At 34.7% G+C, this 54,712-nt stretch carries 48 protein-coding genes and 1 pseudogene; 19 read left to right on the top strand and 30 right to left on the bottom strand.

The features are described from left to right. Window positions 1–445 precede the first annotated feature (445 nt). Both CJF42_RS12010 and CJF42_RS12005 read left to right on the top strand, forming a co-directional pair. Entirely contained in the window at window positions 446–1,276 is an 831-nt protein-coding gene (locus tag CJF42_RS12010) for a DUF2971 domain-containing protein (RefSeq protein ID WP_095366918.1), read from the top strand. 130 nt (window positions 1,277–1,406) lie between these two features. Next, complete coding sequence (locus tag CJF42_RS12005; protein WP_095366917.1) at window positions 1,407–2,096, top strand: HNH endonuclease; 690 nt, start codon at window positions 1,407–1,409, stop codon at window positions 2,094–2,096. A 263-nt stretch (window positions 2,097–2,359) separates the two neighbouring features. Here CJF42_RS12005 and CJF42_RS12000 read toward each other — a convergent pair whose 3' ends face one another. The 5 genes from CJF42_RS12000 to CJF42_RS11980 all read right to left on the bottom strand — a co-directional run bounded on the left by CJF42_RS12000 (window position 2,360) and on the right by CJF42_RS11980 (window position 7,594). Continuing rightward, the gene (locus CJF42_RS12000) at window positions 2,360–3,967 is read right to left on the bottom strand and encodes a DEAD/DEAH box helicase (RefSeq protein WP_095366916.1); all 1,608 of its coding nucleotides are present in this window, start codon (window positions 3,965–3,967) and stop codon (window positions 2,360–2,362) included. Beyond that, the gene (locus tag CJF42_RS11995; RefSeq protein ID WP_095366915.1) at window positions 3,951–4,724 is read right to left on the bottom strand and encodes a Hachiman antiphage defense system protein HamA; all 774 of its coding nucleotides are present in this window, start codon (window positions 4,722–4,724) and stop codon (window positions 3,951–3,953) included. The genes CJF42_RS12000 and CJF42_RS11995 overlap by 17 nt, the downstream gene beginning before the upstream one ends. Window positions 4,725–4,741: 17 nt before the next feature. After that, window positions 4,742–6,049, bottom strand: coding sequence for a restriction endonuclease subunit S (locus CJF42_RS11990; protein ID WP_095366914.1), 1,308 nt, complete (start codon window positions 6,047–6,049; stop codon window positions 4,742–4,744). Beyond that, window positions 6,049–7,290, bottom strand: coding sequence for an HsdM family class I SAM-dependent methyltransferase (locus tag CJF42_RS11985; RefSeq protein WP_212668811.1), 1,242 nt, complete (start codon window positions 7,288–7,290; stop codon window positions 6,049–6,051). The genes CJF42_RS11990 and CJF42_RS11985 overlap by 1 nt, the downstream gene beginning before the upstream one ends. A 67-nt stretch (window positions 7,291–7,357) precedes the next feature. After that, window positions 7,358–7,594, bottom strand: a complete 237-nt coding sequence (locus CJF42_RS11980; protein ID WP_095366913.1) for a helix-turn-helix domain-containing protein — start codon at window positions 7,592–7,594, stop codon at window positions 7,358–7,360. Between the two features lie 101 nt (window positions 7,595–7,695). Between CJF42_RS11980 and CJF42_RS11975 the strand changes: the two genes are divergently transcribed. Both CJF42_RS11975 and CJF42_RS11970 read left to right on the top strand, forming a co-directional pair. Beyond that, window positions 7,696–8,220, top strand: a complete 525-nt coding sequence (locus CJF42_RS11975; protein ID WP_095366912.1) for a VspR family transcription factor — start codon at window positions 7,696–7,698, stop codon at window positions 8,218–8,220. Further along, window positions 8,217–9,644 carry a DEAD/DEAH box helicase gene (locus CJF42_RS11970; RefSeq protein WP_095366911.1) on the top strand — a complete coding sequence of 476 codons (1,428 nt, stop codon included), beginning with the start codon at window positions 8,217–8,219 and terminating at the stop codon, window positions 9,642–9,644. The genes CJF42_RS11975 and CJF42_RS11970 overlap by 4 nt, the downstream gene beginning before the upstream one ends. A 204-nt stretch (window positions 9,645–9,848) precedes the next feature. Here the strand turns inward: CJF42_RS11970 and CJF42_RS11965 are convergent, their stop codons facing one another. From CJF42_RS11965 to CJF42_RS11940, 6 genes are all read right to left on the bottom strand, one after another. Next, window positions 9,849–10,373 (bottom strand): YgjP-like metallopeptidase domain-containing protein, encoded by a 525-nt coding sequence (locus CJF42_RS11965; RefSeq protein ID WP_095366910.1) that lies wholly within the window; start codon window positions 10,371–10,373, stop codon window positions 9,849–9,851. 193 nt (window positions 10,374–10,566) lie between these two features. Then, window positions 10,567–11,940, bottom strand: a complete 1,374-nt coding sequence (locus CJF42_RS11960; protein WP_095366909.1) for a tyrosine-type recombinase/integrase — start codon at window positions 11,938–11,940, stop codon at window positions 10,567–10,569. After that, window positions 11,940–12,476, bottom strand: coding sequence for a hypothetical protein (locus CJF42_RS11955; protein ID WP_095366908.1), 537 nt, complete (start codon window positions 12,474–12,476; stop codon window positions 11,940–11,942). Before CJF42_RS11955 ends, CJF42_RS11960 begins: the two co-directional genes overlap by 1 nt. Before the next feature lie 11 nt (window positions 12,477–12,487). Continuing rightward, window positions 12,488–13,918 carry a hypothetical protein gene (locus CJF42_RS11950; RefSeq protein WP_095366907.1) on the bottom strand — a complete coding sequence of 477 codons (1,431 nt, stop codon included), beginning with the start codon at window positions 13,916–13,918 and terminating at the stop codon, window positions 12,488–12,490. Beyond that, window positions 13,911–14,864, bottom strand: a complete 954-nt coding sequence (locus CJF42_RS11945) for a hypothetical protein (protein WP_095366906.1) — start codon at window positions 14,862–14,864, stop codon at window positions 13,911–13,913. The genes CJF42_RS11950 and CJF42_RS11945 overlap by 8 nt, the downstream gene beginning before the upstream one ends. Next, window positions 14,858–17,212 (bottom strand): hypothetical protein, encoded by a 2,355-nt coding sequence (locus CJF42_RS11940; RefSeq protein ID WP_095366905.1) that lies wholly within the window; start codon window positions 17,210–17,212, stop codon window positions 14,858–14,860. Before CJF42_RS11940 ends, CJF42_RS11945 begins: the two co-directional genes overlap by 7 nt. Window positions 17,213–17,564: 352 nt before the next feature. On the opposite strand from CJF42_RS11940, the gene CJF42_RS11930 reads away from it, so the two are divergent. Next, window positions 17,565–18,332 carry an enoyl-CoA hydratase-related protein gene (locus CJF42_RS11930; RefSeq protein WP_095366904.1) on the top strand — a complete coding sequence of 256 codons (768 nt, stop codon included), beginning with the start codon at window positions 17,565–17,567 and terminating at the stop codon, window positions 18,330–18,332. Between the two features lie 16 nt (window positions 18,333–18,348). Here the strand turns inward: CJF42_RS11930 and CJF42_RS11925 are convergent, their stop codons facing one another. Together CJF42_RS11925 and CJF42_RS11920 are read right to left on the bottom strand one after the other, a co-directional pair. Then, window positions 18,349–18,642 carry an antibiotic biosynthesis monooxygenase family protein gene (locus CJF42_RS11925; RefSeq protein WP_095366903.1) on the bottom strand — a complete coding sequence of 98 codons (294 nt, stop codon included), beginning with the start codon at window positions 18,640–18,642 and terminating at the stop codon, window positions 18,349–18,351. 250 nt (window positions 18,643–18,892) lie between these two features. Further along, a complete protein-coding gene (locus CJF42_RS11920; RefSeq protein WP_095366902.1) occupies window positions 18,893–19,579 on the bottom strand; it encodes a DUF3334 family protein in 687 nt (228 codons plus the stop codon). Window positions 19,580–19,758: 179 nt separating this feature from the next. Between CJF42_RS11920 and cmoA the strand changes: the two genes are divergently transcribed. Together cmoA and cmoB are read left to right on the top strand one after the other, a co-directional pair. Next, window positions 19,759–20,484 (top strand): carboxy-S-adenosyl-L-methionine synthase CmoA, encoded by a 726-nt coding sequence (gene cmoA / locus CJF42_RS11915; RefSeq protein WP_095366901.1) that lies wholly within the window; start codon window positions 19,759–19,761, stop codon window positions 20,482–20,484. A 20-nt stretch (window positions 20,485–20,504) separates the two neighbouring features. Continuing rightward, window positions 20,505–21,473 (top strand): tRNA 5-methoxyuridine(34)/uridine 5-oxyacetic acid(34) synthase CmoB, encoded by a 969-nt coding sequence (cmoB, locus tag CJF42_RS11910; RefSeq protein ID WP_095366900.1) that lies wholly within the window; start codon window positions 20,505–20,507, stop codon window positions 21,471–21,473. A gap of 44 nt (window positions 21,474–21,517) precedes the next feature. On the opposite strand, the gene CJF42_RS11905 is transcribed toward cmoB, so the two are convergent. Further along, the gene (locus CJF42_RS11905) at window positions 21,518–22,177 is read right to left on the bottom strand and encodes a CatA-like O-acetyltransferase (protein WP_095366899.1); all 660 of its coding nucleotides are present in this window, start codon (window positions 22,175–22,177) and stop codon (window positions 21,518–21,520) included. Window positions 22,178–22,584: 407 nt separating this feature from the next. Continuing rightward, on the bottom strand, window positions 22,585–23,625 hold the full coding sequence (locus CJF42_RS11900) for a Leu/Phe/Val dehydrogenase (RefSeq protein WP_095366898.1): 1,041 nt from the start codon (window positions 23,623–23,625) through the stop codon (window positions 22,585–22,587). 721 nt (window positions 23,626–24,346) lie between these two features. Between CJF42_RS11900 and CJF42_RS11895 the strand changes: the two genes are divergently transcribed. Together CJF42_RS11895 and CJF42_RS11890 are read left to right on the top strand one after the other, a co-directional pair. Further along, the gene (locus CJF42_RS11895; protein WP_095366897.1) at window positions 24,347–26,416 is read left to right on the top strand and encodes a S8 family serine peptidase; all 2,070 of its coding nucleotides are present in this window, start codon (window positions 24,347–24,349) and stop codon (window positions 26,414–26,416) included. Window positions 26,417–26,625: 209 nt separating this feature from the next. After that, window positions 26,626–27,255: a lysoplasmalogenase gene (locus CJF42_RS11890; RefSeq protein ID WP_095366896.1), complete on the top strand. Its 630-nt coding sequence runs from the start codon at window positions 26,626–26,628 to the stop codon at window positions 27,253–27,255. A gap of 92 nt (window positions 27,256–27,347) precedes the next feature. Here CJF42_RS11890 and CJF42_RS11885 read toward each other — a convergent pair whose 3' ends face one another. From CJF42_RS11885 to CJF42_RS11860, 6 genes are all read right to left on the bottom strand, one after another. Further along, window positions 27,348–28,175 (bottom strand): formyltransferase family protein, encoded by an 828-nt coding sequence (locus CJF42_RS11885; RefSeq protein WP_095366895.1) that lies wholly within the window; start codon window positions 28,173–28,175, stop codon window positions 27,348–27,350. Window positions 28,176–28,203: 28 nt separating this feature from the next. Then, the gene (locus CJF42_RS11880; protein ID WP_095366894.1) at window positions 28,204–31,329 is read right to left on the bottom strand and encodes an efflux RND transporter permease subunit; all 3,126 of its coding nucleotides are present in this window, start codon (window positions 31,327–31,329) and stop codon (window positions 28,204–28,206) included. A gap of 11 nt (window positions 31,330–31,340) precedes the next feature. Continuing rightward, window positions 31,341–32,870 (bottom strand): efflux RND transporter periplasmic adaptor subunit, encoded by a 1,530-nt coding sequence (locus CJF42_RS11875; protein ID WP_095366893.1) that lies wholly within the window; start codon window positions 32,868–32,870, stop codon window positions 31,341–31,343. Continuing rightward, window positions 32,870–34,264, bottom strand: a complete 1,395-nt coding sequence (locus tag CJF42_RS11870; RefSeq protein ID WP_252097596.1) for a TolC family protein — start codon at window positions 34,262–34,264, stop codon at window positions 32,870–32,872. The genes CJF42_RS11875 and CJF42_RS11870 overlap by 1 nt, the downstream gene beginning before the upstream one ends. An 11-nt stretch (window positions 34,265–34,275) precedes the next feature. Beyond that, a complete protein-coding gene (locus tag CJF42_RS11865; RefSeq protein WP_095366891.1) occupies window positions 34,276–34,770 on the bottom strand; it encodes a DUF411 domain-containing protein in 495 nt (164 codons plus the stop codon). Between the two features lie 129 nt (window positions 34,771–34,899). After that, window positions 34,900–35,166, bottom strand: a complete 267-nt coding sequence (locus tag CJF42_RS11860; RefSeq protein WP_095366890.1) for a hypothetical protein — start codon at window positions 35,164–35,166, stop codon at window positions 34,900–34,902. A 202-nt stretch (window positions 35,167–35,368) separates the two neighbouring features. Here CJF42_RS11860 and CJF42_RS29090 point away from each other — a divergent pair, with 202 nt between their 5' ends. Further along, complete coding sequence (locus tag CJF42_RS29090; protein ID WP_170940586.1) at window positions 35,369–36,406, top strand: phospholipase effector Tle1 domain-containing protein; 1,038 nt, start codon at window positions 35,369–35,371, stop codon at window positions 36,404–36,406. Window positions 36,407–36,489: 83 nt separating this feature from the next. Here CJF42_RS29090 and pyrC read toward each other — a convergent pair whose 3' ends face one another. Next, complete coding sequence (gene pyrC / locus CJF42_RS11850) at window positions 36,490–37,518, bottom strand: dihydroorotase (protein ID WP_095366888.1); 1,029 nt, start codon at window positions 37,516–37,518, stop codon at window positions 36,490–36,492. 148 nt (window positions 37,519–37,666) lie between these two features. Between pyrC and CJF42_RS11845 the strand changes: the two genes are divergently transcribed. Together CJF42_RS11845 and CJF42_RS11840 are read left to right on the top strand one after the other, a co-directional pair. Beyond that, the gene (locus tag CJF42_RS11845) at window positions 37,667–39,424 is read left to right on the top strand and encodes a collagenase (protein ID WP_170940585.1); all 1,758 of its coding nucleotides are present in this window, start codon (window positions 37,667–37,669) and stop codon (window positions 39,422–39,424) included. Between the two features lie 453 nt (window positions 39,425–39,877). Further along, entirely contained in the window at window positions 39,878–40,762 is an 885-nt protein-coding gene (locus CJF42_RS11840; RefSeq protein ID WP_095366886.1) for a LysR substrate-binding domain-containing protein, read from the top strand. 5 nt (window positions 40,763–40,767) lie between these two features. On the opposite strand, the gene queE is transcribed toward CJF42_RS11840, so the two are convergent. Continuing rightward, window positions 40,768–41,433 carry a 7-carboxy-7-deazaguanine synthase QueE gene (gene queE / locus CJF42_RS11835; protein ID WP_095366919.1) on the bottom strand — a complete coding sequence of 222 codons (666 nt, stop codon included), beginning with the start codon at window positions 41,431–41,433 and terminating at the stop codon, window positions 40,768–40,770. A gap of 104 nt (window positions 41,434–41,537) precedes the next feature. Here queE and queC point away from each other — a divergent pair, with 104 nt between their 5' ends. The 6 genes from queC to CJF42_RS11805 all read left to right on the top strand — a co-directional run bounded on the left by queC (window position 41,538) and on the right by CJF42_RS11805 (window position 47,178). After that, window positions 41,538–42,197, top strand: coding sequence for a 7-cyano-7-deazaguanine synthase QueC (queC, locus tag CJF42_RS11830; RefSeq protein WP_095366885.1), 660 nt, complete (start codon window positions 41,538–41,540; stop codon window positions 42,195–42,197). 302 nt (window positions 42,198–42,499) lie between these two features. After that, complete coding sequence (locus CJF42_RS11825; protein ID WP_170940584.1) at window positions 42,500–44,626, top strand: winged helix-turn-helix domain-containing protein; 2,127 nt, start codon at window positions 42,500–42,502, stop codon at window positions 44,624–44,626. Window positions 44,627–44,708: 82 nt separating this feature from the next. Continuing rightward, entirely contained in the window at window positions 44,709–44,942 is a 234-nt protein-coding gene (locus CJF42_RS11820) for a hypothetical protein (RefSeq protein WP_095366883.1), read from the top strand. Window positions 44,943–44,982: 40 nt separating this feature from the next. Then, on the top strand, window positions 44,983–45,234 hold the full coding sequence (locus CJF42_RS11815) for a hypothetical protein (RefSeq protein ID WP_095366882.1): 252 nt from the start codon (window positions 44,983–44,985) through the stop codon (window positions 45,232–45,234). A gap of 178 nt (window positions 45,235–45,412) precedes the next feature. Continuing rightward, a complete protein-coding gene (locus CJF42_RS11810) occupies window positions 45,413–46,939 on the top strand; it encodes a methyl-accepting chemotaxis protein (RefSeq protein WP_095366881.1) in 1,527 nt (508 codons plus the stop codon). Then, entirely contained in the window at window positions 46,936–47,178 is a 243-nt protein-coding gene (locus CJF42_RS11805; protein WP_095366880.1) for a hypothetical protein, read from the top strand. The genes CJF42_RS11810 and CJF42_RS11805 overlap by 4 nt, the downstream gene beginning before the upstream one ends. Window positions 47,179–47,191: 13 nt before the next feature. On the opposite strand, the gene CJF42_RS11800 is transcribed toward CJF42_RS11805, so the two are convergent. The 5 genes from CJF42_RS11800 to CJF42_RS11780 all read right to left on the bottom strand — a co-directional run bounded on the left by CJF42_RS11800 (window position 47,192) and on the right by CJF42_RS11780 (window position 53,020). After that, window positions 47,192–48,196, bottom strand: a complete 1,005-nt coding sequence (locus CJF42_RS11800) for a class I SAM-dependent methyltransferase (protein ID WP_095366879.1) — start codon at window positions 48,194–48,196, stop codon at window positions 47,192–47,194. After that, window positions 48,189–50,195 carry an excinuclease ABC subunit UvrB gene (gene uvrB, locus CJF42_RS11795; RefSeq protein WP_095366878.1) on the bottom strand — a complete coding sequence of 669 codons (2,007 nt, stop codon included), beginning with the start codon at window positions 50,193–50,195 and terminating at the stop codon, window positions 48,189–48,191. The genes CJF42_RS11800 and uvrB overlap by 8 nt, the downstream gene beginning before the upstream one ends. Further along, complete coding sequence (locus tag CJF42_RS11790; RefSeq protein ID WP_095366877.1) at window positions 50,192–51,565, bottom strand: MATE family efflux transporter; 1,374 nt, start codon at window positions 51,563–51,565, stop codon at window positions 50,192–50,194. The genes uvrB and CJF42_RS11790 overlap by 4 nt, the downstream gene beginning before the upstream one ends. A 703-nt stretch (window positions 51,566–52,268) precedes the next feature. Further along, the gene (locus CJF42_RS11785; protein ID WP_141235546.1) at window positions 52,269–52,601 is read right to left on the bottom strand and encodes a hypothetical protein; all 333 of its coding nucleotides are present in this window, start codon (window positions 52,599–52,601) and stop codon (window positions 52,269–52,271) included. After that, a complete protein-coding gene (locus CJF42_RS11780; protein ID WP_141235545.1) occupies window positions 52,592–53,020 on the bottom strand; it encodes a hypothetical protein in 429 nt (142 codons plus the stop codon). Before CJF42_RS11780 ends, CJF42_RS11785 begins: the two co-directional genes overlap by 10 nt. 192 nt (window positions 53,021–53,212) lie before the next feature. On the opposite strand from CJF42_RS11780, the gene CJF42_RS11775 reads away from it, so the two are divergent. Further along, window positions 53,213–53,863 (top strand): helix-turn-helix domain-containing protein, encoded by a 651-nt coding sequence (locus tag CJF42_RS11775; RefSeq protein WP_095366874.1) that lies wholly within the window; start codon window positions 53,213–53,215, stop codon window positions 53,861–53,863. Window positions 53,864–54,156: 293 nt separating this feature from the next. Here CJF42_RS11775 and CJF42_RS27465 read toward each other — a convergent pair whose 3' ends face one another. Both CJF42_RS27465 and CJF42_RS27460 read right to left on the bottom strand, forming a co-directional pair. After that, window positions 54,157–54,321, bottom strand: a complete 165-nt coding sequence (locus CJF42_RS27465; RefSeq protein WP_170940583.1) for a hypothetical protein — start codon at window positions 54,319–54,321, stop codon at window positions 54,157–54,159. A 149-nt stretch (window positions 54,322–54,470) separates the two neighbouring features. Then, window positions 54,471–54,712 (bottom strand): annotated as a pseudogene (locus CJF42_RS27460) (IS1595 family transposase); the annotation flags it as partial.

The following is a 54,712-nucleotide window of genomic DNA, read 5'->3' as shown; positions in this document are numbered from 1 at the left end:
AGCCGAACTTCGCAAAAGTGCCAATAGCAGATCTTTGCTATTTATTCATAGATTGCGACTTTGAACCTATTGCTGTCGTTAGCAGGTATTTATGAGACGTTCACATTATGCGGGCATCCAGATTAGGTTTAAGTATTGCCTGTAGAGTTATTTCCCATATTTATTTTAATGCTTAAAGCACAGTGTTTTTTTATATTAACACTATTGACCTATGTTAATTTACACAGTGGTTGTTTATGAGTTTTTTTGTAACGTACTATACACCTACTTGTCTTTTTTCGCACGAAGATCGTTAATGACACTTACTCTACTTTATTGTTTTTAAATAATAAAAACCGTATTATAATGTGAATTCAAAATTACTAGACACCAATTTTTGTGAATACTATACACCTGTTTGGGATCTAATAAATTGTTAGCCTTCTATCTGACACGGAGTTCATTTGTGACATCAGTATTCAAATACACACAGTATAGACCTGAGTTCTTTGATAATTTCTTTTTGAAATTATCTCGCTTTGGTGAATTCAATGACCCCTTTGAAATGGTTATGGGTAATTATCTAAGTTCCGTGGATTTAGAAGAACATGATTTAATAATGTCACTTTCTAGCACATTATCTGATGGGGCTGCATATTACGATATGGCTTGGGACGCGCAAGCCGGAGTTAGAGCAAGTGTTGGAGTATTATGTTTTGCTTCCGATGAGAGCAATCTTTTAATGTGGGCTCACTACGCTAATAATCATGAAGGTATTTGTATAGAGCTTGATAAGACTGCTGATTTTTTTACTGGAAAATATAAAAATGCTACTGAATTTATTGGTGAAACAATGGATGATCACTACCAAAATATAGGTGAGTTACGAAAAGTTAAATATACACTTGAGCGTCCAACCTACATTGAACCAAGCGAATTTGAATACGATACTGAGTCATGGTTTGTAAAGTCACCTGAGTGGGAATATGAGCAAGAGCATCGCTTGTTATTACCTATTGACCTAGCTACGACTTCTCCGAAACCAGTTACGACTCCACCGAAACCAGATATGTACTTCTATGCTCTAGAGCCTGAAATGATAAAATCAATAATATTAGGCTGCCAAATGTCTGTGGCTACAAAAAAAGAGGTTTTTGAAAAGTGTAGAAGCCTTGGCATAAAGGTTCGTGAAGCGTACGTTCATTCTCATCAATTTAAACTTGATATTGTTGACTATGATGAACAGAATCAAGGTAAGTATATCAATATGTATAATTTAAATAGAATGACTCGCTAACAAAGAAGGCTAATAAGGCACTTAAATGCAACTAAAACAGTGGGTTAGGTTTCGCTTCACTACACATTTCAATCCACTGTTTTAGTCCGCTTAGTGCGGCGTTATAAGTTTTGGAGGTTTCGAGGATTAAATGGCTATTTTAGAACAAGTAGAAGAACTACTGGCGAAATCAGAACAAGAGTTCTTTAGTTCTACTGAAATTAAGAACCTGATGGCAGCCACTTACGGAACAAACCCTAACTCAGTGTTGCCACCTGACTATTGTTATAATCGAACCAACCATGGCATAGATAAGTCGGGAATGCTCAAACGGAAGTTCTTAATTCGTATTGAAAGCGGGCAATATCGTTACGTTGGGTTTGAGTACAAATTTAATGGCTATGTATATCAAAAGCCACATGGTAGCAAAGTCGAAACCATAGTCGGTTTTTGGAAAGGCGGCATTTATAGTGAAATCCGACAACCAGAAAATGACCTAGAAGATCTTAATGGTCAAACCTTCATAGAAGGTTCGACTAAACAAGTTACAGTTAACACCTATGAACGAAACTTAGTTGCAAGACAAAAATGCCTAGATTTTCATGGATATAATTGTAAGGTTTGTGATTTCGACTTCGCCGAAGTTTATGGGGAAATAGGAAAAGGTTTCATTCACGTCCATCACATTGTTCAGATAGCCAGTATTAAGCGTGAGTATGAATTAGACCCCGTTAAAGATTTAGTGCCGTTGTGCCCAAATTGTCATGCAATGGTACATAGACATAATCCAGCGATGCATCCAGATGAACTTAGAGAAAGGCTGCGTCCAAAAAACGTATAACAAACTGTTTAAGGTGGTATGCGGGAGCTTCGGTATTGCGTTGCTCACACCTTAACAGGGCGTTTGGTAAAAATTAAATCTCAAGCACTATTTAAAGTAAATAACAGAATGACCGTTTTGTCGGAGGAGTTGTTGTTAGTGAAACTGATACCAACGGCTGTTCCTCGCTCTTAAGAGACATTAGCTTTATGTGAGTAATATTATAAAATCACTTCAAACAACACTCTTCTTTATTAAAAATGATCAATCATTAATGTAACTGATCAAATTTTATTGTCTTCCGACACCTCTCCAATGGTAAAATCAACTCTTGCAGTTTGACTTAGACCTTGCCAAACGATTTCACCAAACCTCAAATCTGTGGGTCGCCAATCTGATTGAATTGCATCACCTTCTTTATCCTGCCTGAGCCAACCAACAAAATCTTCAAATTGATCGCCACTTGGCAAAATAGCGGAAAGACAAACAATTCTTCGCTCATTAGAATCTTGACGGTTTAGCAAGCGTTGAATTTGAACTTCATAATTTATTTCACGTTCACTCAGGCCAATCATATGACCTTCATCTAAAATCACAAGGCCAACATCATCAATTAAAGTAGGATCATTTCTTAAAGCGAAATCAAGTTTTTCTGGTGTGCCTACTACAATGTCTTGAGTTCTTAAAACATCTTGTTCAAAGTCACTAGTGCCCATACTTCCATATAATGATGAAATCGTTTTGCCTAAAGGTGAAAATGTTTTCCTTAGTGAATATTCTGTTTGGGCTGATAATGCTCGAAGGGGTGTAATAAATAAAACTAGTTTACCTATAGCCAAACATCTAAGAATACACAGTTCAGCTATTCTTGTTTTACCTGCACTTGTTGGTAAAGAAACGACAAGATCATCATCATCTTTAACTGCTCGTTTTGCCCCTTCTAATTGTGACGGCCACAAGTCGATTTCTGCTTTATTACGTTTATAAAGAGACGTAATAAATAACCAACGCAGTAAATTCCAATCAGTATCATGACCATCATTTTGCGGCCCGGGAATTACTTTATGAAAACTTGAGTCCCAAAGATCTTTTAATAGATGCTTGGTTATTCTTAACACCCACCACTGAGGTAATAAATTTAACTCGCCACAAATAGTTAGGCTGATGTCAATTCTACTTATAGCTTTATCGAGGAGGTCTTGACTACCTGTTTCTAAAGCAAATAAGAACTCGAAGATTGATGAAAAATAATTATCAGTAATTGCCTGTTGTACAATTGGTATTTCGATTGATGAAATACCATATTCTTCGGGTTCATCATCAGTATTTGTAATTTGATTTAATTGATCAATTTCTGTTTCTAAACGTTCCGAAAGTGATTCATCAGAGCCTTCACCTGATGCTTTCCATTGCAGTACCATCACTTCAATTTGATCAAATTGTCTCAACATCAATAATGAAAATAGTTCTTCTATCAGGCTTAAGTTTTGATTTTCCAAGTTACTTTGAATTAATGAAAATGCTTTAGCAGAATAACGGCCTAGATGAAAAGCAGATGATGCTAATACTTTATGAAAGCCTTTTTCAAGATCTTCAGGATTACCATTATGAATAACATCGGTAATTGCTGTTGCTGATTTTTCAAATGCTGTTCGACAGAGGTCTTCATTACCACCTAAATCCCGTAAACGTATAGCAAGTGATAATAGTGAGTAGCCATAGGATAAAAGGTCATAAGAAAGCTTTTCAGCAAACATTGGTGCCCCTTCAGGTAGTTCACCATCAACCCAAATCATTGAACGCGCTAAACCACGTTCAAGTAACCTATTTCTAAATCCTGGAGCTATAGCTTCACTTATACTTTGTTCTATTTCTTCAATCGTTGAGGCCATCAATCACTCCCTGATATACACCTGCTATTAATTCCTGATGATCACTAACCCTAAAACCAACCGAAGTTTGCTTAATATTACCATCATAAGCATCAAAAGATTCTTTTTGTAAGGTGACAGGATTAGATGCCGTAAAGGTGAACAGAAGATGCTCTACTTGATTTGCTCGGATACCATCGACTAATTGTACTTTTTCTATTAGATCAGAAAGTGCTTGGTTGCCTGTTTCTCGAAGCCTGTCGGCAACAAATTCTAGAGCATGAGGAGCTGGGAAACCATCATCTAAATCAAGCTCTTTTCTTGCATCTTCTAGTATTCCCCGTCCAAGTATTTTATTAGCTTTGGCCTCAGCTTTAAGGAACTTAATAGTTTGCTGTTGTTGATCAACAATTATACCGATAACGTCGTCACCACGCATAGCCATATTACGATGATCACGCCAACGAAGCTTTCGTATAGGAACTGAGTAACCTAAAGACTCTTCTATATAATCGGAGCCTAATATTTCACCAATATCACCAGAGCGTATGTTTTTCACTTCAGGGATTTTGGTTAATAACTTCTGTGCCGCGGCATCTTTACCTAAACGTGCCAAAGTTCCTGCTATCGATTGTGGATCAATATAATAATCAGGTAAGACATCTATTAAAACGTTTTTAAGATTATCAAACTCTTCTTCTTTTAAAACTAATAACTCAAAGCTGTGATTGATATTAGATGTACTAGAATTAACTGACTTTCCTTTAAGGTCAAACATTATAATATCCCTTTATATTAATTTATTTGGGAAAACTCATCCATCAAAACGGCCGTCATCAAACTCTGAGCATGAGATTGATTTAAAGTTATTTGCCTATTAATCCTTTCACAAATAGAAGTAATTTCGTCTAGTTTTTCGAGAATGATTTTTTGTTCTGATAACGAGGGCATTGGAATTAATAGGTTTTTCAATGTAGCAGATTTAAGTCCTGTTGCTGCTGCACCTGTTGCATTATCTTTAATCACCTTCTGAAAATAAGGAGACATGATAAAATAAAAGACCCATTTACTATAATTTTGACAGAATGGTTGCAGATTTATAGTTCGTTGCGCTAATGCGAATTTAAAACTTAATTCGTTCAAAGCAATAAATCCCATTGTGTGACCTTCTGTCACAAATAACAAATCTCCTTTCTTAGGAAAACCACGAACCATCCAATCCCGATAAAGTTTCTCTGCTATATATTCAATTGGTTTTTCATTGATATATCCCATTCTAATATTCTTGGCCGTGATCAAACGTATACCTTCACTTGATTTTACGGGGGTTTTACCACGGTAATCAATGAAGTTAAAAAGTTCACCTAGCCTGCACCACTGCCAGCTAGATGGTAGATTGTAGGGGATATCATCACTTTTTATGGGAAGTAATTCTTTTTGTTTTTTTATTTCATTTTTTTTGATAAGCTTTTCTTTAATAACATTTATATCATCTAAAACTTTACCCGCAACATCTAATTCTCCTATCTCCTTTCGCCACTTTGCTGTTAATTGCCCTGTAACGGTTTCCTGCAAGCTTTGCTGCCAAAATTTTGTCATCAATTCTTGTTGGTAATATAGCTCATCCAACAACTCTCTTTCTTCAAGCTCTATACTTTTAAACTTAGATACAATCTGCCGTTGCCGCTCTATTGCTGGCAAAGGAATACCAACTTCTTTTATTGCTCTAATTGAGAGTGAAACGTTTGCAGCTCCCTTCATCAATGGTACTAAAACAATATCTTTTAGTTGAGATAAATATAAGTGTAAAAAATGTACATCGAGTTCTTCTTCATCTTTAGCCGTAATTGCTACTAAAATTGTGCCTAAAGCAAATTTCCCCTCCTGATAATGGACATTATTTAAGCTCGCATGACCATGACCAGTAGATGATACTAACGGTATACAAACAGCCTTAGTATCAAATTGGTATGATTCACAGGTACGATTACACTTTCCAGTGGTAACTAATGGGTATTCACCAGGAACAGCTTTCATCAAGCCTGTAGAGCCTTTTTCAAAGTTGCAAATATTTTTAAGTAGAATAGTTTTAACACTCGACATTAATTCAACTCCTTGCGAAGTTGGTCGAGTAATTTATCACCTTTAGCGAAAGAGGCATGCAATAAATCTAATAGTTCACTGCTGGTGTGTTGTTTTTCTTCTTCCGGCTGGTGAGGGTTTTTAATATCTAAATCGTAGCCATTTGATTTGATTTTCTCAATATCTTCACACCAAGCAACATCACTACTTTCTCGGTTATTCCACCAGGTTTTCAGTTCGTCAAATTCTGATAGTTGAATTGGCTTTGTTTTCGAGTAAGATTTAATGCCTACAGGTACTTTATGTTGGTAATACCAAACTTTTTTTGTCGGCTCGCCTTTAGTAAAAAAGAGCAAATTGGTTGCTACTGAAGCGTAAGGTTGGAATACAGAATTAGGCAATCTAACAATAGTGTGCAAGTTACAATCTTCAAGTAGTTTTTGACGAACACGTTGTTTAACCCCCCCTCCAGTTAATGAACCATCAGGTAAAACAATAGCACTACGTCCACCTTGCTTTAAAAGGTGAATCATTAATATTAAGAATAAATCCGCCGATTCCTTTGTGCGATATGTTTGTGGAAAATTATTTTCATTATTGTTTGAAACCATCCCTCCGAAAGGAGGGTTAGCCAAAATTAAATCCACTCGATCTTTGTTCGTATACTCGGTTAAGGGACGCTCTAAAGAGTCACCAAATCGAATAGTAGGTGTTCTAACGTCATGCAAAATCAAGTTTGTATTTGCAAGCATGTAAGGCAAGGGTTTGTATTCCCAACCAACAACATTCTTGCCAATATCTTCTAGCTCCTCAATCGAGTGTTTTTGCTTTTTTAAATGATCTATTGCTGTTGTTAAAAAACCACCTGTACCACATGCAATATCTAATACTTTTTCGCCATGTTGAGGATTTGCCATTTCTGTCATGAAGTCAGTGATAGCACGAGGAGTATAAAATTCACCTAAAGTACCCGCACTTTGCAGTTCACTCAAAAATGTCTCGTAAATCTTACCAAATACTTGCTTATCTTTTGTGTCGTTAAAGTTGATTTCATTAAGCTTATTAATTACTTGGCGGAGGTGTGTGCCAGACTTCATGTAATTATAATTATTAGCAAAAACTTCGTGTACTAATACCGCTCTTTTATTAGCTGTAGAAAGGTCAATGTTTGAAAGTGTAGGGAATAATTTTTGATCAACAAACTTAAGAAGTTCATCCCCTGTCATACCTTCATCATCTTTCGCCCATTCATCCCAATGCAAATCCGCAGGGATTGGTGATACATAATCGTCATATAGTGATACATATCAAAAATATATTTCCTTTATGTTAATCAAGTTTGATTTTATATTTCAATCTTGACGGCATTACATCTGAAAACTCACAATTTAAGGCGTTTGTTAATTTATAAAGCGTTTCTAGCTTTATGTTTACTAAGCCTCGTTCCATCTTGCCATAATTACCTCTTTCTATACCAACATATGCTGCAAAACTTTCTTGAGAGAAGCCAGCAACTTTACGCTTTTCACGCAGCATTTCACCAAATTCTTTAACTAAATCACTCACCCAATTTTTCCTTCAGGTAAAATGATTAGATTTTCATGTTGAGCGCTAAAGCACCACGCCCTATAATACCCATTGTTATTTTATTTTGATCAGGATTTATTTTGAAATTTGACCCCCTAATTGCTCAAATTATTGTCGCAAGAAATTTTGATCACTTTACAACAAGCGATGTTAGAAGCGCTTATATAGCTTTAAAAAAAGATCCTTCAATTGATCCAATTCATGTTCGACGAAAGATCTATTCGGAACTTTTAAAGCTAGTTAAAAAAGGTTGGTTGAAAAAGTTAATATCGAATAAGAAAGGATTTACTCGATTTAGTAAAACAGAAGCTTTTAATGTTGAAACAATCACATTAAAGAGCAAGTTGGAAGCAAGAAATGAAATGGATGAATTGAATAACCAGCGTCCTAAATTGCTTGAAAAGCTGAATAAATACAAAGCTGAAATGCTTTTAAATATTGGAGAGTCTGAAGCATACAAGGAACTATATTTAGAGTTCCCTGAGTTAGTTGATGAAATACAGCCTAAATATAACAAGGCTAGAGATAATAATACAAAGGTACTAGGGAAGATTAAAGCTATTGAAAGCTTACTTAAACTTAATGGCTCAGTTGAGGAAATATGAAACTAAGACAATGGCAAGTTAGCTGTATAAACAAAGCTTTAAAACAATACTCTAATGGCAATAGCCATTTTTTAACTTTAGCAACACCTGGCGCAGGTAAAACTCTGATGGCATCGGAATTGGCTGATCGTCTATTAAAAAATAACTTGGTTGATTTAGTTATTTGTTTTTCACCTTCTTCCATAGTTGCTCAAGATTTCAGTCAAAGTTTACAACTAAGAATTAATGAAAGATTTGATGGCTTACTTGGCGCTAAAGGGCACTCTCTTACATACCAAAACTTACAGTATCTCGATAACAACTTTTGGCAGTTATTTAAGAGTTATAAAGTATTTGTGATTTTTGATGAGATCCACCATTGTGCAGGGTCAAATACAAATAATGCCAATGCCTGGGGCAAACAAATAATCTTAAACATTCAAGATAAGGCTAAGTACACATTGGCGTTAACTGGGACACCTTGGCGTTCAGACGCTGCTCCTATTGTTCTTTCAAACTATATGCATCCTAGTAACAAAATATCATGTGATTACGTTTATGGGCTTGCTGAGGCTATTAAGGATAATGTTTGTCGTATACCACAGATAATCGCAGTGGATAATAATAAGATTTCAGTGGTTGATGACAATGAGACAAAAACATTTACTAGCTTTAAGTGTTTATTATCTCAATCAATCATTCCGTATCAGGAGATTATTGAAAATGAAAAAGTAATTAAATACGTAATTTCTTCTGCTCAAAAAAAATTAAGCTCAATTAGAGCGACAAACACTGATGCTGCAGGATTAATTGTTGCGTCATCAGTTGAGCATGTAAAACAGATTTCAAGGATAATGAAAACATATTTTAACGAGGATGCCACGGTTGTAACTTACAGAGAAAATGAGCCAACCTGTATTATTCAACAATTTAGACATGCACAAACTAAATGGATTATTTCTGTTGGCATGATCAGCGAAGGAACGAATATCCCTCGATTACAGGTGTGTTGTCACCTAACCAATATAAAAACAGAAATGCACTTTAGACAGATTTTGGGCCGAATACTAAGAATGACTGATTCGAAGAATCAAGGAGCTGTTATGTATATGCCTGCTGAGCCTAAGCTTTTGGAATATGCTTACCGTGTTAAGCAAGATGTACCATTTGAAGCTGATGTGGTGAAGTTTGAGAAGATGACTAATCGTGTTGAAGATGAATCTGAAGTATCAACAGATGTAAATTTTGATAAAAGCCCCTCTGTTGCTGGTAAGTCAAAGTTTACATTGGCTGTTTATGAGAATAAAGAAATTATTCACTTTGATGATACTGAAGTTGAATCATATACAGAACATTTTTTAACGGCATCTTATGAGAATGTGGTCAATGTTTTTGGGCGATTTAAGCAAGAGTCGATTGCGCTTGGTTTGAGTGAGTTAAGATGAATTTATTAACAATTGAAAAGTTTATTTAATGGTTAATACTATCCGCCCATCCTGGTTTTCTAAATGTTGGTGTCGACTCAAAAGATATAAACCAACTATACATTATTGCAAATGGGAGTATTGTCAGACGACAACAAAAACTGTAGAACAGCATCACTAATTATATAGTTTATGACTAACTAAATACCCAATATGGAATTTTGGTTAGTATATATCACCTTTTAGCTCTAGTTGAGTTAGATATACACGCATTTCAAATTCTAGTTGATGGTAGTCAGGTAACATATATTGGCACAATTGATAAAATGCCTTATCGTGGGGTTTTATCCGGATGTGAGCTAATTCATGAACGACTATCATCTGTAGGAATGCTTCGGGACCAGTTTTGAATATTTCACTAATTCGTATTTCATTTTTACTTTTTAATTTATTCCCTTGAACTCTCGATATAAAGGTATGTAGCCCTAGAGCATTGTTCACAACATGAATTTTTTTATCATAAATAACTTTACTCAAAGGAGAAGACTTTCGTAAATGTGTGTTTTTTAAATTCATAACATATTCACGAAGCATTTTATCATTGTTGATATTGTGAGTTTTAGGGTGCTTTTTAAGTAAAAAGCGTCCTAATGTATCCTGCTCAACCATGGTTCTGATTTTATTTTGTACTTCTAGAGGATATGAAGATAAATACTTAAGTTGATTTGGTTTTGTTTTTGAATATGTCATCTGTTCAAGTTAAATAATTAAAAAAACTGTACCTTACTTATTTATATTTCGACCGCTAGATGGACTTAAATATATAAAGCTAAATTAATCGGTGTCACCTAAGATTCGATAATTATCTAGTTTATCAATAAACAAAAGTATACCTGTTCATCTTCTTCTTTACCAATCCATCAAAGGTGAGTCAGCAGGTGTATCAAATTTTAGCTTGTTTAATATCTAATCCAAAAGCCTTTATTGTGCTTTTCAGTGATGCTAGGGCTTCTGTAAAGTTCAGTTCTTTATCCTGAATTTGTTTTTCAATGCGACTTAACTGGTCTTCAACAATACCTACAGATGCAGATAGTGCAACCGCACTATAAGCTTTAGCGTAGCCTCGTATTTTGGCGAAAGCCAAGTGAATATATGTATCAAGGGAGTGCAATAGAGTATGCCCTGTCCACTCTCTCAACTGTAATTTGAAAGTTTCGGTATTAAGTAGGTGTTTTCTAAAATCATCAGCATTAGTAACGTCTTCATGTTGCTGAATAATCTCAATGAGTTTGTTTGTAATAAAAGCATGGCGATAGAGGTGCGGATGAAGTTCACCTTTGATACCTAATTCCTTTTTACACTTGTTCAAATAAGTCGTCCATGAGCCTGATTTAAAAGGCTCACCTGTTTTTGTTGATATGAACAAGAAGCCATGATCTTTATCTCCGGTGAGTCCTTTCTTCTTCATGATTTTACGACGATATTTCATGTATTGAGCGATATCAGTAACAAGCGTGTGGGGAATAGGCACATGTCTTGTTTTCTTTTCGTCCTTACGCTTTAGCGTGTGCATCTTAAGAGACGGCTCGATCATGTCTCTAGCGTCTTTGAAATCATTCACGGTTACTAGGTGCAGTTCTTGAACGCGACCACCTGTTTGCTCCATTAATTGATACAGAGCTATATCACGATAACGAACTGGTTTATTGACATTGGTTTGTATAAACGACCATACCTTTAACGCGTCTTTTTCACCAACGGGTAATCGTCTTTTGACAGCATCTTTGCTTGGTAGGCAAATATGTGAAGTAGAGGTAATTTCTTTCTTGTGCCTACTTCCCTCAATTGAAATTTTGTGAGTTGTCTCAACCACCGTAATGGCATTGGCTTTGTCTTTGCCAATAAACAGTTTTAAATCATGGTACTCTTGGACAAACTCAAGAAATTTAAGGCATCGAATGCCGACTTCCAAAACCCTATTGTTACTTTTAACCTTTTCACCATTAGGATGTTTCTCGCTTTGCAATCCCTGTATAAACAAGCGAAAAGTAGCATCAGTTAAGTCTCTAAAACGGTTAAGATGGGTTGCACTTTCGACGTGATAGACCAAAGCTATAATACAGTTGGCATACGTCCTGATTGTCTGGAATTTCAATCCTTCCTCAAGCAATTTATGAATATACATGTTGGCTTCATAGCAAGGCACACCATTTTTATAGGTGACAAACGGTATGTCCCTTGGTTTATAAAATGTCAATTTTCCATCAAAACCTAGATGTGACCAACGAGAAAAATCCTTTAGTTTAACTACAGGCATCAGACTTCCCCATAGTTGACATAATTAAGCTGCGCCTCAATCTTCTTATTAATATCTTTGTAGTGCTTTAATCGTTCTTCATCCGTCCAATCTTGCAATGCCATTTCTTTTAAATGTGCGCGCATTTCTTTAATGACTGTATTCAATAGGAAATTACTTTGCTGAGTGATAGTAAGCGTTTTTTCAGTTGCAGCTAGTTTTTGTCTTGCACTTTCTTCATTGCTCTTTTTTATTTTTCCTTTTAAAGCTTTCTCTATAGCGTCACGAGCATTAATTCTGAGTACATCAAAGCCACCACCACGGCCATCATCAAAACCGTCATCAAACAACAAGTCTGAATGGGTTTTAACTGTATTGACCGAAACAACACCGATATGCCGTTCGTCATCTTCATACTTGGCTAAACCACCTTGTGATTTAAGCGCTTTTACAAGGACATTATTGTTTTTAAATACATCTGGCGATTTGATAATTTCTTGTAACAACGCTTCGGTTGCCAGTATTGTTCTTTGATTCGTTTCTTTATTCTTTTTCATTGTTATGTTTCTTACACAGCTTTTACTTGAAATGCTAAATTAAAAGTTTCTCGAACCTGTCCGTCTTCGTCAGTAACTTTGAAGAAGTTCGGTTCCAAGATGATTTCACCCGTTTTTAATAACTCTTCAAGGTTCGACTCCAGATTTGCCTCTGCTTTCAATTGGTCAATATGCGGAGCCGTAATGTCGTCGTCATCTGACAGGTCGATAACGCTTTCCAAGTCATCAATAATTACCGCTCCAGCATTGTATTTTTTAGCTAGCACTGCCTTTAACTCACCGATACTTTTTAGTTTTTCTAACTCACCATCCTTATTCAGAACACCTTGCACTATGACAGTGGCCTTAACCCCATTGAGAATATCACCCACTTCATTGCTTGATATGTAATGATATAAGTGTGACATATCAGTATGTCCTAGCATCCAACGCAAGGCTTCAAGTCCTTGGAAACGTTTTTGCCAGAAGAACAGTAATGCAAAGAATCGTCTCGACTGGTGCTGTCTCACATACTGTCGTCTTAGCTCACCATTACTCATTTTAACAAGGGGGGTTTCAAAATAATCACATATCGAATTGAGATGATTATTAAAAGTCTTAACTAGGGGCTTGGTAAGGCGACAATTTTTTGCATCTAAGTTATTAAAGAGACCTAGCGTTTTACCTTTAATCACCCCTTGAGATATAGCAGCATCGTTAAACGCTTCGAGTCGCCAGATTATTTTTGCAATAGAAGTAGTTATTGGTCTTTCGATGATTTGGTTGGTCGATAACTTACCGCCACTACCTGATTTTTTGAGTTTAAAAATCATATTGTATTCAATATATTCATTCTCCTCATCAAATGGATTTTTATTTGGTGACAGATTACCACTGCTTTTTAATGATACCAACTCATCCTGTCTTCTTGCTGTAATTATGCCGGTAAGGTACTGACAACTCCCTATGAGTACGCCGTAAAGCTCAAATAAACTCTCATTATTCCGTATGGCGTTGTACTTGTCAGGCGCTAGAACTGCAAAAGGTAATACTTGCTGAATACGCATAGCCTTAAGAGTTTTTTCATTCAGTGTACTCATTACTTTGGTTTTCATAAAGTGACCACGTTCAGTCATTGACATATTTTGATGAATATCTAGAATGAACTTATCGCTTTTTTTGTCAGGTCGTTCTTTGTTGCTACCTGTTTCCACACTTTTGCCAGCTCCTTGTGAGAGCGCAAACAAGCAAGCATCCAAAATATCTTGCTGGTATGTAAAAACAAATTCAAAAGCTTGTCGAGTCAGCTTAAATACCACGTCAGGGTGCAAGGTTTGAGTCCTACTTGCAGGCTTTAACTTCACTAAATTATTAATTGTACTTATGGTAAGTGTTTTTGTCGCCTCAATTGGTGGTGAACTTGAGTTGCCCTTGAATAGGTTGGTGTTAATCAACTTAGCCATTGAGATATATAATCTCTGCGGCTGAAGCTTCTGATTCTTCTGTATTAAAAGGACGATATTCAGTTGAGTGTGCTCTTTCGGTAAGCCATAACTCTGTCCAGTTGGGAATGCTTAGGGCTGGAGATACAATTTTCCCTTCAAAGAGCATTCTTTCTAGCACAACACCATTGCCTTGTGCAGAAAATCTAGCTTTATTTTCACTTTTACTTTTATAATAACCTTGAGCGTAAAGCCAGCAACATGCCTTAGCGCGCTCTTCTTTTGTAAAATAAAGCGTTAAATCGTCTTCTGCGATATCTCTACTCACAAAGGGATATTTACTGACAAAATCATTTACTTGTTCTTGCGTGATACTACTTATGTGGGCTTTAACTAACTCTTTTGTTCGACCTATAAAATCATAGATCCCGTTAGTTGCCCCATTCTCAGACATCACTTTAAAGATAGATAGCCAGAAGTCAATTGTGATGTGGTTAAGATGATATTGACTTAGCTCTAATGCGTCTGAGCGCAATAAAATAGCGTCTATTAACGATAATACTTTCTCTACCCCCTTTTTGACTGTGTTTATTTTGATGACCGAACCGCCATTTTCAAGTGGATCAGACACCGCAAGCAACCAGTTTTTAAGGGAATTAAGCAGAGGCTTATGCTTAGAGTGAGTAAGAGGAAAACCATCGTCAAGCGTCACAGATGCCCAGTCGATAGCTTTATCTTTTTGACCGAAGTTCATAATAGTGACATCATCATCGTACGAGCTTTTAAACCAATAAGGCATTTCATCCTTCTGGTCGTATATGTGGGTAAAGTGATTACCAATTTCACGTTGTAAAATTAAATCTTGATTCGCAACCGCGTAATGAAGCGTTTCTGTTAACTCTTCACTATTTAACTCATGAAGTCCGACTTTTTTTTCCTTTAAGTTATTTACAATCAGTTTTAACATGTTAACGCTCCGACGATGAGTTGAATATCAAGGGGGGATTTATTGGCGTCAGCGATAAGTTGTGAGCGCTCGGCATTAATTGTACTTTCTCGAGCATCTTCGGTAAGGATAAGCGTTGCAGCTTCATACCAAGTTGATACAATGTCACGAAAAATTTGACCATCCTGCACTTCTTTTGAGCGGTCGACAATACTCTTAATAGCAATAAGAACTCTCATCACATTTTTAGTAATAGTCAGAGTTACCTCATCAAATCGTTCTTGGGGCTCTTCTTTCTCAACAAGAGATAACATTGCGTGACTTTTGAATTTACCAAACAATTTAGGTATATCGTGAATACCATGGTTTTGTAAAAATTCATCGAGATTTTCAGGTTTAATATCAACAGCTTCAAAAAGATATTCCGATTCCTGCATTGCAATGTAAATAAACGCATTTTGAAATTGGCGTATCCATCTTGTATTGAAAAAATCCATCAGCGCAGAAGGAAGGTATTTGTTTAATAGGTCAACGTTAACTGTGTTATGCCCCAAGACCTCTGCAACCTCGCGCAAAGAGTGGGTTTTGATGTATGTTCGTATAGCTCGGATTTTACGGGCTGATCGTAAGCTTACCGACCTAGATAACAATAACTTATCGCTCTCACTCATACTGCTGGGATGACTATACACCCAATGCCGATAAGCCCTTTTTACAGATGCTGCACTAAGACAGTCTCCCAAAGTAGCGCACCAACTTGCTTCTTTCAAATTAGCTTTGAGTAACATATAACGCCACGCGTTTTCTTGAAACTCATCAGTGCTCGGATTTGCCTTTAGATGCTGTCGAGCAAGTTCTGTATGATTAATTAAGGTCTTAACAATGGATTGACTGTATTCGTTCAGGATAATATCTTGTTGAGCATTCCGCGCACCCTTTCGGTTTTTATGAACGACAATTACGTAGTTGTTGCCAACTTGTTTATACCCACTCATTTGCCCATTCTTATTAAACAACTCCCAATTATGTAGTGCAGAAGGCGTAAGAGCGGGATGCTCCAACACTAACAACGTGCACAGAGCACCAAGCGTAGAGGTAGTGGGTAGGTTTAGTTCGTCCACTAGATCAGAGGCACTAATACGATCGCTGTTATAGAAACTCCCCCCAAAGAATTGTTCAGAACTTGTAAAGCCTGCACCAACACCATACTTATAAAATGATGCAATACTATTTGCTAGATGGTTACGACCCACTCGCACGCGTTCATTCTTTTTAAAGCCGGAACTGCCACCTATAATGGGTTTCACGCTACCTATTTTTGACAGTTTAAGGTTACGCTCATGCTTATCTTTTATACGTTCAAAAACAGCATCGTATGATGCCCGAACATGTTCTTCACTCGCTTGTAACCTGTCCTCGATGATTTGGATCGCTGTCTCATCTTTTATGTGCAGAGGTATGGTGGCAAGCCACAGTTTCTCTTCGTTGGCAGTTAGCTTACCACCTGCAGCTACCTTTGCGATAGGCTGAGAACTTTCTCTAAATACGGGGGTTAAAATTGGCCTAACTGGTTCATCAATTAATCCGCTATCAATAAAGCATATTCTGAAAACTTTAATAGCACTAGTCCAGCGTACAAAAAACGCTGCACTTTTATTACTCTTTGCTAAGTGGCGGCTAAATGAACACCACATAACTTTCTCAAGAAACGCACTCAATTTATTAGCTTTCAGTTGAGCTCGCAAATCATCATCACTATCACAATGCGTTGCAAACGAATTTAGAAAAGCGGCAAAAGGCTCAACACTGGATCTCAAGGTCGTACTTTTTTGTGTTCTACCATACTCGTAAGTATGGCGATAAATATCAGCCGTCAGCTTATCACCATAGGCTTCATGGAATTGACCGATTGCAAAGTTAAAAATTTTACCTTCCTTCGATTTCAATTGCCAGCCATTAAGATAGCTGAGGCGATCTGGACTAACCTGTAGATTTATGAATTCATCAATGCACTGCCCAATATCGTCATTCACCTCAACCATGGAAAGTTGAGGTGAATCTATTTGATATTTCGCAAGTGTATCAAAGGTTCTGATGACAAGCCGTGTCACGTCGTATGCTCGTTTGCAGTTATACTGCGAGTAAATAAAGCCCACAAAGCCACGTAATTGCTTTAATAATTCCTCAGGGCTATTTAGAATATCAAGCGCTGTGTAACCAGAAGGCTTGAATGTTGATACGTAAGCTGAATAGTTGTTGACTACTACAGCTCCACACTCTTTAGGGGCGTTATCTGAAAGTAGCCTTTTAAAACTATGTGATAATGCACTTTGAACTAATGGTAATAATTTAATAGCGACTGAATTCAAAATCCACCCTTACATTAGCTGTATATATAAACAGCGTAACAAAGTATTGACAATTATCAACATATAAATGAATCATAAACAAGCTATAGCATTTAAAAAGCAGCACATTTAGAAAATTGATTATTTTTTTTGTTAGGAGTACTACATAAAGCTTTTTATAAATTATGTGAACATATGCAACCTCAATATCACCAAATTGAGTTAGATATGAGATTATTTTTAGTTTTACTTGATCAAGGAGATAGCCTTTTTTTAACATGAGATTGTTCTTTTATTAAACATGTTTGCTTTATTTAAAACTTAATATTAATCTGAATACCTAACTCATAGATTAATTTTCAAAGGTCCAAGTATGAACCAAGCATTAATCATTGCCGAAACAATAAATAATAATATAAGGCATATTCAGTTTAATCGTCCTAAATACAAAAATGCACTTACTGAGCAAATGTATCGGGATTTAACACAATTTTTACTCGAAGCTGAAGAAGACAATCTTATTCATGTGATAATGCTCACAGGTGATGAAAATGACTTTTGTGCTGGAAATGATATAAATGACTTTATAAATAATCCACCTACCAGCACTCAAGCAGATGTATTCATATTTTTGCTCACCTTAAATAGACTCACAAAACCCTTAATTGCCGGCGTATCTGGTTCTGCAATTGGCATTGGTACTACCATGCTTTTACATTGCGACTATATTGTTGCATCTGAGGGGGCTTTATTTAAGATGCCATTTGTAAGTTTAGGATGTACTCCTGAAGGTGGCTCCAGTTTAATTTTACCTATGTTAATAGGTCAAAAAAAAAGTGCTCAATTGTTAATGCTTGGAGAAGGCTTTAATGAATCACAAGCAAATGAATTTGGTATTATCAATCAAATTTGTAATTTAGGTCAATGCTTACAAAATACGCTTGATGTAGCAATAAAAATGGCAAATCAACCACCCGCAGCAATACAGGCTTCAAAACATATTATGAAAGCTAATATTGTAAATCAAATAGAACAAACAATTTTAGGCGAAGGTGAGTTATTTATTCAAAGGCTACAATCTCCCGAAGCAAAAGAGGCTTTAACAGCTTTTGTTGAGAAACGACAACCTAATTTTAATTAATCCGAGTTGAGGTTAATTAAGCAAGTGGTTGAGATTCTAAAGTTTTAACCACTTCCTCCTGTGACAGCATTAAGCGTATTTGGCTATTAGCCTCAATTCTTACTTCCGATTTTTGCCAACGCTTCCAACACTCTATATTTTGCCAATCGGTTATAATAGTTCGTTTATTTTTATTATTGATATCAATATAAGATGTACCAGAAATAAACCCTTTAGCACCCATTACAGCAGTCAGAGTTTTTTTTAATTCTACATCATAAGTTGACTCCATATCATCTGCGATAATACGTTCAATAATCACTTTGATCATAATACTTCTCCACTTAATAACTTATATACCTCTGTTTTTTAACTTATTTTAAAATAGATAGCCAGTGTATTATCAGTTAAAGCAAATAATTAATACTTATTGATTAGTATAGTAAATATTTACTTTAAAATAGTACGAAATAAACGAAGTAACTTTAAGGTGAGTAATAATATTGAAATATCAAAATTTAAAATACAAGCTGTTCACTCATTATAATTAACGAATAATGAATGAACATAATTTAGTCTATTTACAGGCCTAATTCAGCCATAAAATCATCATCAATATCATCCACTGCTGGTGTTTCATCTTTAACTACCTCTGCTTTATTATTTTTAGCTTCTCGCTCGATTACTTCATCAGGATCGATTGCTTCAGCAATATCAAAGTCATGTAATTTAATAAACTCTGTTTTATCCATGGCAAGCTCAACATAAAATATATTCTGATTTTTTGTTGTAAAAGTTACGCGTCTAGCTTGTGGTCTATCCATAGTTGTATCAACTGAAATTTGCACAAGCTTATTTATTGCCATCATTTTCGGTTGATTTTGAGTGATAGATGTATGTAGTTGATCTCTCACTTTACCCGTGAAATCACCTACAATTTGATTCATTAATTCACCCATAACGTTTGAAACATCATCCGACATATGGCTGCTTGCTATTTCAGACTCTGGCATGCCCATATTTCGCATATAGTCTTGATAAATTTCTATTGCTGCTTGCGCAGTAAAGTTAGATACAACTATGCCATTAAAACCGCCATCAAATAATACAAAACAGCCAATATCTGGCCGTAAACATGTTTTGGTAATTTTTTGTACCATAGCCGAATAGTTTATTATATTACCACTGGCTGTAGATAAAACCTCAGTAAAAGACTGACATAAGGTTACGAGAATATCATCAGTTGTAATTATTTTATTCTTTTTCATTTATCCTCTCTAGAACATGATTTAACTCAACTAGTAGAAGTCTAACCTACTTTTAAGGAAATTGAATGTTAGGATCACATTATTAGTAAATATTCCAAAGTGATAAATATCACTTTAACGCTGACTAATCCAAACAAAATGCGTAAAATAGCGCAATTGATATTGAATGAGTGTAAATAGTGACTATTAAAGACAACATATATGCTAATAAACAAGTAGTAGAAGATTTTAGTTTTGATGCAAAAGTGGTCGAAGTATTTCCTGATATGATACAACGTTCAGTGCCTGGCTACACAACAATAGTCAGCACTATGGGTAAGCTTGCTGGTCAGTATGCACAAAATAACTCGAATATTTATGATCTTGGTTGTTCGTTAGGCGCAGTCACTTTAAACATGCGACGTAATATCAACAAAGAAAACTGTCAAATTATCGCATTAGATAATTCTCAACCTATGGTTGAACGCTGTAAATTACACTTAGAAGGTTTTCGCTCAGATATCCCTGTTGATGTAAGACTTAGTGATATTACAGAATGTGAAATCAAAAATGCATCCGTTGTTGTGTTAAACTTCACTTTACAATTTATACCTAAAGAGCAACGACTTAGCTTGTTTGAAGAAATTTATAAAGGTCTAAATCCTGGTGGCATATTATTATTGAGCGAAAAAATTCGCGGTGAAAATGAACAAACCAACGAATTACTCATTGACCTTCATCACGACTTTAAACGTGCTAATGGTTACTCAGAACTTGAAATTAGCCAAAAACGCACAGCAATTGAAAATGTTATGCAGCCAGATACTTTAAGCAGTCATTTAACACGATTACAAAATATCGGATTTTCCCAAACACAAGTCTGGTATCAGTGTTTCAATTTTTGCTCTTTAATAGCAATTAAATAGATTTTTGAATAGGTTTATAGATGGACAATAATTTTAAAGCGTTTTACGCTCAAATTGCGCAAACTGAACTTAGCCCTTGGCTAGAAACACTACCAACACAATTACGTGAATGGCAAGATGAAGCTGCACATGGTGATTTACCTAAATGGGAAAAGGTTTTAAAAAACTTACCTCAGACTAATACCAAAAATATAAATATTACTGAAAAAGTTGAATTTGGCACTGCTGATGAATTAATCGCTGGCCATGATAAAAAAATAACCCATTTATTAAAACGCATGATGCCTTGGCGCAAAGGACCTTATCATATTCATGGCATTCATATTGATACTGAATGGCGTAGTGATTGGAAGTGGGATCGTTTGTTAGCGCATATTTCTCCTCTTGAAGGTAAAACCGTGCTCGATATTGGTTGTGGTAGTGGTTATCACTTGTGGAGAATGCGAGGTGAAGGCGCTAATTTTGTTGTTGGCATAGATCCAACAGATCTATTCTTATGTCAATTCCATGCTATAAAACATTTTAATCCAGATCCTAAAGTACATTTAATTCCTATTGGCGTTGAAGCATTACCACAACTGAAAGCTTTTGATGCAGTGTTTTCTATGGGGGTTTTATACCACCGCCGCTCTCCAATTGACTTTTTAGTACAATTAAAAGCGCAATTAAAACCTGGTGGCGAATTAATTTTAGAAACTTTAGTGATTGAAGGTGACGAACAAGCGGTATTAATGCCAACTGATCGTTATGCAAAAATGCGTAACGTATGGTATATTCCAAGTTGTGACGCATTAAAATTATGGATGACACGTGTTGGTTTTAAGGATATTAAAGTTGTGAATGAAGATACAACATCTTTAGGAGAACAACGTGTAACAGATTGGATAGAAACCGAATCTTTAGATAGTTTTTTAGATCCTAACGACAAATCAAAAACGATCGAAGGTTATCCGGCTCCACTAAGAGCTATATTTATTGCTAAAGTTTAAGTCGACACCTGTTTATCTATTCGTAGGCGAGACTTTAGTCTCGTTTAACTTGTCATGATATGAAACTGTGGTTCATTTAAATATGTTTGTAATTGATTAACAAATTTAGCGATATGAATACCATCCATCAACGCATGATGTACTTCTATTGATAATGGCATTTTTCCTGTTTCAGCATCATATGCTCCAAACACCATTTTAGGGATCCCCAGTTCATTAGGTAAATGTGTAGCATGCTTAAATGAAGTAAAATTAAGCCAAGGCAATACCGAAATATGAAGTGTATTGAGCTGACCCTCATTGTTGTTAAAATCATTTGAAAAAAAGGGCGCTATTTTAGCTTTATTAGCTGCTAATTTTGCTTTTATATCAAATTGATTAAATTCATTGTCAAAATCAATATAGCTAAATCTAAAAGACTCGTCATTGCATAGCTGAACAACACTGGCATTGACTGGCTTTACCAGTAATACTTCATCATTTTTAATACGTAAACGCATGGGCTGATAATTATTTGCTACTTTAAGCGTTAAAAATAAATAGCTGTGAAAAAATGAAACCCCAGTACTTTTTGCAAATACAAACAAATCTTTAACATTTATATTTGCTGTAACATTAAAATAAGGATCAGAAAAGCTTTTAAAGAACTCAAAATGTTGTGCTCTTTCCCATTTGCTTAGATCTATTTTAGTCACATTATTCATATTAATTCCTAATAACAAAAATCCCCGTAATATACGAGGATTTTATCATTTATATTCTTTACACCACATAGTAGTAATAATAAATATACCCAAGCCACTTGATAATGCTTGTTTCAGAATTTATCAGGTGAGTTAGCACAAGGCACATCATTTTAGGAATGCTTATTGCCTTTCAAACTAATGTAACGTAGTGATTACTTACCTGATAAATTCCCTACGGGCGGGTTTTAAATGGTCAACTACCGCGTTATTTATGTTGATAAGGGAATAACCATTACCTGCAATAAATGTCTTGTATTTGACCATTTAAACTCCCGCTGAAATCATGCATTTCCAAGTAGCTTGGGTATATATGCAATAGATTTATACCCATGCTCTGAACCTGAATTTCCAATTAGCAGAGTATATTATAAACCGTTTTTAATAATCTCTTGCGCTAATTCATCAGCAATTAAATGCGTGGATTTTTTTTCTGCTTGAGAGCGCTCAAATATTTCACATAAAGTAGTATAAATACCTTCTACATGTTTAGTTGATGCCGCTTCATTGTAGCCGCCTTCATGTGTTTCATACCAAACATTGATAATACCACCTGCATTAATAACATAATCAGGTGCGTATAAAACACCTTTTTCACGTAATACTTCTCCATGACGACATTCAGCAAGCTGGTTATTTGCACAGCCCGCTATGATTTTTGCTTTAATGCGTGGAATTGTTTCATCATTTACTGTTGCACCTAGTGCACATGGTGCATAAACATCAACATCTAAGTCATATATTTCATCTATACCAACAGCTATTGCATTAAAATCATTTACAACACGTTCAATTGCAGCTTGGTTGATATCGGTTACGAATAATTCAACACCCACTGAATACAAATGTTTACATAAACCATATGCCACAGCACCTAAACCTTGAACCGCAACTTTAACACCACTTAAATCTTCATGGCCATTAATATGCTTAAACGCCGCTTTAATACCTAAAAAAGTACCTAAAGCAGTAAAAGGTGAAGGGTTTCCACTTTTACCTTCAAGACCTAAAACATAATTAGTTTCTTTATTCATGATAGCAACATCACCTGTCGTAATGTTTACATCTTCAGCTGAATAGTAGCTACCATTTAAACGCTCAAGCTGGCGACCAAAAGCACGGAATAATTCTTCTGATTTGATTTTTTTAGCGTCACCGATTATGACAGACTTGCCACCACCAAATGGTAAGCGGGCAACTGCATTTTTATAAGTCATCCCTTTTGATAAACGCAATACATCATAAACAGCATCTTCATCACTTGCGTAATCCCATAAACGACAACCGCCTACAGCAGGACCCAGTTTAGTATTATGTACAGCGATAATGGCTTTTAAACCTGACTTTTTGTCAGAACAAAAAACCACTTGTTCATGGTTATCAAATTCAACTTGATTAAATACAGTCACTTTTATTCTCCGAAGTTAAGTGCGCCCCTAAACCTATTTTAAGTTTAGTATCAACTAGGTGCTTTTACTGATTTATTACAATTGCACGAACTCTATCATTTAGTGTATCGGCTTGCTACTTTTTGGGATAACAAGTTATTTTAGGTATGAAAACTTTATATTTATCGACTAAAACACTAACATAGTGAATATTTAATACAAAACATTAAATGTTATTAAATTAATTATTCATTTTTATAAATGTATCATTTAAAATAAACAAAACTGTTATGACATTAAAAATTAATGTCAATCCTACGTTACACAATTTAAACAACTTTAATATTAAAATTAATTTTGATGCACTTTAATATTCTAAATAATTATAACTTAGATTTAAAAGCTATCAAACACACTGGGTGTTATTAATTACGAAATAAAAATTTAATTTACATTAATTTAAAAAATACCAAAAATAAAATATAAGCCATTAATAATAATAAATTAAATATTAAATTTAAACGTATAAATATATATACATCAACAATAAGACCTTCAATGAAAAACAAAAACCAACTAAATCGTTCATACAAATAAATTTACCCAGATTTGACACAAAACAAAAAAACCTATTTATTAATTAACACCAATTTAACATTTAAATTGATTGCTATGTATATTCAATAAAATGAATACGCAGTTTTAAAAACAATATTAAAAATAATAAAGAGAACTTAGAAAAATGAATAATAAAACAAAAATTAGTTTAGCAACTGGGTTTGCCTTATCTCTCATTACATCAGGCATTCAAGCAAGTACAAGTGCTCAATTAGAATCAACAGATAAAGCCCAACGCTTTATTGTCCATTTAAATGACAGCGCTATCTTTAAGGCGCAGTCTGAAGCTAATTCAGCACATAGTATTCAAGCTGCAAAGCTTTCATTAATGAAATCAACAGCAAATAATGTAAATGCAATATTAGTTCATACTTTATCTGATATAAATGCCATTGCTGTTGAATTAAACGCAGAGCAAAAAGCAGCTTTACTTAAAGATGAAAATGTGGGTTTGGTTGAAGTGGATCCTAAACGCTATCTTTTATCTGAATCTACCCCTTACGGTATTTCTATGGTGCAAGCTCAACAATTATCAGATTCCCAAAGTAGTAACAGAAAAGTATGTATCATGGATACAGGTTACACATTAAACCATCCAGATCTGCCTAACACAGGTGTGACAGGTGATGATGGTTATGGTTCAAATGACACTGGTAATTGGTATAACGATGGTAATGGCCACGGAACGCATGTTGCAGGTACAATCGCTGCAATAGGCGGTAATAATCAAGGTGTCGTTGGTGTCAACCCATCTGGCCAACTGGGTTTACATATTGTAAAGGTATTTAACGATTCAGGTAACTGGGCATATGGCTCTGATTTAATTGCAGCGATCAATCAATGTGAAGCAGCAGGCGCTAACATTACGAGTATGAGTTTAGGTGGTGGAGGCTCATCTACAGCTGAAAAACAAGCATTTGATAATAGTTATAACCGTGGGATGTTACATATCGCCGCCGCAGGCAATGATGGTAACTCTTCAATGTCATACCCAGCATCTTATGATTCTGTAGTATCAGTTGCAGCCGTAGATAGTTCAGGAACAAAAGCATCTTTCTCTCAATATAATTCACAAGTAGAAATTGCTGCACCAGGCGTTAATGTTAATTCAACATGGAATAATAATGCTTATAAATCGATTAGTGGAACTTCTATGGCAACACCACATGTATCAGGTGTGGCAGCACTCGTTTGGTCAAATAACTTAAGTTGTTCAAATCAAGATATTAGAAATGCATTAAATAATACTGCACAAGATAAAGGGGCATCTGGCAGAGATACATCTTATGGTTATGGTATTGTTAAAGCCAAAAATGCCAGTGATTATTTAGCAAATTCAAACTGTGGTACAACAGATCAAAAGCCTATTGCAAACTTTAGTCATAGCATAAATGGTAAGTCAGTTACTTTTACAGATAATTCAACTGATGATAAAGGCATTAATGTTTACTCTTGGAGCTTTGGTGATGGCGCGACATCTACGTCACAAAACCCAACCCATACTTATTCTGCTGATGGTGAATACAATGTAACACTTACAGTGACAGATACAGCGAGCCAAACGGATCACAAAACAATTCAAGTTAAGGTCGGCACTGTGAGCTGTGATGGATATCCAGCTTGGAGCTCAACTACTAGCTACAAGACTGATGATCTTGCATCATATAATAACCGTAAATATAAAGCGACATGGTGGTCTACTGGTGCAAAACCTACGATTTTCACTAATGTTTGGCAAGATCAGGGAGAATGTAAAAATGGAGGACCAGATGAAAACCAAGCACCAAAAGCAAAATTCAGTGTATCTACTTCACAGCTAACAGCTAATTTTACCGATAATTCAACTGATGATAAAGGTGTTACTGCATATGATTGGAGTTTTGGCGATGGCAATACATCTGCTAGCAAAAACCCGAGTCATACATATGCCTCAGCTGGAACTTATCAAGTATCTTTAACAGTTTCTGATACTGGAAATAAAACGGACACTTATACAAATTCAGTCTCAGTTTCAGAAGCAAATCAAGGTTGTTCTGGACTTGAGGTTTGGTCTGCAAGTACTGTTTATTCATCGGGTACTGAAGTAGCACTTAATGGCACTAAATATAAAAATAACTGGTGGAGCCAAGGTGATAATCCAGAACAAAATTCTGGTCCATGGCAGGTCTGGAGTAACTTAGGTTCTTGTCAATAATCTATATAAAACTTCCCCATTAAAGCACGAGATTATCGTGCTTTTTTCTATAAAATTAAAATAACTAAAGACAAATATAGAGCAAAAACACTACAATCGAATAAACCTGTACCCAAGCCACTTCAAGATACCAGTTTCAGGACTGCATCTTGAAGTGGTTTGGGTATCATAATCTCGATTTTAGAGACAAACTAACAATAAGAAAAAATATGCTTCTATTTATTATATTAATTACACTATTTGGCTCATTTCATATTATCGCCGATCATTACAATAAAATTTTTGCCTGCTACATATTAAAGCCCCTAACAACATTTTCGATTATTAGTTTTGCCTTATATTTAACAGGGTTTGAATTAAATCATTATGCTTTTTTAATTTTTTTAGGATTAGCTTTTTCACTACTTGGCGATGTCTTTTTAATGCTCAAATCTGATAAGTTTATGCAAGGTTTGATCAGCTTTTTAATTGCGCACATATTTTATATCATGGCCTTTTTAAACGCTTCACAAATCAGCATTAACCTATATGCTGTTATTCCCATTGTGCTAATTGGTTTTGGTTATTTAGCAGTATTACTACCAAAAACAGGCAACTTAAAAATCCCTGTCTTAATTTATGCTTTAATTTTACAAGCTATGGTGATCACCGCTAATATGTTTTATCAAACAGCGAATACAACAGGAAGCTTAATGGTTTTAATAGGTGCTATCTGGTTTATGCTGTCTGATTCTATTTTAGCTTTTGCAAGATTTGTGAAATCATTCAAACTAGCACAAATATCTGTATTGAGTACTTATTACATAGCACAAACCTGCATAGTACTTTCATTACAGTAATTTAATAACGCGTGATTAGTGTTAAAAAGGCAGCTTTCGATTTAACAAGTCTGCCTTTGTATTTAAATGTTTTTGATTAATTTGTAAAATCATCAAATCCTTTCTATGATGTTATGTTTCATTAAAATGATAAAACCATCCCTTATGGCAACGACATAAGTCTCATTATCTTCTTTAATAATGCTACCATTGCTATAATCATGTTCAATTTGACCTACTTCTATATGATTCACCAAAAGTGTTTCATTATTAAGCATTGCGACTATGCCAAATCTCCCACAACAAGCTGCCAATGCTTTTACTTGTTTTGTGGTCATATTCCAATCAATCACACGATTATTTATTTCAAGTTTTGGCCAAGTACTACCAACATCTTGCTTTTTAGCCCTATGATATAAAAAATCAAAATCATTCAATATTTTATTTAGCATTTTTGGAATGCTTAGATGTAACTTAATCATTAAAGTCTCAAAGCTTTCATCTGGAGCTAATGTCATAGGACTTTGATATATAATATCACCTGAATCAAATTCATTTGTTAATTTATGGAATGTCACACCTGCATATTGCGGATAAGAGTTAATAATCCAACTAACAGGTGTTGTACCACGCCCATGAGGTAACATAGTAGGGTGTACGTTCAATGCGTAAACATTTTTCATATTATCTGAAATGGGAATTAACCAGGCATATTCAATTGAAAATAAACACTCAACACCTTGCTGTATAATAATTTTCATTTGATTTTCATCAGGTTTCACACTAATAACAGGAATATTATTTTTAGCTGCGTATTGACGAATTTTGTGATTAAACGCTTTTTCGCCATTGATAAAAATATGACTAACGGTATGGCCATTTTGTTTAAAAACATCTACACACCCGATATGCCAATCATTACCAAAATACGCAACATTCATTATTTAATTCCTTTCATATTAACCATTATTAAATATCTTTAATCGATTTTTTACGCCAAACAAAATAAATGGTAGGTAGTACTAACAAGGTTAAAAATACCGCACTAAGCATGCCTCCAACCATAGGTGCTGCAATTCGACTCATTACTTCTGAACCTGTACCTGTGCCATATAAAATGGGTAATAAACCGACAATAATAGCTGCTGCAGTCATCATTACAGGTCTAATGCGCATACCAGCTCCCTCTAAAATAGCCAGTTTTAAGCTTGTACTATCTGGTTTGATCCTTTTTTCTTGGCAATCAACTAATAACTGCTGATAAGTCTGGTTCAGATAAACCAACATAATTACGCCAATTTCAACCGCAACACCCGCCAAAGCAATAAAACCTACCCCTACAGCAACTGAAAAGTTAAAACCTTGCAAGTACATTAACCAAATACTGCCTACCATAGCAAGTGGTAAAGTACCCATAATAATGCCAACTTCAATAAAGTTTCGGAAGTTAATAAATAACAATAACACTATGATAAATATGGTTAAAGGTATAACATATGTCAGTTTTTCTTTTGCCCTTAACATATATTCATATTGACCAGACCAAGCGATAGAATATCCCGCAGGTAAATCTAATTCATCAGATACAACTTTTTGCGCATGTTCAACATAACTTCCAATATCAACGTCCTCAATATCTATAAAAGCCCAACCATTGAGACGTGCATTTTCACTTTTTATTGCCGGAGGTCCATCTTCAATAACTACACTAGCAACATCGCTAAGTGATATTCTCTGCCCTGTAGGTGTTACAATAGGCAATAATTTTAATTTCTCAGGTGAATTTCGATAATCTTGAGGGTAACGTAAATTAATAGGGTAACGCTCTAATCCTTCAATGGTTTGTGATACATTCATACCACCAATTGCTGTAGAAACAACTTGTTGAATATCGACGATATTTAAACCGTATCTCGCTGCTTTAGCTCGCTGAATATCAACTTTAATATATCGCCCACCAGCAACACGTTCAGCATAAACTGAAGCGGTACCTGGTACATCTTTTAAAATAACCTCAAGCTGTTTGCCAATTTGCTGAATCTTAGCCAAATCAGGCCCTGCGATTTTGATGCCCACAGGTGTTTTTATACCCGTAGCTAACATATCAATGCGCGTTTTTATTGGCATTACCCATGCGTTTGTAACACCAGGTAGCTTAACTAAAGCATCTAGCTCTTTTTTCAGTTTTTCTGTGGTCATGCCTTCACGCCATTCATTTTGAGGTTTCAGCTGAATAAAAGTTTCGATCATAGTTAAAGGTGCTGGATCGGTTGCAGTTTCGGCACGACCTACTTTACCAAATACCGTTTTAACTTCTGGTACAGTATAAATTAACTTATCAGTCTGTTGTAGCAGCTGTCTTGCCTGACCAATAGAAATACCCGGATAAGTTGTTGGCATATACATAATATCACCTTCATCTAAAGGCGGTATAAATTCACTACCGATTTTATTCACCGGATATAAACCGATCCCGAGTACGACTAAAGCCATCACTAAGGTTATTTTTGGAAAATTAAGTACCTTTTTAAGTACAGGTAAATAAGCCGCTGTTAATAATCTATTTATTGGGTTTTTATGCTCGGATAACACTTTACCACGAATAAAATACCCCATTAACACAGGTACTAAAGTGATAGCCAGTGCAGCAGAAGCCGCCATTGCATAGGTTTTAGTGAAAGCTAAAGGTGAAAACATGCGACCTTCTTGTGCTTCTAAAGTAAATACTGGCACAAAGCTCACTGTGATAATTAATAAACTAAAGAATAATGCAGGCCCTACCTCACCAGCCGAATCAGCCACTATTTTCCAACGATTTTCATTGGTCAAGGGTGTTCGCTCCATGTGTTTGTGCATGTTTTCTATCATAACAATCGCGCCATCAATCATGGCACCAATTGCAATTGCAATCCCGCCTAACGACATGATATTGGCATTTAAACCTTGAATATGCATTACCGTAAATGCAGCTAATATACCTACAGGTAAACTGAAAATTGCCACTAGGGATGAGCGAACATGAAATAAAAATACAATACAAACCAGCGCAACAACACCAAACTCTTCCAGTAATTTAAAGGCCAGATTATTAACCGCACGTTCAATCAAACCGCTTCGATCATAAACTGTAACAATTTCAACTCCTTCAGGTAAACCTTTTTTAAGCTGCTCTAATTTCGCTTTAACACCATTAATTACTTCTTGAGCATTCTCACCAAAGCGCATAACAATAATACCGCCTACGGTTTCTCCTTCACCATTAAGTTCAGCTATACCTCGGCGCATTTGTGGACCAATGCCAACGTCAGCAACATCTTTAAGCAATAATGGTGTACCATTTTTATTAACTCCTAAAGGTATATTGCCCAAATCGGTTTCATTTTTGATATAACCTGTCGCTCGTACCATATATTCCGCTTCAGCCATTTCAACTACAGATGCACCAATTTCTTGATTACCTTGTTTAATTGCCGTTTGAATTAAAGATAAGGGAATACCAAATGCGCGTAATTTATCAGGATCAACTTTCACTTGATATTGTTTAACCATGCCACCTAAAGCCGCCACTTCAGACACACCCGGTACAGTTTGCAACTCATATTTTAAAAACCAGTCTTGTAAACTACGTAACTGACTTATATCATTATTTTCTGTTTTATCCACTAAGGCATATAAATATACCCACCCCACCCCCGTAGCATCAGGACCCAGTTGTGGGCGTGCATTTTCAGGTAAATTAGGCATTACTTGAGACAAATATTCAAGTACGCGAGAGCGAGCCCAATAAAGGTCAGTATCTTCATCAAAAATGATATAAACATAAGAATCACCAAAAAATGAATATCCTCTTACGGTCTCAGCTCCTGGTACTGATAACATAGCCGTGGTTAAAGGATAAGTTACTTGATCTTCCACGACCTGTGGTGCTTGTCCCGGATAGGTTGTTTTAATGATTACCTGCACATCAGATAAATCAGGTAAGGCATCAACGGCTGTATTTTTGACTGAATATAAACCTGTTACCACGATAATGGCAGCGGCTAACAATACAAAAAAACGATTATAAACGGACCATTTAATAATTGAAGTTATCATACATCCTCCCTCTAGTGGCCGTTGTGAACGTTTGAATTAGGCATAACTTGAATTTTTTCTTCAGCGCCCATCACGTTATTTTTAGTAGTCATTAGCTCAGGAATATGAACTGATGTGATTTCAAAGCTACCATCTTCATCTTTAGTAATTTCAATATGTAACATCATATCTACTGCTAGACTTGAAAAATCAACCAGGGGTGACACCATAAAGTCCATAGTCATTTTCGGCCAATCCCAATCACTAATAGCGTGATGATCAACATTTATCATATTATGGTTTGCCATTAAGCTATTTATGCTTGCTTCTACCCAAACCGAACTAGGTTGTTCGTTATGATACATGCGTTTAAAATCTGAACTTTTACTTGACTCAGAATCTAATAAAAATTGTGCTGAAGTGACTATTTTATCACCTTCAATTAAACCTGAAATAACCTCGACTGATTTATCGTCGAAACGACCAACTTTAACGGCAACAGACTTAAATTGCCCTTCACCTAAAGCTAAAACCACACGATCTTGGTTACCGGTACGAATGAGTGCTTCAGTTGGTATAAGTAATGCTTCACTGCCTTTTACATGTATAACCACTTGCGCAAACATATTCGGTTTAAGCATCATGTCTTGGTTATTAAAACGTAATCTGACTTTTACAGTACGTGTTTTTTCATCAAGAGTAGGATAAATATAATCAACTTTACCTACCCATTCACGTCCAGGTAAATAATCTAAAGTCATAGTAACGGCCGTACCTTTCTTAACTTGACTGGCTTGCCTTTCAAATACTTCAGCTTCGACCCAGACCTCATCAAGTGCTCCGATAGACATTATTTTTGTGCCTGGTTTTACAAAAAAACCTTCTCGTATGTTTAAGTTTTCAACTACCCCTGATTGTGGCGCATAAAATATAATTGTTTGTGACACTTTTTGGTTTTTTTTAATATTAGTAATCGCAGATTTTGGTAATTGTAATGCAGCTAATCTATTTTCAGCAGCACGAATTAAACGGGTGTTTTTTCTACCCATAGCTAATAACAGCTCTTCTTGAGCATTAACTAATTCAGGTGAATATAAAGAATAAATTGGTTCATTTTTAATCACCGGATCACCTAAGGCTTTGATATAAAGTTTTTCAACCCAACCTTCAACTCTTGGATGAATATGAATTAATTTATCTTCATCATATTTTACATAACCAACCGTTTTAATTTCTAAATGTAATTGCTTCGTTTTTGCTTCACCGGTTCTCACGCCTAAGTTATTCACCACATAAGGAGAAACCTTGATTGTGCCTAGACCTGAATCAGAACCTGAAGCACCATCTGCATAAAAAGGCACTAACTCCATCCCCATAGGAGATAAGCCTGGTTTATCTCTTCTGTAATTAGCATCCATAGGCGCAACCCAATACAATGGTTCATTTTTTTCGGCATGAGAGCCCATATTTGTCACTGAAGCGCTTTGAAATTGTGATGTAATGCCATAAGTTAATACACCAGTTAGTGATGCAACTAGAACAAGCTTAATATTTAAATTCATTATTTTTCTCCTAATGCATTGTTATTTGAGTTAGCCATTTTTGTGAAATTCAACATTTGATCTGCTTGATTAATAAATAAGTAATTCAATGTTAATTGCACTTTTTGTATCTCTGTTTCTATGGCTAAATTTTCAATTTTTGCATTTAATTGCGCTATACGTGCGCGTACTACCTCAGCAAAATCACCATCATCATTGGTATAAGCAGTTAAAGATGCTTCTGCTTGATCTTGTATTTGTGGCAATAACTTAGTGCGATATAAAGATTGACGGTCAATTAATTTTTTTAAGCGACCTTTAGCACTTGAGTAAACTCCTAGAAATTGTCGTAAAGCGATTAAACGCTCAGTTTTAACTGACTCTGTTTGAGAAATAGCGGCACTGACTTGTTGGTCTTGACGATTATCAGTGAATAAAGGCAAATCAAATGTCACCCCTACCGAAAATAAATCAGCCCTATTATTACCCATAGGATCATCATCACGATTAGCATAACTGGCATTTACAGCCCATTGTGGTTCATAGTTTTGCTTTGCCAACTCAATGCCCTTTGTACTGGCACCAATTTTTTTGTCAATCGCCATAATGTTTGGATGCGCGGTAAAGTGTTTAACTAATTTATCAGGGGTTAACCAAACATCTGATATTATAATACTTTCTTTGAGTAACATAACTTCTGGTAGCACTTCGCCTACATTCATACTATGCAAATTAATTGATTGTTCAGCGTTAAAATTTTTAGATGTTAACCATTGAGATAACAGCCCTTCATAACGATTTTTTTGCTCTTGCAACTGATTTAATCTGTTATCAAGCATAGTAAGCTCTAACTGTGCTCGGATCACATCTTGTTGACGGGTTTTTCCTAGAGTTGAAGCATAACTCGCAGCGACTACATCTGTTAATTGCTCAAATAAAGCGCGATCAGCCTGTATTAAACGAATGCTGTTTTGAACTCTATAAGTATCTAACCATAACTGACCAACAGTAACTGCAATTTTGGCTTTTCTGTTTTGTCTTTGATATGGGTATTGTTCAGAGTTCAGTTCTAATTGCTTTTGTTTAAGTGCTAATGAGTCCCCCCTTGGAAACATTTGCGCTACACCGATTTTAAATTGCGTCATACCCTCTTGTGACATATTAAAAGTATCTGTTGGTAAACTAGCAATAGATAATGAGACTTTAGGATCGGCGTATGTACCTGCAGCTATGCTTAAAGATTTAACTGAATCTTGTTGATATTGATTTCCTGTTAACCAAGGGTCATTCTCTTGTGCTTTTGTAATACTTTTTTGCAAAGTAAGTAATGATTCACTATCTACATCTGATGCCATCAAATTAAAGTGAGTCAATAAAACCAAAGCAACTAATATTTTACTTTTAGAGCTAGACATACCACACCTCATTAGTATTGTTTCTTTTGATTTGAAACACTTGCAAATGTGCTATAAGTGCCATCTTTGCGAAGTAACAAAACGTTATAAGGTGAGAATTTATCGTCCATTTCCATACCTGGACTACCAACAGGCATAGCAGGCACAGCTAAACCTATCGTATTCTTAGGTTTATTAGCTAAAAATTGTTGAATATATTTTGCAGGAATATGCCCCTCAAATACGTAACCATCTGTAGATACAGCGGTATGACAAGAGTGATAGCGTGACGCGATATCTTTATTTAATTTAAATTTTGTTAAATTTTCATCATTAACGGCTTGTGTGTGAAAGTCATTGTTATTTAAATGGGTGATCCAATCATTACAACAACCACATGATTCTCGTTTATATATGGTTAAATGTGTTTTTTCTTTGCTTATTTGCCTGCTTTGATTACTTTTATTGCTATCAGTACAAGCAATAAGCACAACTAAAGTTAATATTACTAAAAGTGATTTATACATAACGTCTTCCAAGAGCTTTTTTTGGTCATAGATTGGGGCTATTACTCATAATGAGAAATACCCCTCTAAATATAATTTTGAAGTTTCTGAGCAATAACTCAGAAAAATTCAGACGGATCTATTTTGTCATTAGCTATTAAGAGGAGGACGATATAAAGATGAGGGGGGTTGGCTAAATAAAATAACATTTGATTGATTTATTTTTTGTGAAATAAAATCGACTTGTGAAAACATATTAATAGAAGTGATGGCCATTGAAACACACCCACTCATTGCGCATAAGTGTTCGGTTTGACAACAACTGATCTCAGATGAGTCCATTGAATGATCCATATCTGCCATCATATTTATTTTTGAAGTTAAGTGGCTTGGTTTTTGAAGCTGGCATGAATCCATAGCATACGCCATTGATTGACCCAAAAAGGACATCAATAGAAATACAACAATAAAAACATGACTTCTTTTACTCAAAACTTAAATCATCCAAGAATATCTATTTTTAGCATACAGATTAAACAAAAAATTACCATAAAAATTATCACTATTGTCCATTTATCAAGTACACTTGCTTAAAATAGCTGAAAAAATAATGTGTAAAATGAAAAAATTTATTTTTTGTTTTGATGGCACTTGCAATGAACCCAGTGATAGCATGGACTACGCTGTCGATTTAAGTATAAGTAATATCTTAAAATTACACGCTTATTTTGGTGGCAGCTTAACTAACTCTCCTCATAATGATCAATATAACCAACATAGTTTCTACTATTCTGGCGTCGGCACTTATGGTAACTGGCTGAAAAAAACATTTAACTCTCTATTTTCACCTGCATTTTCAGATATAAAATCAATTATCAATAAGGCTAAGCGAGACTTAGAAAAGCATTACCAAGAGGGTGATGAAATATTTGCTTTTGGTTTTAGCCGTGGTGCAGCCATTGCACGAATATTTTCCAGTCAAATTAAATATCAAGTTAAATTTTTAGGTGTTTTTGATACCGTAGCCTCTATTGGTTCACCAGATATGAGAATTGAAACACGCCCAGCCAGCGATGTTGTTTTTGAAAATAGCAATTTAGCTAAGAACATTAAAAAAGCATTACATATTGTGGCGTTAGATGAAAAGCGCATTGCTTTTCAACCTGTATTGTTTAATCGAGATCCCAGAGTATTAGAAGTATGGTTTGCCGGTGTGCACTCTGATATCGGTGGTGGTTATTGGTATGATGGTTTATCAGATATAAGCTTAGAATTTATGTGTTTACATGCCAGACAACAAGGCTTACATATTTTAAACCTAGAAGAAATAGATTTTAGTCGCCTTAAACAAATCGATAGCTTTTTATGTATTGATGACCTTGAAATTCAGCCAATCCCAGAAGGTTTAATGCATCAACAACAGCGCACTCAAATTATCGCAGATCGTACTTTATCTCCCAGATTAGTTTGCGTTAATCAAGAAGATCGAATATCTAATGAGTACACAGCAAAAATTCACCATAGTGTTGCCCTTAGATTTAAAAAAGTAACTAATTATCGTCCTCATTCGTTAAGAAATACCAACTATCAGATCATGGCTGATAACGGTCGGTTATCCAAAGTAAAATGTGGTATCACAGGGTTGAGAGGCGTATAAAAAAACAAAAACCTACAGAATTACTATAGGCTTTATAAAAAATTATCACCTAGAGACCACAAAATAACTAAACATATAATTTATTATTTTACTTGCCACTGAATTATCTCACCGGCGCGAATTGGCACAACTCTATCGCTACCTAAAGGATAAGATTCGGGTACATCCCACGTTTCTTTAACGAGAGTAATAGTATCGCTATTACGTGGTAAATTATAAAAATCAGGACCATTTAGACTCGCAAAGCCTTCTAATTTATCAATAGCGCCTGCAGAATCAAACGCCTCAGCATATAACTCTATTGCTGCATGTGCTGTATATGAACCTGCACAACCGCATGAAGCTTCTTTTTTATCTTTTAAATGTGGCGCAGAATCAGTACCTAAAAAGAATTTTTTACTACCACTTGTTGCCGCTTTATTTAATGCGTCTTGATGAATATTACGCTTTAAAATTGGTAAACAGTAAAAATGAGGACGTATACCACCCGCTAACATGTGATTTCGATTATATAATAAGTGATGAGCAGTGATCGTTGCAGCAACATTATCAGAAGCAGCTTCTACAAATTCTACCGCATCTTTCGTTGTAATATGTTCAAGTACAATTTTTAATTCTGGAAAATCAGCAACAACAGGTGCTAATACCGAATCTAAAAATAGCTTTTCACGATCAAAAATATCAATAGCAGAATCGGTTACTTCTCCATGCACTAAAAGTAACATGCCAACTTCTTGCATCGCTTTAAATACAGGGTACATATTTTTAACGTCCGTTACACCAGAGTCTGAATTGGTAGTTGCACCAGCAGGGTACAACTTAGCAGCAACAATATGCCCTGTCGCTTTTGCTTTTATGATTTCTTGTGGTGTCGTTTTATCTGTGAGATAAAGCACCATCAAAGGTTTAAAATTCCCTTGAGGCTTTTCTGCCATAATGCGTTCACGGTAGCTTAATGCTGTTTCAGTACAGGTTGCTGGCGGTACTAGGTTTGGCATTATAATCGCACGACCCATGTAACGACTTACATCGCGCACGGTGTCTTTTAATTGATCCCCATCACGTAAATGAATATGCCAATCATCAGGACGAACTATAGTGATACTTGTCATTGCTCTATCTTCTGTAAGTAAATTTATATGATCATATGAGCTATAAATATAGCTGTAAAGTAACAAATCAAATTTAAAACAACTTTATTGTATACAATATTCATTAGTGATAGTCTCAATGTTATATACAAAGCCAATAAAGAGAATTATGATAAAAAATAAACTGACAATTTTAAGCAGTGCATTATGCTTATCATTATTAAATGCCTGTAATAGCACACCTACAAATACAAAAATAACAAATGTTGACATCAATTTAACGCAGATACTCAATACTAAAGACAATTGGAACTTTGAATTAACGACACCAAAATACTTAGATACAGTAACTGCACGTATCAAATATTTAAGTGAAAACAAATATAATAATCAAGAACTTGATTCTCTTCTATATTATCTCCGTGGTTTTAGTTATTACGCTGATATTAAGCAAGTGCCAGATGCAAGTTGGTTGCAGCTTGAACAAGCCTTATCTTCTGTCAATACATCAGGTTTATTAAACTTCAATAATGATCGTAATGCCCGGTTAGTTGAGCATTATGCAGTGGCTCTTTATCGTTTTTATAATCAAGATATTTTAAGTATTAAAGTTGCTCCTCATTTGAATACATTATCGCAACTAGTACAGCAGCCAATAACAAGCCAAAGCACTCCTTCTCAATATGCAAAATGGGAAGTGATCAGGGCGATGGCTTTTTTAACTTATGAAGCTAAAAATAATAAAGTGCTTACTGATACTATTTTAGCAACTAAAAACTGGTTGCCTAGCTTAAAATCTTTGACTCAGCAGGTAGGGTGGCAATCAGAGCATGCACTTTGGGCTCTTGCCTACCAACATAAAATATTGGATGAAAAAGCAAAAAAACAGCTAGATTCTGACGTGTGGCAACTTGTCGATAATTTAAAATTAGCACTAAACAAAAAACAATTTTTGTTTTCACAAAGATATTTAGTAAATAGCTTTAGAGGTTTATCTGAATGTAAAAGTGATTTTGAAGGAAAGTGCTCATTGCCAACAATAGATGAAGCGCTGCCGATTACTCATCAATGTTCTGATAGTTTATTTATTCGTGCTAACGAAATGAACAAAACCCAACTTGAAACCAGTTGTAACAAGTTAACATCTCAAGAAAGCGAATTTCATACTTTGCTAAATACGCATAATCAACCTGCAGCGAATGATCATAATCACTCTTTGCGCGTAGTGATTTTTGATAATTACAGCCAATATAATCAATATGGCCAAATGGTATTTGATATACATACAGACAATGGTGGAATGTATATCGAAGGTACACCGAGTGATCCTGATAACCAGGCAACATTCTATTCTTATGAAGTATTTTGGCAACGACCTAATTTTAAAGTTTGGAACTTAAATCATGAATACGTACATTACCTTGATGGTCGTTTTAGTAAATATGGCAGTTTTGGTCATTTTCCTTCACATTTAGTCTGGTGGAGCGAAGGATTAGCTGAATTAATTTCAAGACAAGAAACTAACCCTAAAGCATATCAAGAAGCTAAAGAAACAGCCAAGGAAGAGTGGCCAACACTAGAAGATATATTTGCAACGACTTATAACGATGGTAGCGAGCGTGTGTATAAATGGTCATATTTAGCCATTAATTATTTAAGTCAAGTTGATATTGAAGGCGTTCAGGCTTTATCGCAACATTTAAAAAATGACTTTTTTGCTGGCTATAAAACACAATTAGAGACATTAGCGCAAGAACATCAAACTGGTTTTGTTCAATTTTTAGATGAACAGTTAGAAAATGAAGCACATAAAGATCTTGAAGTTAAAAAGGATAAAAGTCCAAGAAAATTATATCGATACCTATATCGTGATTATTTAATGCCTAAAAATTTAGTATTAACACAAAAACATAGACATATTCTGTAAGAATAGTTTTATCAAAGCCCCCCGAAATAACGAGCAGATATTATAAATAACTTAAAAGGGGGTAATAACCCCCCTATTGTTGAAGTTATTTTAACCTTGCTAAGTCATTGATAAGTTGTCGTTGAAGGTATTGAAATATTTAACTCAAGTTCAGTTATTCAATCATACCGTACCACCGCTTTCAAACTTCACTATCTTAACCAATCTTTAATTATTCAATAAAACAGCCTTAAATTCTTTATTGAATAAAATTCAGCTAAAAAAACTTAATGTTCATGTTATTTTAATTTAAATTGAATTAAATTATTTTTCACGATCAATTCGTTCAAATAACATACTTAAAAATAAAAATAATTATAAGCTATAGCCATCTAGATGTTGAAAGACTCTCAGGTACGCTATAAGATAGCTAAATATTAGTAAAAAAAAGCTAGAAGATGAGGAAAACTAAAGATGATTGATGTAAAGCATTTAAAAACACTGTCGACACTCAAAGAAACGGGATCGTTGGTAAATACCGCACGTGAATTATTTTTAACTCAATCAGCTTTATCACATCAAATTAAAGATTTAGAAAATAAATTAGATTGCCAATTATTTGAACGTAAAACGCATCCTGTACGTTTCACACCGCAAGGCATGTTATTAATTGAACTTGCTCAAGAAGTATTACCTAGAGTTGAAGCAACTAAATGTCGTATAAAAGAAAGTTTAAATCAGCCTATTTCACAACTGAGATTAAGTGTTGAGTGCCATGCTTGTTTTCATTGGCTATTGCCAACAATTAAAGAGTTTAATAACTTTTGGCCTGATATAAAAATAGATTACGAACGCGGTTTTAGCTATGACGCAATACCTGAGTTACTAAATGATGAATTAGATTTAGTTTTAACTTCAGATATGCGTGAACCAGAGCATTTAGAATACGCGCATATGTTTGATTTTAAATTAAAGTTAATTGTAGCACCTGATCATGAACTCGCTAAAAAAGCATATGTTACAGCGCTTGATTTAAAAGATGAAACCATTATTTCGTACCCTATTCCACGCCAACGCCAAGATATATTTAAATATTTCATACAAAACGCCCGTTATGACGGCAATTTAAAAACAGTTGATCAAGGGCTATTAATTTTTCAATTAGTCAGCGCTGGAATGGGGGTTGCTGCATTACCTGATTGGTTAGTGACACCTTATGAAAGCCAAGGTCTAATAAAATCAATCCCTTTAGGTGCATTAGGGTTAACACGTCCAATGTATTTAGCAATGAAGCGAAATATGAAAGATAACCCTGTTTACAGGCACTTTATAAATACCTGTAAACAAACAACCAGATAAAAAACTTAGTTTATACCTAAATACTTATGCATTTGTACCGATAACCGCCAATTTTTAGCAATGCACACATCTACAGCTAGACGAGTTGCTTTTGCTTTTTGGCTAATGGGTTGCAGATATACTAATGGCGGTTGAATATTCATTTCCTCTAATAATACTTCTAATTCTTCAACATGTTTCATCATCGCGATGGGATGTTTAATTTCATTAGCTCTAAGCATGGCTGATTTTAAAACAGGATAACCACCGCGCATATTTATTTTAGGCGAAACCGTTACCCAGGTTTTTTCAGGCACCTTAATTTCAAAGGTACCACTTGTTTCTAATTGTGTTGAAAAGCCATTTTCATGCAGTAATTTACACATAGGGTTTAAATCAAATAAACAAGGCTCACCACCCGTGATCACGATATGTTTTGCTTGATAACCTTTATCCTGAATTAAAGACAAAATCTGCTCCGCAGAGCTATCAGCCCATAATTCAGAGTCTGCTTTTTTCTCTACTGTTTTTTGTAAATCAACTTTATACACATCAGATGCTTGCCAAGTCTGTTTGGTATCACACCAAGAACAGCCTACAGGGCACCCCTGTAAACGAATAAAAATTGAAGGAGTGCCAGTAAAACTCGCTTCTCCTTGGATTGTTTCGAATATTTCATTGATTTTGTACAAAAGGGTTTTCACTCTCGATATAAACTAAAATTGTCATTATCAAAGCCTAGGTGTAGAATATCGCGCCCTGACAAAAGCATCTATTATACGAGAGTCTGAGAAATATGTCGCAAAAAGTTGTTGTTATTTATTCTGGTGGAATGGATTCATATACCGTATTAAACAAAGCCCTAAGAGATGGCTATGAAGTGTATGCCTTATCATTCGATTACGGCCAACGACATGTAAAGGAACTTGATGTGGCAGCATTGGCCTGTAAAGACTTAGATGTTCATCATAAAATTGTAGATATTTCAGCTATAAATCAAATAATTGGCGGTTCCTCATTAACTGATGACATTGATGTACCTGAAGGTCATTATGAAGCCGAAAATATGAAAAGTACCATAGTACCTAATCGTAATATGATTTTGCTTTCATTAGCTGTTGGTTATGCGGTATCACTCAAAGCATGCAAAGTTTATTATGGTGCTCACTCTGGCGATCATGCTATTTACCCTGATTGTCGTCCCGAGTTTGTGAAAAAAATGGATGATGTTTGCCGTATTGCTAACTATGATGAGGTTGAAATTGTCAGCCCTTACCTTAAAAATAGTAAAATAGACATTTTAACTGATGGCCTAGAGATGAATTTAGATTATAGTCAAACTTGGACCTGTTATAACGGACGTGAAAAAGCATGTGGAAAATGTGGTGCTTGTCAAGAAAGACTAGAAGCATTTAAATTAAATAATGTGATTGACCCAATTTCATATGAAGCTTAGTTTTAGCCAAACTGCTCATTAAAATATCTGAAGATATCATTCTAAAAACAGATATCTTCACCTTTTTGTAATTGACTAATGAAGCTCATAAAATTAATAAAACTTCCTCATCAAAAAGCAACAACCTATCAATAAAAATATTAGATATAATTCACACATCTTCACGTACCCATTACAAAAACACCATTATAATTTAACTAAATAAAAAAAAATGACAATCTCATAAATTATCAGAGCAATATAATTCAAAAACCTTTAGACTGTAGCAAGTTATAAATAATTTCTTTTTGGTAGTAAAGGCTTTGAGTAAACATCATTTTATAAAAATAAAAGACTGGATTTTTGATCCCAGTACAAAAACATTGTTCAAGGATGATGCGAGTGATGAGTCTGTAAGCCTTGAAAACAAGCAATGTCTACTATTACAATTTTTAATAGAGAATCATTCACAAGTCGTAAACCGTGATCAACTCATTGAAACTGTTTGGTTTGGTCGAATTGTTGAAGAGCTCACAATCAATGCGGTTGTTTCTAGATTAAGAAAAGTACTTGGTGGCGACAAAAATGATTATATTAAAACACATCCAAAAATTGGTTACTCTTTGGTATGTGAAGTTAAATTCATAGAAAAAGAAATTATTGAGCCGGAAACAATAAAAGTTACATCAAAAGAGAATGATCAATTAAATAATATCAATTCAGCAAAAGCTTACCCAATAAAATTGTTTGCTGTTATATCTGCTTTAGCCATTTTACTCGTGCTTATTTTCAACCTTATCAGTAACAGTACAAATATTGAAAATAAAAAAATGACAAATGACAATATTCCTCGCTTTGAGCCCCCGGTACCATTAACTTACCTTGAAGGCCATGAGTTTAACCCAGCAATTTCTCCCAATAAAAACTTATTAGCCTTTGTACATAAAAAAACTGAAACCGCTAATATGCAAGTGATAGTTAAAAATATTAATAGCAATAAAGTCGTTTCCTTAGACCCCTCTCGGTATACAGCTTCGCCTACCTGGTCCTCAAATGGCGAATACTTATACTATCAAGAGTACCTTAATAAAAAATGCTTAATTAAACGAACTAAAATAACACAAGCTTTGACATTTTCAGACCCACAAATCATAACCAGCTGCGGTAACCTTATAAGTATTTCTCCTTTGACGATAAAAAATAATTGGTTATATTTTTCTTATTCAGAAAGTCATAAGCAGCCTCTTAGAATAAAAAGAATGCATTTAATCTCAAAACAACAGGAAACACTCACCAGCCCAACAATAAAGGATCTTGGTGATTATAGTTTTAGCTTAAACTTTGATGGATCTAAAATCGCATTTATCAGATCGACATCTTCTAATTATAATTTAATGTATTTAGATTTACTTTCAGGTGAAGTTAAAGTTTTAAAAAAATTAAACCATGCAGCATATTATGTTGACTGGAGCCCTAGTGATGATTTAATTATATATATTGATGCAAAAGAATCACTAAAAGCCATTAATATACACAACTTAAAAGAAAGGCTATTATATCAATCATCTGAAAAAATATTTTCACCAAAAGTAATCTCCAATAATGAAGTGCTATTAAGTTTTGGTGACCCATTTACTAAAAATGTTAAATCACTTAACCTAATGAGTATAGAGCCAAAAATGAATGATTTGATTACCTCTAGCTTTGATGACTTTGGTGCGACATCTTATCAAAATGAAAAACATAATTTAATTGCTTTTATATCAAACCGCTCTGGTGAAAAACAAATTTGGCTATCGGATAATAATGAATTATCACAATTAACACATTTTACTGATAATAATTTAATAGCTGATGATTTGAGGTTTTCGGATGATGGCAATTCACTTATTTTCACCAAAAATCAACAACTGCTCTTAATTCATATCAATGAAAAAGAAACTATAGCGCTAACAAAAACGCCTTTGTTAGCTAAGAATGCTATATGGGCATGTAACAATCACAATACGGTTTTCACTTCAATTTATGACAAAGGAAATTGGGATTTATTTAAAATCAATACCCTCACTCTAAATAAAACAAAATTACTTACAAGTATTGAGTCTATAAGAGGAGATTGCTCAAATAATACTTATTATATTAATCAAACATTCAACAATGACATTTATAAACTTAATAGCAATCTAGAAATTATTAAAAATAAAATTGTATCACTTAACAAACCTCATTCATCATCTTTAAAGTGGCAAGTTAATGCCAATCAAATTTACAACTTAAATACTGATACTAAAAAACTATATAAAATACACTTATTAACCCAAGAAAAAACTCTTATGATTTCATTTGATAATTATGTATATGATTTTAGCATTTCAAATGAAAAGCTAATATTTAACAGCAGAACATTACACAATACTTATATCGCTAAAGTACCCATTAAAATATTGTAAATATAAAAACAAGGTTTTCACAATCATTTTATTGTTAAGGTTTGTATTCTACATTATACAAATATCATTAAATGGATTCTCTATGACTTTACTAAAATCGACTTTATTAACTGCTTTTATATTTAGCTTTATGCCATTAGCCCACTCATCAGATGAAGTAAAAGAGCAAAATAACAAAAAGCAAGTAACTAATATATCAATCAATACATGTCTTCCACAGCCATATTGCACAGAGAAAGAGAAATACGTCAAAAAGGAAAAAAATACATTTATTATTTTACATATCAATAAATTTATAGACTTACTAAAACTATAATTTTGGTAAATATTTATGTTAACTAAAAATTGGAGAAACCATGAAAATTTGTACTAAAAATCATCACCACTGGTCTCTCCTTGATTCTTTACCCGAGGATAAAAGTGGCGCTGGTAAATTTAAATGTGCTGGATGTGCCTATGAAAAAGGCTTAAGAGCGGGTAAAAATAAAGAAGAATCTCTTAATATAGAGTTAGAAACATTACATGAAAGTCAATCAATGACGTTACAGCATAAAAGTCCACATGCCGCATTTGCAAAAGGTTATTTAGATGGCATCAGTAATTTTTAATATTTTATACTCAATTTATTTTATTTAAAGCAAATTATCACTCTCCCCCTCTTATATAAAAATAAAACGTTAATATAATCAAAACCTAACTGACCTTAATATGATTTGGATCATTTACTCTTTATTTTTTTCCTTTAGAATATAATGCAATATTTGATATGTAATAGAAGGGAATCAAATGACCGACACAAGCGTTCAACTAATTTCACTGACTAATACCCAAGGTGAATATACTTATGTTAACCCTGATTACTGCCAAAGTTTAGGTTATTCACAAGATAAATTACTCGGTAGAAACAGTCGTGATTTAGATTCTCCTGATATGCCAGCTTCGGTTAAAGAAGAAATTAAAGCCAGCCTAGAAAAGGGCTTTTCATGGCAAGGGATATTATGTAAAACTGCCAAAGATGGTTCTAAGTGCTGGATTAACACCTTTATAACTCCGCAATTTCAAAATGGTAAAATCATTGGTCATCAAGCAATCAGCACGCTAGCGACTGATAAAATGATAAAGCAAGCAAATAAGGTATATAATAAATTAAAAGGAAAATCTTTAATATTTGAATTCACCCGAACACATCGCTTTACCCTACTGGTTTTTCTTAGTTTATTATCGCAAATTTTTATTTTTACTTATCTTGATTTTACGGTATCGCTTATTGCAGCGGTTTCAGCTATCACACCCATTATTGTTTTTTGGCAAGACATCATTCCTATGGCCAAAAAAGCACAAAAAATGCAATCTACGTTTGATAGTGTTAGTCGACAAGTCTATTTTGGTAAAGGAACAGCAAGTGTATTTGATTTTAATATCAGTTTATTAAAAACAAAAATAAAAGCGATATTAGAACGCACTTTAGATGCAACTAAACCTATATCAGGTATTATAAATAGGGTTCACCAAGGTACTGAACAGACCCGCACCAACCTAGTAACTCAGCAGCATGAGCTAACTGAAGTCAGCTCAGCTATGGCACAAATGATTACCTCTACCCAAGAAATAGCGCTAAATAGTATTTCAACTTCAGATGAAATCAGTTCTACATACAATTTATGTGAACAAGCGCAAAGTGGTATTAATACAACTACAATTGAAATAAAACAATTAGCTGATGAAGTCGAACAAGCTTCTTCAGCTGCTGATAAATTAAATAATGAAGCACAAAATGTTGGCAAGTTAATGACAGACATTCAATCTATTGCTGATCAAACTAACCTACTAGCGTTAAATGCGGCAATAGAAGCTGCTAGAGCAGGAGAGCATGGTCGCGGTTTTGCCGTCGTTGCTGATGAAGTAAGAAACTTATCATCTCGTACACAAGAAACAGCAATTCATGTTCATACCAGTCTATCTGAAATGCTCGCAACGATTAATGACTGGTTAGTCATGATGACAAAGAACAAAGACAATGCAGATAACTGTGTTGCACAAGCTGAGAGTTCAGATCAAGCCATTGCTATCATTCATCAAAAAATGCAACAACTGTCAGGCTTGTCGATGCAAATAGCGACTGCTGCTGAAGAACAAAGCGCTGTTTCCAATGAAATAAATAATCATGTGATTGAAATAAAACAAAGCTCAGAACATAATTGGCAACAGACAGAAGTAGTTGCATCTCAAATGGATGAATTACAAAAAGAGATTGAAATAATAAGTAATTTAGCTAAAACTTTTATCCCACAAAAACAAGGTGTTAAGTTATGACAGGTACGACTATGATCGTTTTAATTGTTTTTATTTCTGTTGGGTTTGGTGTTATGTATGATATGTATAAAAAACATTTAGAATTTAAAGAAAAAACGTTTAACTTAAACCAGCAAAATGATCTAAAAAATGAGTCATTAGAGCAAAAAATCACAACTTTAGAGCACCGTATTCAAGTGCTCGAAAAAATTGTGACTGATGAAGGTTATTCAGTGCAAAAAGATATAAACAATTTATAAAAAGAGTCTTTTTTTAATGATTAAATTGGTAAACCAAGGCTTTTAAGCTGCGGTCCTCATCTAATTCAACAAAGTTAGGTGCAGGGACAAGTCGCTCAATAAAGGAAAAATTTTCACCTGCATGTTCTGATATTAAATTTTTAAATGATTGAAGGCTTAATTCAGGACTGTTTGCACATAGCAATAACCGTGCTTTATCCATTAATATCTCAGGTAAGCGACGTAATATTTTTTGATAGTCTTTTGTGAGTACAAAACTGCCTTTTTGAAAACTTGGAGGATCCACAACGACTAAGTCAAATGGCCCTAACTTTTTTAGCTTACCAAATGACTTTAAAATATCATGGGGATAAAAACTAACATAACGAGTAAACCCATTTAGTTCGTGGTTTATTTTACCAGTACGCAATACCCCTTTATTCATATCCATATTAACCACCTGTTTCGCCCCTCCAGCCATAGCGGTTAATGAGAAGCCACAAGTATAAGAAAACAAATTAAGTACCTTAGCATCGATTGCATGATTTTTTACCCATGCTCTTCCCATTTTCATATCGGGAAAAATACCTGTATTTTGACTTTTGGTTAATTCAACTTGGTATTTTATACCGAGCTCTTGTATTTCAAAACTTTTAGGGTCCTTACCATGAATTATTTGTGTATGTGTATCTCTTCCTGCTCTTTGTTGATATATCAAACCTTTAATATTTATACTTTTAGATATTTCTACATGCTGCCATATTAACTGAGTTAAAATTTCAAGCTCGTTAGGTTCAATATCTGTATAAGAGATTAAAAATAAGTAAGGCGAATAAAAATCTAAATTTAAGTGACTTAATTCTTCAAATGCATGGCCCCTGCCATGAAAAATACGACATAACTCTTTGTTATCTATCAATGATGAGTGTTGCTTTTCTATCTCATTTAAATTATTTACCTGTGTATTAAGTGAATCGCTGAGCGCTTTTAAAAGCGGAAAATAAGCATTTTTAGTTTGAGAGTTTATTAAATTAGGCATTTATTAAATTATCATGTAATTGTTGAATTTCATCACGCACTTTAGCTGCTTGTTCAAATTCAAGCTCTCGTGCATGGGTTAACATTTTTGCTTCTAATCGTTTTATTTCAGTACCAATTTGATGCGCATCCATCATTGGTTTTTTAACTTGTCTACTGGGAATAAGGTGATTTGTATTACTTTCTCTTTCTGCTTTTTCACCTAAATCCATCACATCTGTAATTTTTTTAATTAAGCCCGTTGGCGTAATATTATGCTTAACATTGTATGCATGTTGAATTTCACGACGATTTTTTGTTTTATCTATAGCCTTTTCCATTGAACCTGTAATGCGATCAGCATATAAAATGGCTCTGCCTTTTAGGTTTCGAGCTGCGCGACCAATGGTTTGTATAAGTGAGCGCTCTGAGCGTAAAAATCCTTCTTTATCTGCATCTAAAATAGCTACTAATGACACTTCAGGCATATCCAGACCTTCACGAAGTAAGTTAATGCCAACTAACACATCAAATACACCAGCTCTTAAATCCCTTATTATTTCAACACGCTCTACTGTATCTATATCTGAATGCAAGTACCTTACTTTAACATCGTGTTCAGATAAATAATCAGTAAGATCTTCAGCCATACGCTTAGTTAAAGTTGTCACTAATACGCGCTCTTTAATTTTTGCTCTTTTATATATTTCTGACAGTAGGTCATCAACTTGTGTGGCAACTGGTCTAATTTCGATAATAGGATCTAATAACCCCGTAGGTCGAATGACTTGAAAAGCAATTTCATCACTTGAATGCTCTATTTCATAATTTCCAGGTGTTGCAGAAACATAAATACGTTGCGGTGCAACAGCATCAAATTCTTCAAAACGCATAGGACGATTATCCATAGCTGATGGTAATCTGAAACCATATTCAACTAAGTTCTCTTTACGGCTTCTATCACCTTTATACATTGCGCCAATTTGAGAGACTGTGACATGAGATTCATCTATAATCATTAAGGCATTATCAGGCAAATAATCAAGCAAAGTTGGTGGTGGATCGCCTGGGTTTCGACCTGATAAGTAACGACTATAATTTTCGATACCAGAGCAGTAACCTAATTCAGTCATCATTTCTAGGTCGTACTGTGTTCTTTGAGCAACTCGTTGTTCTTCAACTAAATGATTTTTTTCTAGTAAGTACGCTCGGTGCTGCTTAAGCTCTTTTTTTATTTCTTCTGTTGCCGCGAGTATTTTTTCTCTTGGTGTCACATAATGGCTTTTAGGATATATTGTAGCCCTTACAATATATTTATCTACTGCACCTGTTAAGGGATCAAAAATACTTAAACGATCTATCTCTTCGTCAAACATCTCAACTCTTACGGCATACTTATCAGACTCTGCTGGAAAGATATCGATAACTTCGCCTCTCACTCTATAAGTACCTCGGCTAAAATCGATATCATTGCGTGTATATTGTAATTCAGCTAAACGGCGTAACATATCTCTTTGATCTATGGTGTCACCTTGCTTGAGCAATAACATCATTTTCATATATGAATCGGGATCACCCAAACCATAAATTGCAGAAACAGAAGCAATAATAATGACATCTTTTCTTTCTAATAATGCTTTAGTTGCCGATAAACGCATTTGCTCAATATGTTCATTAATAGAGGCATCTTTTTCTATAAAAGTATCACTAGCAACAACATAAGCTTCTGGTTGGTAATAATCATAATATGAAACAAAGTATTCAACCGCATTATCAGGAAAGTATTCTTTCATCTCACCATATAATTGTGCCGCTAGCGTTTTATTATGCGCCATAATAATGGTGGGTCTATTTGTATTGGCAATCACATTAGCCATGGTAAAAGTTTTTCCTGTACCAGTGGCCCCTTCTAATGTTTGATGTGCAAGACCGGCCTCTAAACCATCACAAAGTTTTTCTATTGCTTGAGGTTGATCGCCATTTGGAGAATAGTCAGATTTTAAATTGAATGTTAAACTCATGCTTGGCAAACCTTTATTTGATTATTACTTTCTATCAATTGCAATGTCTGACAAAACCAACGATACGAAATAAAAGCAGTAAAGACATTACCTATTAAAGCACCTACAAATAAACCATGAATGCCCCAGTATAGGCTGCCTATATAAGCAAACGGTATATAAAAAACAAATAATCTTATTACACTCATCATTAATGCATTCATAGGTTTATGCATAGCATTAAATGAGGAATTAGATAATATAATCACGCCTTGTAGCCCATACCCTAAAGGTAAAACCCAGATGAAGAGTATTATTACAGAGATGACACCTTCAGATGATGCAAATATATTTGCGATTACAGCTGAAAAAGCAATTAATAATACGTAAATAGCAAACTGCCAAATTATAATGAATTTAAGTGTGGTTTTATAGGCTATGGCAACACGATCAAATTTACCAGCACCAAAATTTTGACTGATAAAAGGCGGTAATGTCATAGATAATGCTAATACAACGATACTAGAAATAGATTCTATTCTGCTTCCTACTCCAAAAGCTGCAACAGCCTCTGTACCATGGTGAGCAACAAGCGCCGTCATAACAGCCATGGCTATTGGTGTTAGCATGTTAGCACCTGCTGCAGGTAAACCAATCTTCAACATTTTTTTTGTTGCCAGTAAAAATGTTTGTTTTTTTGCATCTAAACTAATAAGTTTTTTCTTTATTATTAGTAGATATAAAATAATAAATACACCTGTGGTCCAAGCAATAACACTGGCTATTGCTGCCCCTTGAATACCCATAGCAGGAACTGGACCAAAGCCAAATATAAAGATGGGATCTAAAATTGCATTAATAATTCCTGCGCCCCCCATAATCATACTGGGTGTTTTAGTATCCCCGCTAGCCCTTAAAACAGCGTTCCCAATCATAGGTGTTATCAAAAAAATACTACCAAAAAACCAAACGTACATGTAATCTTGAATCAAGGGTATTAAACCATCCGTTGCTCCTAGCAATGTAAAAATAGGATCGACAAATAAGTATCCAATAAATGCAAAAACCGAAACAAATAGGGCTGATATAATTAACGCAACAGCGCCATCAAATCTTGCTTCCTCTAAGTTTCCAGAACCTAGCGCTTTAGCAATAATAGCAGAAGTACCTATGCTCAATCCTATTGCTAAACTTATAACCGTAAATGTCACTGGAAAAGTGAAACTAATGGCCGCTAAAGGTTCAATACCTAGTAAACTAACAAAAAATGTATCTACCAGGTTAAACAGCATTAAGGTAACCATGCCAAATATCATAGGTATGGTCATGTCTCTGATTGTTTTTGGAATGGGAGCACTTAATAGATCAGGTGATTTAGTTTCATTTCTCATAATCTTTCACATCTTAATTTTTGATATTACTTTTGATTTAAATAACACCTGCCTGTTAGGAGTCGGCTATTCTAAAACATGCCCAAAACCTTAGCAACTTAGAAAACAGTAAATTCATTTAACGCAACTTACTAACAAAATATTAAATTAAATACCGAATTTAAGATGTTAAACACAAAAGTGCACTTAAATTTACAAGTTAGTAACAACAAAGCTTTCAAAAGCTTCATTTTTACACAAGTAAAAATAGTCAATATTTATAAAGGTAATATTTTTTAAATTATAACTATAAAAAATTTGACAATCACAACACACTGTTTTAATTGAACAATATTTATTTCAATAAAACTATTGATATTGCTGTATACCTCAAATATAAAGGCCTTCAACACTTTCTTAAAGATTAATAAACATAGTTATCCACAGATTCTGTGGGTAACTAAGATCAAACCTTATTTAATCAAGCTTATATACCAAACCCAATTCAAAATTCTAGGCTTCAGATAAATTTATAATCTAGGTGTAGCCGCCGAACGAAAATGATAAACGCCACGTGTAGCCGCCGAGCGAAAATGATAAACGCCGCGGGTTAAAGTGATAAAATATTTTTTTAATTTATCACCTTCCCCGCGCGGGTTAAAGTGATAAAAAACAAAAAGACGAGCCTTAGCCCGTCTTTTTATTTAAAACCTCTAGAAAGTGATTACAAAGCTCTTGCTTGTGACAAAAGCATTGATATTGCCACGGACAGATCCTCTCCCGTTTCTTCTTGTCTTTGTATAAGCTCCTCAGCTCCTCTAATTAGATCAACTAAAGTTCTTGAAGGCACATCGCTATTAACAACTAAATTACTTGCGCTCGTTAAATTACGGCTCTCTCTAACGCTGATTAATAACTCTTCAGAGACACCTTTATCTTTTAGAACATCACACAATTTATTAATTGATTCCTCTGTCATTCTTTCTAAATGACGTTGTGGTATCTTTATTTTTTCTTCTAGCATGTAAAACCGATAAGAAAATACAACTAAAGCCAAAACACAAACCAACAAAACAAATACGATAATAAAATCCATATTAAACGATCCTTAAAAAAACCTTTAGAAAACAACATAAAAATTAAAAACCAAATATTTACATTTATACCAACGCTATAAATATCCCACAATAACCATGCTTCAGTGCGAGGATTCAAATTGACACCATTAAAATCATTTAAAGCTATAATATTTCTATCTATGAACAATAAAACATTTAAAAATGCATTTATCGCCATCAATATAAAAAGCGCTCTCACCGATGATGATAAGAAGACACCAAAATACCAGTGTACTAATGTAATTAAAGCTGGCTGAATTATTGAAAAAGCAGCCCAGGTTAAATACCAGAAATAAATCCTTGTTTCATACTCTATATTCGGAAAAACATAATTTTGAATTACATCTGCAATAGCCAAACAGGCAATCATTACGCCCGATATAATCATCAAAGAGTTATTTTTTGGTTTTCTTAAAAAATGGTATAAAAAAGCAATTACAAAACCAATTAACTCGGCTTTATAGGGAACATTTTCATTTTTTATTTTGTATGCACAAACTTGTATGTTTTAATAAAAAGAGAATTAGGTTTATTAGCGAAGATTTAGAGAATGGGTCATTTTAACAAGTACTTAGTTACTATGAGGGAAAACAAACTTTATTCCCAAGGCGCATTAGCCAAGGCCCTAAACGTTCATAGAAACACACAAGCTAATTATGAAGATGATAGAGATCCTCCTCTAGACTACCTTTTAAACTTCTGTAAAGAACTCGATATTTCCTTCGTTCAAATCCTTTCTAAGCGTATAGAATCAAGCTCTATTACTGATGGAGCCAAGAGAAAAGCATTAGAAGAGCTTAGCTATCAGGGAAGTAAATTTAAGTCTAGTGACTCTCAAAACAATAAAAATACATCAGATAACACATTAGAAAAATTACTTTCTAACCAATCAAGTAACTTTCAGTCGTATGAAGTCAGTAATGATCTGTTTAAACCTATGCCCAAAGGCTCAATTGTTCTGTGTGATACATTAGACAAGGAAATCACTTCTAATTGCCTGTATGGCTTTAGTAACCCCCTAACTAATGAGTTTACTATAGCAAGAGTAGAACTCACTGGAAGTTCATTGGTGATGTGCTTTGATAACCCTGCACAAGAAAACAGAGTGTTTATGCTAGAAGGTGGTGAAATGGAAAGGAACATTATTTTACAAACATTGGGGTTGGTTGGAAAAGCCAAGTTCTCATTAGGTAAACTTTAATTTATCAGCTAAATGCGTGTTTATCACGGTTTCACACTTTAAATTATCATTTTAATCCGCGCTTTGTTTCGCACTTATTTTAAGTTAAAAATCCCTCACAGCCATTATTCTGTCTCACATAATCCCATATATTCTTTTATTATCCCATTTATCACTTAGACCTGTCGGTTACATAAATTATCACCTCCCCTGGGCGGATTAAAGTCCAAAATCTCCTATAGCCTATACTTTGTCTCACTTAATCCCATATATTCTTTTACATGCCTATGACAATATGAACCAAAGGTAACGATTTAGCAACCATACTTACTTGGCGTTACCCTTGGCTCATATCGTTGAATTTTATCAATAGTATTTAGACCTCTAAATGCATCAGCTCTTACATTCTGACCTGCCAATAAATGATGCTTAACAAAGTCATCACCATTTTTAAAATTAACAGAGTTAACGGCTTTCATTGCAATAAATCCGATCTGTCAACCTGTGATCACAAGCAATAAGTACAAGAGTTTTACCTTGCGCTCCTCTCCCTCTATTACCTTTATGTTTCCCTCCAATAAAGGCATCATCTAGCTCTATTGTGCTAGGCAACCGATAAAGACTATCTCTAATTGCCCATAGCAGCTCTTACTTTCTTTAAAATAAGTCGAGCTATTATCCAATTGACTTCGATGAACTTGCTCAACCTTAACGCTAAAATACTTCCTTTATCTGAGTCAACAAAATATAAAACCCAAAACCACTTGAGTAGCGGTAAATTACTACTGTGAAATAGCGTACCTGAAGTGATGGATGCTTGTTTATGACAACGATCACATTCTGTTAGCTGACGACAATGTAGTTCTATTG

The organism is Pseudoalteromonas sp. NBT06-2 (assembly GCF_002276045.1).
Taxonomy (GTDB): Bacteria; Pseudomonadota; Gammaproteobacteria; order Enterobacterales; family Alteromonadaceae; genus Pseudoalteromonas.
The sequence above is the reverse complement of the archived record's forward strand: the minus strand, read 5'-3'. Positions and strand labels throughout refer to the sequence as shown.

Bases quoted from the DNA above. Each gene is read 5' to 3' on its own strand.
- cmoB (WP_095366900.1), top strand. From the start codon at position 20,505: ATGGACAATAATTTTAAAGCGTTTTACGCTCAAATTGCGCAAACTGAA.
- CJF42_RS11790 (WP_095366877.1), bottom strand. From the start codon at position 51,565: ATGAGAAATGAAACTAAATCACCTGATCTATTAAGTGCTCCCATTCCA.
- CJF42_RS11930 (WP_095366904.1), top strand. From the start codon at position 17,565: ATGAACCAAGCATTAATCATTGCCGAAACAATAAATAATAATATAAGG.
- pyrC (WP_095366888.1), bottom strand. From the start codon at position 37,518: ATGACAAGTATCACTATAGTTCGTCCTGATGATTGGCATATTCATTTA.
- CJF42_RS11950 (WP_095366907.1), bottom strand. From the start codon at position 13,918: ATGGCTAAGTTGATTAACACCAACCTATTCAAGGGCAACTCAAGTTCA.
- CJF42_RS11820 (WP_095366883.1), top strand. From the start codon at position 44,709: ATGACTTTACTAAAATCGACTTTATTAACTGCTTTTATATTTAGCTTT.
- CJF42_RS11840 (WP_095366886.1), top strand. From the start codon at position 39,878: ATGATTGATGTAAAGCATTTAAAAACACTGTCGACACTCAAAGAAACG.
- CJF42_RS11880 (WP_095366894.1), bottom strand. From the start codon at position 31,329: ATGATAACTTCAATTATTAAATGGTCCGTTTATAATCGTTTTTTTGTA.
- queC (WP_095366885.1), top strand. From the start codon at position 41,538: ATGTCGCAAAAAGTTGTTGTTATTTATTCTGGTGGAATGGATTCATAT.
- CJF42_RS11845 (WP_170940585.1), top strand. From the start codon at position 37,667: ATGATAAAAAATAAACTGACAATTTTAAGCAGTGCATTATGCTTATCA.
- CJF42_RS11995 (WP_095366915.1), bottom strand. From the start codon at position 4,724: ATGTTTGACCTTAAAGGAAAGTCAGTTAATTCTAGTACATCTAATATC.
- CJF42_RS11955 (WP_095366908.1), bottom strand. From the start codon at position 12,476: ATGAAAAAGAATAAAGAAACGAATCAAAGAACAATACTGGCAACCGAA.
- CJF42_RS11970 (WP_095366911.1), top strand. From the start codon at position 8,217: ATGAAACTAAGACAATGGCAAGTTAGCTGTATAAACAAAGCTTTAAAA.
- CJF42_RS11895 (WP_095366897.1), top strand. From the start codon at position 24,347: ATGAATAATAAAACAAAAATTAGTTTAGCAACTGGGTTTGCCTTATCT.
- CJF42_RS11905 (WP_095366899.1), bottom strand. From the start codon at position 22,177: ATGAATAATGTGACTAAAATAGATCTAAGCAAATGGGAAAGAGCACAA.
- CJF42_RS11945 (WP_095366906.1), bottom strand. From the start codon at position 14,864: ATGTTAAAACTGATTGTAAATAACTTAAAGGAAAAAAAAGTCGGACTT.
- CJF42_RS11865 (WP_095366891.1), bottom strand. From the start codon at position 34,770: ATGTATAAATCACTTTTAGTAATATTAACTTTAGTTGTGCTTATTGCT.
- CJF42_RS11800 (WP_095366879.1), bottom strand. From the start codon at position 48,196: ATGCCTAATTTAATAAACTCTCAAACTAAAAATGCTTATTTTCCGCTT.
- CJF42_RS11775 (WP_095366874.1), top strand. From the start codon at position 53,213: ATGGGTCATTTTAACAAGTACTTAGTTACTATGAGGGAAAACAAACTT.
- CJF42_RS11890 (WP_095366896.1), top strand. From the start codon at position 26,626: ATGCTTCTATTTATTATATTAATTACACTATTTGGCTCATTTCATATT.
- CJF42_RS11815 (WP_095366882.1), top strand. From the start codon at position 44,983: ATGAAAATTTGTACTAAAAATCATCACCACTGGTCTCTCCTTGATTCT.
- uvrB (WP_095366878.1), bottom strand. From the start codon at position 50,195: ATGAGTTTAACATTCAATTTAAAATCTGACTATTCTCCAAATGGCGAT.
- CJF42_RS11805 (WP_095366880.1), top strand. From the start codon at position 46,936: ATGACAGGTACGACTATGATCGTTTTAATTGTTTTTATTTCTGTTGGG.
- CJF42_RS11885 (WP_095366895.1), bottom strand. From the start codon at position 28,175: ATGAATGTTGCGTATTTTGGTAATGATTGGCATATCGGGTGTGTAGAT.
- CJF42_RS11810 (WP_095366881.1), top strand. From the start codon at position 45,413: ATGACCGACACAAGCGTTCAACTAATTTCACTGACTAATACCCAAGGT.
- CJF42_RS11870 (WP_252097596.1), bottom strand. From the start codon at position 34,264: ATGTCTAGCTCTAAAAGTAAAATATTAGTTGCTTTGGTTTTATTGACT.
- CJF42_RS11925 (WP_095366903.1), bottom strand. From the start codon at position 18,642: ATGATCAAAGTGATTATTGAACGTATTATCGCAGATGATATGGAGTCA.
- CJF42_RS11920 (WP_095366902.1), bottom strand. From the start codon at position 19,579: ATGAAAAAGAATAAAATAATTACAACTGATGATATTCTCGTAACCTTA.
- CJF42_RS11875 (WP_095366893.1), bottom strand. From the start codon at position 32,870: ATGAATTTAAATATTAAGCTTGTTCTAGTTGCATCACTAACTGGTGTA.
- CJF42_RS27465 (WP_170940583.1), bottom strand. From the start codon at position 54,321: ATGAAAGCCGTTAACTCTGTTAATTTTAAAAATGGTGATGACTTTGTT.
- CJF42_RS11960 (WP_095366909.1), bottom strand. From the start codon at position 11,940: ATGCCTGTAGTTAAACTAAAGGATTTTTCTCGTTGGTCACATCTAGGT.
- CJF42_RS12000 (WP_095366916.1), bottom strand. From the start codon at position 3,967: ATGGCCTCAACGATTGAAGAAATAGAACAAAGTATAAGTGAAGCTATA.
- CJF42_RS29090 (WP_170940586.1), top strand. From the start codon at position 35,369: ATGAAAAAATTTATTTTTTGTTTTGATGGCACTTGCAATGAACCCAGT.
- CJF42_RS11965 (WP_095366910.1), bottom strand. From the start codon at position 10,373: ATGACATATTCAAAAACAAAACCAAATCAACTTAAGTATTTATCTTCA.
- CJF42_RS11990 (WP_095366914.1), bottom strand. From the start codon at position 6,049: ATGTCGAGTGTTAAAACTATTCTACTTAAAAATATTTGCAACTTTGAA.
- CJF42_RS11860 (WP_095366890.1), bottom strand. From the start codon at position 35,166: ATGGATTCATGCCAGCTTCAAAAACCAAGCCACTTAACTTCAAAAATA.
- CJF42_RS12005 (WP_095366917.1), top strand. From the start codon at position 1,407: ATGGCTATTTTAGAACAAGTAGAAGAACTACTGGCGAAATCAGAACAA.